This is a genomic window from Rhodococcoides fascians NBRC 12155 = LMG 3623, from assembly GCF_001894785.1.
GTDB lineage: Bacteria > Actinomycetota > Actinomycetes > Mycobacteriales > Mycobacteriaceae > Rhodococcoides > Rhodococcoides fascians.
The window spans coordinates 173,015-218,871 of sequence record NZ_BCWW01000011.1; the positions used below are offsets into that span (position 1 = coordinate 173,015).

The 45,857-nt window shown below is 64.2% G+C and carries 46 protein-coding genes and 1 pseudogene (1 of these 47 cut by a window edge); 15 read left to right on the forward strand and 32 right to left on the reverse strand.

Annotated features, from left to right (window positions below):
* The 3 genes in view from RFA01S_RS21950 to RFA01S_RS21960 are tightly spaced (at most 32 nt apart) and all read right to left on the reverse strand, a layout consistent with a single transcriptional unit that may run on beyond the window.
* On the reverse strand, positions 1–1,441 hold the 5' portion of the coding sequence (locus tag RFA01S_RS21950) for an ABC transporter ATP-binding protein (RefSeq protein ID WP_032406976.1). 461 nt of this gene lie to the left of the window's left edge; 1,441 of the gene's 1,902 nt are visible here — the first part of the coding sequence; the start codon lies at positions 1,439–1,441; the stop codon falls past the left edge of the window.
* Entirely contained in the window at positions 1,434–2,354 is a 921-nt protein-coding gene (locus RFA01S_RS21955) for an ABC transporter permease (protein ID WP_371829112.1), read from the reverse strand. The genes RFA01S_RS21950 and RFA01S_RS21955 overlap by 8 nt, the downstream gene beginning before the upstream one ends.
* A gap of 32 nt (positions 2,355–2,386) precedes the next feature.
* Positions 2,387–3,367 (reverse strand): ABC transporter permease, encoded by a 981-nt coding sequence (locus RFA01S_RS21960; RefSeq protein WP_032407015.1) that lies wholly within the window; start codon positions 3,365–3,367, stop codon positions 2,387–2,389.
* 319 nt (positions 3,368–3,686) lie between these two features.
* On the opposite strand from RFA01S_RS21960, the gene RFA01S_RS21965 reads away from it, so the two are divergent.
* On the forward strand, positions 3,687–4,643 hold the full coding sequence (locus RFA01S_RS21965) for a hypothetical protein (RefSeq protein WP_238325082.1): 957 nt from the start codon (positions 3,687–3,689) through the stop codon (positions 4,641–4,643).
* On the forward strand, positions 4,640–5,263 hold the full coding sequence (locus RFA01S_RS21970; protein WP_032406977.1) for a hypothetical protein: 624 nt from the start codon (positions 4,640–4,642) through the stop codon (positions 5,261–5,263). Before RFA01S_RS21965 ends, RFA01S_RS21970 begins: the two co-directional genes overlap by 4 nt.
* Here RFA01S_RS21970 and RFA01S_RS21975 read toward each other — a convergent pair.
* Entirely contained in the window at positions 5,226–6,494 is a 1,269-nt protein-coding gene (locus RFA01S_RS21975; RefSeq protein WP_032407017.1) for a glycoside hydrolase family 183 protein, read from the reverse strand. The genes RFA01S_RS21970 and RFA01S_RS21975 overlap by 38 nt on opposite strands.
* Before the next feature lie 142 nt (positions 6,495–6,636).
* Complete coding sequence (locus tag RFA01S_RS21980; protein WP_202902203.1) at positions 6,637–7,050, reverse strand: DUF6992 family protein; 414 nt, start codon at positions 7,048–7,050, stop codon at positions 6,637–6,639.
* A 106-nt stretch (positions 7,051–7,156) separates the two neighbouring features.
* Here RFA01S_RS21980 and RFA01S_RS21985 point away from each other — a divergent pair, with 106 nt between their 5' ends.
* The gene (locus RFA01S_RS21985) at positions 7,157–7,489 is read left to right on the forward strand and encodes a hypothetical protein (protein WP_032364422.1); all 333 of its coding nucleotides are present in this window, start codon (positions 7,157–7,159) and stop codon (positions 7,487–7,489) included.
* Between the two features lie 24 nt (positions 7,490–7,513).
* On the opposite strand, the gene RFA01S_RS21990 is transcribed toward RFA01S_RS21985, so the two are convergent.
* A complete protein-coding gene (locus RFA01S_RS21990) occupies positions 7,514–8,080 on the reverse strand; it encodes a peptide deformylase (RefSeq protein ID WP_032406979.1) in 567 nt (188 codons plus the stop codon).
* 3 nt (positions 8,081–8,083) lie between these two features.
* Between RFA01S_RS21990 and RFA01S_RS28235 the strand changes: the two are divergent.
* The 3 genes and pseudogenes from RFA01S_RS28235 to RFA01S_RS22000 all read left to right on the forward strand — a co-directional run.
* Positions 8,084–8,272, forward strand: a pseudogene (locus tag RFA01S_RS28235) (DUF2256 domain-containing protein); the annotation flags it as partial.
* Between the two features lie 15 nt (positions 8,273–8,287).
* On the forward strand, positions 8,288–8,539 hold the full coding sequence (locus RFA01S_RS28240; protein ID WP_228139420.1) for a DUF3253 domain-containing protein: 252 nt from the start codon (positions 8,288–8,290) through the stop codon (positions 8,537–8,539).
* A 37-nt stretch (positions 8,540–8,576) separates the two neighbouring features.
* Entirely contained in the window at positions 8,577–10,229 is a 1,653-nt protein-coding gene (locus tag RFA01S_RS22000; RefSeq protein ID WP_255283979.1) for an HNH endonuclease signature motif containing protein, read from the forward strand.
* Between the two features lie 5 nt (positions 10,230–10,234).
* On the opposite strand, the gene RFA01S_RS22005 is transcribed toward RFA01S_RS22000, so the two are convergent.
* Positions 10,235–11,731, reverse strand: a complete 1,497-nt coding sequence (locus tag RFA01S_RS22005; RefSeq protein ID WP_032408453.1) for an acyl-CoA synthetase — start codon at positions 11,729–11,731, stop codon at positions 10,235–10,237.
* An 87-nt stretch (positions 11,732–11,818) separates the two neighbouring features.
* On the opposite strand from RFA01S_RS22005, the gene RFA01S_RS22010 reads away from it, so the two are divergent.
* Complete coding sequence (locus RFA01S_RS22010) at positions 11,819–12,358, forward strand: DUF2231 domain-containing protein (RefSeq protein WP_032388485.1); 540 nt, start codon at positions 11,819–11,821, stop codon at positions 12,356–12,358.
* A 4-nt stretch (positions 12,359–12,362) separates the two neighbouring features.
* Here RFA01S_RS22010 and RFA01S_RS28245 read toward each other — a convergent pair whose 3' ends face one another.
* Positions 12,363–12,827, reverse strand: coding sequence for a PASTA domain-containing protein (locus tag RFA01S_RS28245; protein WP_072692185.1), 465 nt, complete (start codon positions 12,825–12,827; stop codon positions 12,363–12,365).
* A 171-nt stretch (positions 12,828–12,998) separates the two neighbouring features.
* On the opposite strand from RFA01S_RS28245, the gene RFA01S_RS22020 reads away from it, so the two are divergent.
* Together RFA01S_RS22020 and RFA01S_RS22025 are read left to right on the forward strand one after the other, a co-directional pair.
* Positions 12,999–15,302 (forward strand): ATP-binding cassette domain-containing protein, encoded by a 2,304-nt coding sequence (locus RFA01S_RS22020; protein ID WP_238325194.1) that lies wholly within the window; start codon positions 12,999–13,001, stop codon positions 15,300–15,302.
* 76 nt (positions 15,303–15,378) lie between these two features.
* Positions 15,379–16,305 (forward strand): ABC transporter substrate-binding protein, encoded by a 927-nt coding sequence (locus tag RFA01S_RS22025; RefSeq protein ID WP_052060980.1) that lies wholly within the window; start codon positions 15,379–15,381, stop codon positions 16,303–16,305.
* A gap of 1 nt (position 16,306) precedes the next feature.
* On the opposite strand, the gene RFA01S_RS27880 is transcribed toward RFA01S_RS22025, so the two are convergent.
* The 16 genes from RFA01S_RS27880 to RFA01S_RS22105 all read right to left on the reverse strand — a co-directional run bounded on the left by RFA01S_RS27880 (position 16,307) and on the right by RFA01S_RS22105 (position 31,350).
* Positions 16,307–16,816, reverse strand: coding sequence for an LpqN/LpqT family lipoprotein (locus RFA01S_RS27880; RefSeq protein ID WP_162182915.1), 510 nt, complete (start codon positions 16,814–16,816; stop codon positions 16,307–16,309).
* Between the two features lie 17 nt (positions 16,817–16,833).
* Positions 16,834–17,781, reverse strand: coding sequence for a hypothetical protein (locus RFA01S_RS27885; protein ID WP_032408454.1), 948 nt, complete (start codon positions 17,779–17,781; stop codon positions 16,834–16,836).
* Positions 17,778–18,761, reverse strand: a complete 984-nt coding sequence (locus tag RFA01S_RS22040; RefSeq protein ID WP_032408455.1) for a hypothetical protein — start codon at positions 18,759–18,761, stop codon at positions 17,778–17,780. Before RFA01S_RS22040 ends, RFA01S_RS27885 begins: the two co-directional genes overlap by 4 nt.
* Complete coding sequence (locus tag RFA01S_RS22045) at positions 18,758–19,057, reverse strand: type VII secretion target (RefSeq protein ID WP_032388477.1); 300 nt, start codon at positions 19,055–19,057, stop codon at positions 18,758–18,760. Before RFA01S_RS22045 ends, RFA01S_RS22040 begins: the two co-directional genes overlap by 4 nt.
* A 45-nt stretch (positions 19,058–19,102) precedes the next feature.
* Positions 19,103–19,357 carry a hypothetical protein gene (locus RFA01S_RS22050; protein WP_032408456.1) on the reverse strand — a complete coding sequence of 85 codons (255 nt, stop codon included), beginning with the start codon at positions 19,355–19,357 and terminating at the stop codon, positions 19,103–19,105.
* Positions 19,342–20,592 (reverse strand): XdhC family protein, encoded by a 1,251-nt coding sequence (locus RFA01S_RS22055; RefSeq protein ID WP_072692186.1) that lies wholly within the window; start codon positions 20,590–20,592, stop codon positions 19,342–19,344. The genes RFA01S_RS22050 and RFA01S_RS22055 overlap by 16 nt, the downstream gene beginning before the upstream one ends.
* A gap of 7 nt (positions 20,593–20,599) precedes the next feature.
* On the reverse strand, positions 20,600–21,226 hold the full coding sequence (locus RFA01S_RS22060) for an SRPBCC family protein (protein WP_027497873.1): 627 nt from the start codon (positions 21,224–21,226) through the stop codon (positions 20,600–20,602).
* On the reverse strand, positions 21,223–21,726 hold the full coding sequence (locus RFA01S_RS22065) for a (2Fe-2S)-binding protein (protein WP_032408457.1): 504 nt from the start codon (positions 21,724–21,726) through the stop codon (positions 21,223–21,225). Before RFA01S_RS22065 ends, RFA01S_RS22060 begins: the two co-directional genes overlap by 4 nt.
* Positions 21,723–24,089: a xanthine dehydrogenase family protein molybdopterin-binding subunit gene (locus RFA01S_RS22070; protein WP_032408458.1), complete on the reverse strand. Its 2,367-nt coding sequence runs from the start codon at positions 24,087–24,089 to the stop codon at positions 21,723–21,725. The genes RFA01S_RS22065 and RFA01S_RS22070 overlap by 4 nt, the downstream gene beginning before the upstream one ends.
* Complete coding sequence (locus RFA01S_RS22075; RefSeq protein WP_032384077.1) at positions 24,086–24,937, reverse strand: FAD binding domain-containing protein; 852 nt, start codon at positions 24,935–24,937, stop codon at positions 24,086–24,088. Before RFA01S_RS22075 ends, RFA01S_RS22070 begins: the two co-directional genes overlap by 4 nt.
* Positions 24,937–26,367 carry an MFS transporter gene (locus RFA01S_RS22080; protein WP_238325195.1) on the reverse strand — a complete coding sequence of 477 codons (1,431 nt, stop codon included), beginning with the start codon at positions 26,365–26,367 and terminating at the stop codon, positions 24,937–24,939. Before RFA01S_RS22080 ends, RFA01S_RS22075 begins: the two co-directional genes overlap by 1 nt.
* The gene (locus RFA01S_RS22085) at positions 26,364–27,623 is read right to left on the reverse strand and encodes an FAD-dependent monooxygenase (protein WP_032408459.1); all 1,260 of its coding nucleotides are present in this window, start codon (positions 27,621–27,623) and stop codon (positions 26,364–26,366) included. Before RFA01S_RS22085 ends, RFA01S_RS22080 begins: the two co-directional genes overlap by 4 nt.
* 1 nt (position 27,624) lies before the next feature.
* On the reverse strand, positions 27,625–28,656 hold the full coding sequence (locus RFA01S_RS22090; RefSeq protein ID WP_027497879.1) for a 2,5-dihydroxypyridine 5,6-dioxygenase NicX family protein: 1,032 nt from the start codon (positions 28,654–28,656) through the stop codon (positions 27,625–27,627).
* The gene (locus tag RFA01S_RS22095; protein WP_052060949.1) at positions 28,634–29,527 is read right to left on the reverse strand and encodes a carbon-nitrogen hydrolase family protein; all 894 of its coding nucleotides are present in this window, start codon (positions 29,525–29,527) and stop codon (positions 28,634–28,636) included. Before RFA01S_RS22095 ends, RFA01S_RS22090 begins: the two co-directional genes overlap by 23 nt.
* Positions 29,524–30,156, reverse strand: a complete 633-nt coding sequence (locus RFA01S_RS22100) for a flavin reductase family protein (RefSeq protein WP_081371394.1) — start codon at positions 30,154–30,156, stop codon at positions 29,524–29,526. Before RFA01S_RS22100 ends, RFA01S_RS22095 begins: the two co-directional genes overlap by 4 nt.
* A 159-nt stretch (positions 30,157–30,315) precedes the next feature.
* Positions 30,316–31,350, reverse strand: coding sequence for a formamidase (locus tag RFA01S_RS22105; RefSeq protein WP_032408460.1), 1,035 nt, complete (start codon positions 31,348–31,350; stop codon positions 30,316–30,318).
* A gap of 112 nt (positions 31,351–31,462) precedes the next feature.
* Between RFA01S_RS22105 and RFA01S_RS22110 the strand changes: the two genes are divergently transcribed.
* Positions 31,463–32,533, forward strand: coding sequence for a LacI family DNA-binding transcriptional regulator (locus RFA01S_RS22110; RefSeq protein WP_052060951.1), 1,071 nt, complete (start codon positions 31,463–31,465; stop codon positions 32,531–32,533).
* Here RFA01S_RS22110 and RFA01S_RS22115 read toward each other — a convergent pair.
* The 4 genes from RFA01S_RS22115 to RFA01S_RS22130 are packed head-to-tail and all read right to left on the reverse strand — an operon-like array spanning position 32,489 to position 36,693.
* Complete coding sequence (locus RFA01S_RS22115) at positions 32,489–33,427, reverse strand: PfkB family carbohydrate kinase (protein WP_032408461.1); 939 nt, start codon at positions 33,425–33,427, stop codon at positions 32,489–32,491. The genes RFA01S_RS22110 and RFA01S_RS22115 overlap by 45 nt on opposite strands.
* A complete protein-coding gene (locus RFA01S_RS22120) occupies positions 33,424–34,890 on the reverse strand; it encodes a purine-cytosine permease family protein (protein ID WP_027497882.1) in 1,467 nt (488 codons plus the stop codon). Before RFA01S_RS22120 ends, RFA01S_RS22115 begins: the two co-directional genes overlap by 4 nt.
* 30 nt (positions 34,891–34,920) lie before the next feature.
* Positions 34,921–35,922: an ADP-ribosylglycohydrolase family protein gene (locus RFA01S_RS22125; protein WP_027497883.1), complete on the reverse strand. Its 1,002-nt coding sequence runs from the start codon at positions 35,920–35,922 to the stop codon at positions 34,921–34,923.
* A 33-nt stretch (positions 35,923–35,955) separates the two neighbouring features.
* On the reverse strand, positions 35,956–36,693 hold the full coding sequence (locus RFA01S_RS22130) for a GntR family transcriptional regulator (RefSeq protein WP_052060990.1): 738 nt from the start codon (positions 36,691–36,693) through the stop codon (positions 35,956–35,958).
* Positions 36,694–36,976: 283 nt separating this feature from the next.
* On the opposite strand from RFA01S_RS22130, the gene RFA01S_RS22135 reads away from it, so the two are divergent.
* Positions 36,977–38,728 (forward strand): pyruvate dehydrogenase, encoded by a 1,752-nt coding sequence (locus tag RFA01S_RS22135; protein ID WP_032364269.1) that lies wholly within the window; start codon positions 36,977–36,979, stop codon positions 38,726–38,728.
* Between the two features lie 47 nt (positions 38,729–38,775).
* Here the strand turns inward: RFA01S_RS22135 and RFA01S_RS22140 are convergent, their stop codons facing one another.
* On the reverse strand, positions 38,776–40,254 hold the full coding sequence (locus RFA01S_RS22140; protein WP_032408462.1) for a carboxylesterase/lipase family protein: 1,479 nt from the start codon (positions 40,252–40,254) through the stop codon (positions 38,776–38,778).
* Positions 40,255–40,394: 140 nt separating this feature from the next.
* Between RFA01S_RS22140 and RFA01S_RS22145 the strand changes: the two genes are divergently transcribed.
* The gene (locus RFA01S_RS22145) at positions 40,395–41,087 is read left to right on the forward strand and encodes a TerD family protein (RefSeq protein ID WP_032408560.1); all 693 of its coding nucleotides are present in this window, start codon (positions 40,395–40,397) and stop codon (positions 41,085–41,087) included.
* Position 41,088: 1 nt separating this feature from the next.
* On the opposite strand, the gene RFA01S_RS22150 is transcribed toward RFA01S_RS22145, so the two are convergent.
* Entirely contained in the window at positions 41,089–42,180 is a 1,092-nt protein-coding gene (locus RFA01S_RS22150; RefSeq protein ID WP_032408561.1) for a DNA polymerase IV, read from the reverse strand.
* A gap of 34 nt (positions 42,181–42,214) precedes the next feature.
* Between RFA01S_RS22150 and RFA01S_RS22155 the strand changes: the two genes are divergently transcribed.
* Complete coding sequence (locus RFA01S_RS22155) at positions 42,215–42,643, forward strand: DoxX family protein (protein ID WP_032408562.1); 429 nt, start codon at positions 42,215–42,217, stop codon at positions 42,641–42,643.
* On the opposite strand, the gene RFA01S_RS22160 is transcribed toward RFA01S_RS22155, so the two are convergent.
* A complete protein-coding gene (locus RFA01S_RS22160) occupies positions 42,637–43,629 on the reverse strand; it encodes an isopenicillin N synthase family dioxygenase (RefSeq protein WP_032408563.1) in 993 nt (330 codons plus the stop codon). The two genes, RFA01S_RS22155 and RFA01S_RS22160, sit on opposite strands and share 7 nt — an antisense overlap.
* A gap of 86 nt (positions 43,630–43,715) precedes the next feature.
* Between RFA01S_RS22160 and RFA01S_RS22165 the strand changes: the two genes are divergently transcribed.
* Positions 43,716–44,384, forward strand: a complete 669-nt coding sequence (locus tag RFA01S_RS22165; RefSeq protein WP_032408463.1) for an SIMPL domain-containing protein — start codon at positions 43,716–43,718, stop codon at positions 44,382–44,384.
* A 24-nt stretch (positions 44,385–44,408) separates the two neighbouring features.
* Positions 44,409–45,158 carry a YqjF family protein gene (locus RFA01S_RS22170; RefSeq protein ID WP_238325196.1) on the forward strand — a complete coding sequence of 250 codons (750 nt, stop codon included), beginning with the start codon at positions 44,409–44,411 and terminating at the stop codon, positions 45,156–45,158.
* Here RFA01S_RS22170 and RFA01S_RS22175 read toward each other — a convergent pair.
* On the reverse strand, positions 45,137–45,739 hold the full coding sequence (locus tag RFA01S_RS22175; protein ID WP_052060953.1) for a DUF6188 family protein: 603 nt from the start codon (positions 45,737–45,739) through the stop codon (positions 45,137–45,139). The two genes, RFA01S_RS22170 and RFA01S_RS22175, sit on opposite strands and share 22 nt — an antisense overlap.
* Between the last annotated feature and the right edge of the window lie 118 nt (positions 45,740–45,857).

The window sequence follows — 45,857 nt, forward strand, 5'->3', positions numbered from 1 at the left end:
CGACCGGGACGCCGTTGATCTTCAGCGGCTCGGCGATGATCTCCCCCACCGGCATGCGCGGGTCGAGCGAGCCCATCGGATCCTGGAACACGATTTGGATGTGGGCGCGCAACTTTCGTTGCTCGGCGCGGCTCAGGCTGTAGGGCTCGACGCCGTTGATCTTGATCGAACCCTGCTGCGGCTTCGCGAATTCCATGATCTCGAGGAGAGTCGTGGACTTTCCGCACCCGGACTCACCGACGATCGCCAGTGTGGACCCCGCATGCACATCGAAGCTGATGCCCTGCACCGCAGGCACTTCCCCAGCCCGACGCCGCAGCACGGAACCCTTGAACATCGGGTAGCTCTTGTGCAGGTCGGTCACCGACAGCACCGGAGCGTCCTTGGACACCGTCACCACGAGCTCCGCGGGGGCCTCCGACCGTGGGGCACCCTCGAACTCGGCCTCCACCGACTCGGCCGTCGCCGCGTCGACGCGGATGCACGCCGCCCTGTGATTCGGTGCCACCTGAACCAACGGCGGTTCGCCTTCGTCGCAGGCCTCCGTGTGCAACGGACACCGGGGCCCGAACGGGCAGCCCGTCGGGAGATTCACCAGGGCGGGCGGCGTGCCCTCGATAGGCACCAGCCGCTCCTGCGCGGGACGATCCGGGCGAGGCACGGATCCGAGCAAGCCGACGGTGTAGGGCATCGACGGGTGTGCGTACAACTCGTCGACCGGAGCTGTCTCGACAGCGCGCCCGGCGTACATGACCATGGCCCGGTCGGCAACGCCGGCAACGACTCCCAGGTCGTGGGTGATGAACACGACGCCTGCGCCGGTGACGTCGCGGGCCGTGCGCAGCAGATCCAGGATCTGGGCTTGGATCGTCACGTCGAGGGCCGTGGTCGGCTCGTCGGCGATGATGAGATCGGGATCGTTTGCGATAGCCATGGCGATGACGACGCGTTGACGCATCCCTCCGGAGAACTCGTGCGGGTAGGACTTTGCCCGTGTTCTCGGATCGGCGATGCCGACCAGATCGAGCAGTTCCAGGGTGCGGTCGTGGACCTTCGCCTTGCTCAGCGAGGGGTTGTGCACGGAGATCGCCTCGGCAATCTGGTCGCCGATGCGGTAGATGGGCGTCAACGCCGTCAGCGGATCCTGCGAGATCATCGCTACCGAACGTCCACGCTCACGCGACATTTCGCGGTCGGACAGGCCGAGCAGTTGACGGCCGTTCAGTTCGATGGATCCGGTGACCCGCGCGGACTCCGGGAGCAAACCCATGACCGCGAGGGACGACACCGACTTGCCTGAGCCGGACTCGCCGACGATGGCCATGACCTCGCCCTTGTCGACCTGGTAGTCCAAGCCTCGCACTGCGGTGACGCGCCCCTCCTCGCTGGGAAAGCTGACCTCGAGTCCGCTGACCTTCAACACCGGCACTGTCTCAGCCACGTGCCTGTCCCCTCGTCGAGTTCGGATCGAATGCGTCGCGCAGGCCGTCGCCGACGAAGTTCGTCGCCAGCACGATCAATACCAGTGCGCCACAGCAGAACGCGAACAGCCACGGATACGTCAACGCGGACGATGTACCGTCTGCGATCAGCGTGCCGAGCGAGACGTCGGGTCGCTGGACACCGAAGCCGAAGTAGCTCAGCGATGCCTCCCCGATGATGGCGATACCCACGTTCAGCGTGACGTCGACGATGAGGATCGACGCCATCGACGGCAGCACGTGCTTGCCGATCACGCTGCTCGGTGTTGCGCCCATGTACTTTGCGGCGCGGATGAATTCGCGTTCACGTAGGGACCGCGTCATCGCGCGAATGATGCGTGAGGTGATCATCCACGCGAAGGCCGCGAGCAGCAGCACCAGGATGAAGAAGCTCTTGTCGCGGAACAACGGAGAGCAGATAGCGATCACCAGGAAGCTGGGTACGACGAGCAATACATCGGCGACCCACATCAGCGCGCGGTCGGTCCAACCGCCGAAGTACCCCGCCACCGCGCCGACGACGCCGGCAAGCACCGTGGAAATGAGCGCGACGAGCATGCCGATGATCAGCGACTTCTGCAGACCGCGCAGCGTCTGAGCCAGAACATCCTGGCCGATCTGATTGGTGCCGAACCAGTGTCGTGTGGTCGGCGGCGAGTTGAGCGCGTACGCGTCGAGTTCCTCGTAGGTGAACGGGATGAAATGCGGGAGCACGAACGCGCCGACGAACATCGCGAGAAGGACCACGATGCCCACCAGCGCCGGCCGGTTACGCAGGAACCGGCGCAGCACCAACCGCCGACGGGTGATCGGGGCAGACGAGTCGATCGGGCCCTCGACCGCAGCGATCTCGGGAACCACAGGTGTCACCATCGCCGGTCCTTTCCTCTACTCGAAGTGGTGGGTCAGTCCGCGTAGCGAACGCGCGGATCCAAAGCAGCAGTGAAGATGTCGGTCAACATTCCGGAAACCAGGACCGACAGCGCCGTGAAGAGCGAGACCGCGAGCGTGATGTTGATGTCCTGACTGGTGATGCCGTAGATCAGCCAGTCACCCATGCCGTACCAGCCGAACACGCGCTCGGTGAACGTCGCGCCGGTGATCACCGCACCCATACCGAATGCGAACAGCGTGGCCATAGGGATCAACGCAGTACGGAAGCCGTGCTTGAAGATTGCGCGACCGCGCGTGAGCCCCTTGCCGCGGGCAGTACGGATGTAGTCCATGTTCAGCTCGTCGAGCATCGAACTGCGCATGTACCGGCTGTAACCGCCGATGGTGAACAACATCAGCACGACGGTCGGCAACAACAAATGTTGTGCGCGGTCGAGTATTTCGTTCATCAGACCGGGGGCGAGCGTCGTGGACGTCTCACCGGTGTACTGGAAGAACTGACTGCCGGTGCTCTGATTGACCTGCACAGCAAGGTACTTGAGCACCGGGGCCAAAACCAGGATCGGGGTGCTGATGAGAATGAACGTCACGACCGTCGCGACGTGATCGAAAATCTTGTACTGCCGGACGGCGCCGTACGCACCGACGAGTGTTCCCAGTACCGCGCCGAGGACGGTGCCGAGCACGACCAACCGCAGCGAGACCAGGATGCGTCGCCACAGTTCGTCGTTGACCGAGCCCGCAGCAATGGTCTGACCGAAGTCACCGTGAAGAACGGCCCACAGCCATTTCAGATACCGCAATACCGGATTGTCGTCGAGGTGCAGTGCCGCACGCTTGGCGTCGAGTACAGCATCCGACGGCGGCGGGTTGCGGCTGAGCAGATTCGACAGTGGATCGAACGTGAGCGAGGCCAGCAAGTACGTGAGAAACGTCGCGATGATCAGCAGGACGACGTAATTCAGCAACCTGCGTGCAAGATAACCGCCCACGCGCAACCACCTTCCATCAAGCACCACGGCCGTGCCCGACGGCACTGCTCTCGGCATTGTTCACACCGCTTGTTTCCTGCGTGTTTCGTTAGCGGTGGAAACGGACAATCCTCAAGATAGCACCAAGAATTCGTTTTTCGACGACGGTTGCGAAACTCTTACCGACACTTCGGACAATGCGGAATCATCGGTCGCAGAACGAGTCTGACGACCTGGCTGTCGTAGGGTCGCCTAATTCATCGGCTCACCGAACGCATTCGCGACAATGCGGACAGGAGACGAATAGGCGGTGCTCGCACGCGTCGGTAGATTCACTGCCATGCCGACAGACTCCACACCCGACGGATTCGCCCTCGAACGCTTCGACGTCACCGATTCCGGGGCCATTGCCACGATCTTCGCCGCCAAGGACTACAGAAACGGAATCTACGTTCTGCATTTCGCAGACAACGCGGCCTTCGTGGGCTACTCCGAATCACTCGCGGCCCGAGTGCAAGCCGACCGCGAGATATGGCCAGACATCGAGGCCCTCGAGGTTGCACCCGGTGCCGCAGATCGTCTGGAGCAGCTCACCGATCTCGTGTCCCAGCTCCACCCCCTGCGACAACGCCCGTCGGAGCCCACCGCAATCGGCGAAACTCCGGGAGTGAAGACGGCACTGCCCAAAGAACGAGCCAAGCGCACGACGCTCCTCGACGCGGCCGTAGGACGCAGTCGTCGCCAATTCTGGGAACTGTCCGACCACATCGCGTACCCCGCCATCCGCAGCATCGTGGCCGACTACATCAACTCGTCGATCCCCGACCCAGCCAACACCGCGAAATACCTCTGGCAGACAGCCGCTCTGTCCGACGTACAGGACGACACCGGTCCGCGACGATTGCTGACGCTGACGTGCGGCGGCTTCGAGACCCTGCGAGTCGACGAAATCGTGCACGACGACGACACGATCGAACTCGACCTGCGCATCAACACCAACGTTCCGCGCGACCGGACCGACGAGCAACTCGAGGTCTCCAACGAAACCGTCAGCGCCGGACGGGGACCGTACCGAGAGGAGCGGGTCTGGTCGTGGTCGATCGACCTCGGCGCGTTACTGGAAGAAGACGTGGACGTCGACCTCGGTATCGACGACGACACGTTCGACGATCTCGCGTACGGCCTCAACGCGCGGCTGATGCGGTCCGGAAACTCAACGGGCGCAGCGGCACACAACAACGATCTCGCGGCCGACCTACTCGCCGAGGCGTACCGGCAGCTGTTCGAGGCCGAGTGACCGACCGCCTCTGGTACGTCGCATACGGCTCGAACCTGTTGCGAGAGAGGTTCTCCGTCTATCTGACGGGCTCCGAGGACGGATCGGAGTTCGGGGCGCATCCACCGGCACCCTCGTCGGCAGCGGTCGAGGCCGAACGCTGGTTGTGGATCGATCACGCCCTGTACTTCGCTGGCGTGTCCCGACGGTGGACCGGGGCGTCGGCCTTCGTGTCACTGACGACCGATCCCGCCGAACCGTCACTGGCGCACGGATACCTGATCGACGGCGCGCGGTTGGCGCATGTTGCCGCAGTGGAGAACGTGGTCGATTCCGTCGATATCTCGGCTGTGGAATCGCAGGGCATCGGCGAGTGGGCCGCACTCGACATCGACCGCCGAGGTGAAGCATACCGAGGGAAATACGATGCGCTGCTACGGCTTCCGGACATCGACGGACTGCCCGCGTTCACGCTGACGAGTTCGATCGTGCGGGAGCACGGCGAACCGTCGAGCAGGTATCTCTCGACGATCCGGCGTGGACTACTGTCCGCAGAAATCGACATGGACGTCGACGCCTACCTCGACGCCGCCGCCGGACGCGTCACTTCAACGCGTCGAGGTTGGTCTTCAGAAGCATGACGTTGTAATCGGACCACCGAGAAGCCGTGAAGTACAGGTCTTTTCCGCTCGACATCGGGTGAATGAACGGCGCGTAGATGCCGCCTGCCGTCTGGTTGGCGTCGAGAATCGTCCTCGGTTCGCTCCACGGCCCCTCCGGGTTTTCCGCCGTGCGCGCCACCAGCGTCCGGTTGTTCTCGTTGCCGTACATCATGACGTACCGGCCGAGGTAGTCGTTCCACGCCACCGACATCTCGCTGACCGGGCCCTTCACCGCGGCGACGGTATCGCCGACGTTCTTGGACCATTGCTTGGCCGGATCGGGGTCTTGCGTCGAATACTCGTACGCGTCGAGATTCTCGATCTGATCGGGCGCGACTCGGGAGACGAACGCGTCGCCGAATCGTCCGTTGGGAGTACCGAACTGGTACAGGTATTGACCGTCTTGTCCCAGAACATAAGCGCTCTGCTGGAACTTGCCCTGACTTTCGTGGACGTTGGTGAAGCCCGGGATCGTGACACCCTTGTTGACGCGGATCGTCTTGGGATCCGTCGTCCAATTCTGGCCGTTGTCGGTCGATTTGGCCGTTGCCGAGTAGTTCGTGATCCAGCGACCGGGCGTGCCCCAGCTCTGCACCGACATGTAGTTGATGTACTGGGTGTTGCCGATCGCGATAGCCGCCGTGGGGATGGTCGTGTCCTCGACGCTCGGTAGCTTCGCGCTCGAGATGATCTCGGCGGCGTAACGCGGATTGTTCGCTCTGACAACCGCACCCGAGGTGGTGTTCGCAGAGTCGGCCGGACCGATCGTGATGCCCTGCGACAGGTTCGTCGACGCCTTGTCCGAGCGAAAGAGTGCATTGCTGCGCCACTGGGCATTGCCGGAGGAGCAATCACCGAACGTGTCGCCGAAGGCCATCAAGATCTGGCCCGCTCCGTTGTCCCAGGTGATTCCGAGGTCGGTGCCGGACATCGCCAGGTTGTTGTAGGTGTCGTTCACGCTCTGCGGACCGGTGACCCAGGCGATGCTCTGGGTGTTCCCGGTGATGCGCGGCAGAGGACCCTGCGGTCCCTGCGGGTTCTTGCCCGACATTCCCGCGCTGCCCGACGAACCGAACAGCGGTGAGGAGCCCGGCCCACCCAGGCCGCCGCACGGTTCTGCAGAGACGGTCGGCGCAGTCAATGCGCTCAGCCCGCTCACTGCCAGTGCCAGGACAGCCCCGACAGCAATATGCCGACTACGTAAGCGCATGAACGAACCCACCGTTCCCCTTGTGAAGCACGATACGGATGTGACTGTTGGGACGAGTGTTACGCAAATACACTTAGCTCGCAACAATTAGTTCGTGTCGATGCTTGACAAATCGAGCGCTATGGGAATGACACCTATGTGATTACTGCGCGATCAGGCGGGCGTGCGCGGTGTCGAGCAAGAGCAGAGCCGCTCCCTGCACGACGACCGCCGTTCCGTGACCGATCGCCTGGTCAGCGGTGATTCGGCGGCCGAAGGTGGGCTTCCGGACGGCGATATGAGCACCGGCCGCGACGTAGAGCACGTCGAGCCCGGCATTGATCCACAGCAACTTGCTCAAACTCTTCGACGTCGGGACCGAGGAGTTGAGCGCTCCCGCCCCTGCGATCGCCACGTCGATCGCACCCCAACCCGCCGTCTGTTGGCCGAATGCACGACGGGCAGGCGACGAACCGCGGGCCGCCAACACCGTTCCGGCAAGCACACTCACACCGCCCCACACGGCGAGACGCCGACCGAGTAGTTGGGCTACGGCGGGAGCTTCCATACGAGTCATCGCTCCAGTGTGCCGGGCTCGAACCCGAAGGCGATCCGTAACGCACGGTCCGTTGCTGCCGATCACCGAGCACCGGGTATTCGTGCTCGAAACGAACGGAGTCACCATGCTGAAGAAGATTCTCGCAGGCGCTGCACTGACGATCGGCGTAGCAGTGCTCGCCGCGCCGACGGCATCCGCTGCGCCCGACGACAACCCGTTCGGCCCGAAAGACTCGACGTCGAGCTTCGTCAACGCATTCGACCCCGCGGCCTACGGCAGCGCGAGCGAGAGGTCGTTGATCATCAGCCCGTTCGGGACCACACGGCAAATCGACTGTTCCTCGTTCCATGCCCGCACCTGGTGCACTCAGAACGGCCACGCGCTCACCGACATTCGCATTCCGGCCGGATCGTCGGAATGGGATTACCGAATGCTCTACATCTACAACCCGTTCTAACCGTCGGATAAGGCACAGCCGCGATTACAGCCCGAGCGGATGCGCGTCGGCCCCGGGCAACCAACTGTTGCGCGGCCCGACCCACCCCCTCTCCTTGATCATCTTCTTAGCCGCACGTCGGTGACGGCCGAGGAGGCGGTCGAGGTAGAGGAGCCCGGCCAGATGGTCGGACTCGTGCTGCAGACACCGCGCCAGATAGCCCGTTCCTTCCACCGTCACCGGGTTGTTCTCCACATCGACACCTGTGACGCGAGCCCAGTGGGCGCGCCCGGTCGGGAACAGCTCCCCCGGCACGGACAGGCATCCCTCGGTGTCGTCCGGGTCGGGCATCGTCTCCGGGATCTCCGAGGTCTCGAGCACCGGGTTGATCACGTGTCCGCGATGACGGACCCCGCCGTCCCGCAGGTCGTAGACGAAGACCGAACGTGGGTCGCCTATTTGGTTGGCCGCCAGGCCCGCACCGGGTGCAGCCGTATTGGTCTCGAACATGTCCTCGACCAGCGTTGCGAGCTCGTCGTCGAACACCGTCACGCGAGTTGCCGGAGTTGTCAGCCGGGGATCACCGGCAACCAGGATCGCTCGAATCGCCATGAGATGAGGATAGTTTCGCTCCGAGAGCGGCGGAGCCCTGGGCAACGAGGTTACTGTCGATCTGTGGCCCACTCCCGTCGTACCTCCACCGCGCACCCCGCAGACAAGGTGTGCGCGTCGTGCGGTCGGCGGATCGAGTGGCGCAAGAAGTGGGAGAAGAACTGGGATGACGTCAAGTACTGCAGCGACACCTGCCGGCGGCGCAAAGTGAGTGCAACCGACAAGGAACTCGAAGACAAAATCCGATCCTTGCTCGACGCCCGATCACGCGACGCCACGATCTGCCCCTCGGATGTGGCACGAGCTCTGTCCGACGACGCCTGGCGCGACTTGATGGAGCCCGTTCGCCGCGCGGCCCGACGTATGGTTGACGCCGGCGAAGTTGAGATCACCCAGAAGGGGTCGGTCATAGATCCCTCGACCGCAAAAGGACCGATCCGGATCCGCTGGAAGCGTTGACGGAAACCTGTCGGTGGGTGGGTATAGCTTTCGTGGGGTGAAGACATGGGGGGATGTGTTCGAGCTCGGGGACCAGGAATTGGTCTCCGAGCTCGCCGATGTGACCTCCCTCGAAAACGCTCTCGCAGCAAAGAGATTGACGTTGCTCGCCGAGATCGACCGACGCGGCTTGGCGATGAAACTCGGGCACTCGTCCGTCACCCGCTGGTACGCGAAGTCGATACGGATCACCGACGGATCCGCCGCCCGCCAGAACGCACTGGGGTACTGGCTGTTCGATCACCACACCGTGCTCGACGCCCTCGCCGACGGCCGCATCCATGCCGCGCACGCCGCCGCCATCGCCGAGGGATACGACGTCGTGGTGGTGGCCGACCCGACGTTGGATCAGGTCCGCCGCGAAGGAATTGTCGCCGAACTCCTCGACACCGCGATGCGCAACACCGCGGGGCAGGTGACCTCCCGCGCGCAGGCTTTGGCGCATGCGGCCGCGGACGACGCCCGAGCACGACACACGAAAGCCGAGAAACAAAGACGAGAGCAGGAACAGCAGGAACGCGAGCGTCATGATCAGGAGCGGCGGAAAGATGGTGGTGCGACCGCTACCGCTACCGGCCGGCTGCCCGATCCGGAACCGCCTGCACCCGAGCCTGTTCCGCCGACACCTGCACCGCGACCGGTGTCGGAAAACCCGGACCTTAACCGATTCGACCTGCACCCGCTGGCCAACGGCCGCTTCCAGGTCGGTGGCGACATCGACCTGTTGCTCGCCGAGAAGCTGCTCACCGCTCTATCGCCGTTGACGGCACCGCGACCAGGTCCCGGCGGGGAGCGCGACCCACGCAGCCCGTCGAAGCGCCGGGCCGATGCACTCGATCAGATCCTCGACCGACACCTCCGCGGCAGCACTCGTGGGTCGGCGGGCGGGTCGCGGGCGTCGGTGCACCAGATCGTTCCCCTGCGCGACTTGCTCGCCCACGGCGCAAACAAGCAAACAGGCAGCACCGCAACGGAATCGGGCGACACCGGTACGGGCGCGGGGAGCTCCTCGAGCGGCGGCGAGAGCAACGGCTCGCGTCCGCATGGAGTGGCTCGAGGGGATATCGCTGCTCGCGGCGATGCGACATCCAGATGTGGTGGTGCCGGGCAAGAATCTGTGCCCGAGCCGGGCGACGCTGGTCCTCGCAGCGATGCCGCGGCCCGTCGTGGCGGTGACAGTAACGGCGGGCAGAAGCCTGTCCCCAAGCCGGGCGACGCCGACTGGCCGTTCCACCTCGACTGGACCGGCCCCATCAGCCGCTTCCTCGCCGAACTCGTCACCTGCGACGCCGACCTGACCCCGGTCATCGTCGACCACCACGGCGTACCACTCGCGCTCGGACGAACCACACGACTCGCCAGCGACGACCAACGCATCGCCCTGACCATCCGCGACACCTGCTGCGTCATGTGCGGCCGCCCAGCCCAGTGGTGCCAAGCCCACCACATCAGATTCTGGGAACACGGCGGCCGCACCGACCTGATCAACCTCGCGCTGGTCTGCGGAGAATGCCACCGCCTCGTCCACCACGGCGACTGGCAGCTGCTGATGGGCGACGACGGACACCCCTACGCCATCCCACCCGAATCCGTCGACCCCAGGCAGCAACCCCTCCCCAGCTACCACCGACGAAAACAGCGAGCCGCGTGAACAACTCAGGCGCGCAACGCGCGCTTGAGCAACTTTCCGCTCTGGTTGCGGGGCAACTCGTCCAGGAAAGTGACGGTCTTCGGCACCTTGAACGGCGCGATCCTGCCCTTCACGTGGTCGATCAACTCCTGCGCCGACACCTCACTTCCGTCCTTGAGCACGACGACAGCAGTCACCGCTTCGATCCACCTGTCGTCCGGAGTCCCGATGACCGCCACCTCGGCAACGGCGGGGTGCGTGTAGATCGCGTCCTCGACCTCACGAGAAGCGACCAGAATTCCGCCCGTGTTGATGACGTCCTTGATCCGGTCGACGACCGTGATGAACCCCTCGGCGTCCCGAGTCACCAGATCACCCGAATGGAACCACCCACCCGAGAACGCATCCGCCGTCGCCTCCGGCTTGTCCCAGTAACCGTCGCACAATTGAGGCGAGCGGTAGAGAATCTCACCGGGCTCGCCGTCCGGCACATCGTTACCGTCCGCGTCGACGACGCGTGTCTCGACGAAGAACACCGCACGACCACACGACGCCGGTCTGGCCTCGTGCTCGGACGGCTGCAGAACCGTTGCCAGCGGGCCGATTTCGGATTGCCCGAAACAGTTGTAGAACTCGATGTCCGGGTATCGCTCACGCAGCCGGGTCAACACGGTGACGGGCATGATCGACGACCCGTACTGAGCCTTCTTCAGCGACGAGAGATCGCGGGTATCGAGGTCGGGATGATTGGCGAGCGGAACCCACACCGTCGGTGCCAGGAACAACGACTTGATCTTCTCGTCCTCGATCCGCCGCAGAATCTCCGCGACGTCGGGCTTGCGCATCAGTCGCACGGTCGCCCCGACCGACAGATACGGCAGCATGAACACGTGCATCCCCGCCGAGTGGTACATCGGCATTACCAACAGCGGGTCGTCATCTCGGGTGAACCCCAGAGCGATCACACACGAGACGTACTCGGCAACGAGCGCGCCGTGAGACATCATCGCGCCCTTGGGTTTCGACGTCGTGCCGGAGGTGTAGAGCAACTGCGCCAGGTCCGCGGAGTCCGCGGCCGGCTCGAGGACCGAATCATCCCCAGCAGCGTCGAGCAGATCCGGAAGCGACACCACGAATTCGACGTCTGTGCCGCTCCGAACGGAATCGAGCGTGTTCGACAATTCCGGGTCGACGAGCACAGCCCGTGCGCCCGACTGATCGAGCAGATACAGCAGCTCGTCGCCCACAAGTGCGTAGTTGATGGGCACGTGCACCAATCCTGCTCGCGCACAGGCAAGAAATGCCACCACGTACGCGTCGGAGTTGACGCCGTACGCCGCTACCCGGTCACCCTTGTTCAAGCCCATAGCAACCAGCCGACGGGCGACCCGCGTCACGGCGGTGTCGAGCTCGCGGTAGCTATGGCTGCGGCCTTCGAATGTCACGGCCGGACGGTCGGGAAATTTCGCGGCCGACCTGCGCAGAACGCCGTCGACGGTGCTGACTCGGGTGCCGTTCGTCATGCCAACGACGTTATAGGACGTCCAAGCTTCTCGCCTCGACTTCGGTGTCGATGGTTCGCTCGCCGATGACGGGGCATTCGGTGTTGCATGACAATCAAACAAGCACTCGACAGTCTCGAGACTGCCTCGTTTCTCGACGGACCCAGCGACGCGATCCATGGCGTACTTGCACCTGCGGTAGCGGACAGTGCCGTCGGATCAGCGCTGCACGGCCGGTGGATCGGGCACCCCATCCACCCTGCGCTGGTGACGGTGACCATCGGCAGCTGGACCAGCGCCGTCGCGCTCGATCTAGTCAAGAACCAGTCCAGGGCGGCCAAAATTGTCGTCGCGCTGGGTCTCGCGTCCGCGCCGCCGGCGATAGCGACCGGATGGGCCGACTGGTCGACGATGAACACTGTTCAGCGTCGGGTCGGCATCATCCACGCGGCATCGAACGCAACCGGGGTGTTCCTCTTTCTGGGCTCCTACCTCCGTCGGCGGAAGCAGACCGACGGAGTCGCCAAAGCTCTGGCGGCGGCCGGCCTCGCAGCCGCAGGACTCGGCGGACTCATCGGCGGGCACCTCGCCTACAGCACCCCCGGCAGCGAGGCCGAGTCCGAAGCTCGACACCGCCTGCCGAGCTGACCCGTCAACAGTTGTTCGGTTCTCCGATCTTGACCACCGACAACACGGCTTCGCCCTCGCCGATGAGGACGCCGGGAGCCGGATCCTGTTCGACGACAATCCAGTTCGAATCGTTGACCTGCATACGGCCCTCCCCCGACGCGTCAGCGCTGCGGGAGTAGAAGACACCGGCCGCCTGTATCGCGTTCTGCGCTGACTGCAGATTCATACACACAACCGGAGGCATGGCAACGAGGACCGGCTCCGGCGCGGGCGATTGGGTTACGACCGGCTCGGACGCGGCGGCACTTGGGGCACCGGTTATGGCGGCCGAGGTCGGCGCGGCTGCGGTCGCCTCGACCGTGACCGTACGGACCTCGGTTCGGACATCGGACTCACTCGGGCTATCCGATCCGCAGCCCGCAAGGGCCACAGCGGACATCGCAAGCAGGATGGCCGATCGCACGGTGAACCGGGTATTGCTCGACATGAAAGCCTCTCGGTAGGACCGACGCTCACCGTCGGTCGATGCCCATATGACATCGCCAGACCAAGGAGTCTGTTACTTCGGAAGCGTCTCACACCGTTTCCGTACGCTGTACGGTAAACTGCGTCGGCCCAGGGCGAACCATCGTCGGGGCAGCGAAAGGTGGCCAAAGCGATGAACGCAGTCCAGCCGATGATTGCCGACGAACGAACGACACCCGAACGAGAACTGTCCACGATCGTCGTGCGTGGAGCCCGAGAGAACAACCTGCGCGACGTCGACCTCGATCTGCCGAAACGCTCGCTGGTCGTGTTCGCCGGCGTCTCCGGGTCGGGCAAATCGTCACTGGTGTTCGACACCATCGCCGCCGACGCACAGCGGCAGATCAACTCCACGTTCACCGCGTTCGCGCAGACGTTCCTACCGTCCTACGGCCGACCGGATGCAGATCTGATCGCGAACCTGTCGGCCGTCGTCATCGTCGATCAGAAGCGACTGTTCGGTGGCCCGAGGTCGACGGTCGGCACCATCACCGACATCGGAGACTGGCTGCGCATGCTGTGGTCCCGCGCCGTCACGCCGAGCATCGGCTACGCCAACGCCTTCTCGTTCAACGACCCCGCCGGAATGTGTCTCGAATGCGAGGGGCTCGGCGAGGCAAAGGTCGTCGACCTCGGCGAACTGGTGGACGAGTCGAAGTCGTTGCGCGAGGGCCCGTTCAAGCATCCCGACTTCGAGGTCGGCAAATGGCCGTACCGGGTGTTCGCCGACTCGGGCCTGTTCGATCTCGACGTCCCGATCGAGCAGTACTCGGCGCGCGAGCGTCACCTCTTCTTCGACGCCAAGCCCGGCGAGGTCGAGGTGACCAATCCCGACGCCGTCATGAAGAGCTACGAGGGCATCGTGTCGAGGTTCCGCCGAAGCTACCTCGCAAAGGACGCAGATGCGCTCAAGGGCAAGGCGAAAGCCGCGTTCGAGCGCATCGTCACGCGCGGCGTCTGCGAGGCCTGCGGCGGTTCCCGCTACAACGACATCATCCGCGGCGCCGCTCTCGAAGGACTTTCCCTGCCCGACGCGTTCGCCATGCAGGTTTCCGAACTAGCCGACCGTATCGAACAATGGGACATCAAGGGCCTGCACTCCGTCACCGCCGAAATCGTCACGCAGTTGACCAGACTCGTCGATCTCGGCCTGGGCTACCTGAGCCTGGACCGTGCGACGTCCTCGCTCTCGGGTGGTGAATCCCAGCGCATCAAGATGGTTCGTCACCTCGGAGCCACGCTGAACGACATGCTCTACGTCTTCGACGAACCGACGACCGGTTTGCATCCTCGCGACGTCCACCGCCTGAACGACATGCTGCTCGCGCTGCGCGACAAGGGCAACACCGTCCTCGTCGTCGAACACGACCCCGAGGTGATGGCCATCGCCGACCGGATCGTCGAGATCGGACCGGGTGCCGGAAAGTCCGGTGGCACCGTGGTGTTCGAGGGAAGCTTCGACGAGCTCCGCCGAGCCGACACCAGGACCGGCTCCGCACTCCGGCGTGATGACGCCGAGATACGTACTCCCCGTACGCCTTCGGGCTGGCTGAGTATCTCCGGTGCCACCACCCACAACCTGCGCGATGTCAGCGTCGACATCCCGCTCGGGGTTCTGACCGCCGTCACCGGTGTCGCCGGTTCCGGAAAGTCGAGCCTCATCCACGGTCATTTGCGCGAGGCCGCGCCCGACGCCGTCGTCATCGACCAGGCACCGATCCGGGGCTCACGCCGTTCGTCCCCCGCGACTTACACCGGTCTGCTCGATCCGATCCGCGCGTACTTCGCCAAGAAGACGGGCCAGCCGCCGTCGCTGTTCTCCCCCAACTCGGACGGCGCGTGCCCCGATTGCCAGGGCAGCGGCGTCATTTTCACCGAACTCGGGTTCACCGATCCCGTGACGAGTACCTGCGAGACGTGCCAGGGCAGGCGCTTTCGCTCCGGGGCAATCCGGCACACCGTCGACGGCGTCAGCATCGCCGACATCTTCGAGATGTCCGTCGAAGATGCGCAGGACTTCTTCGAGGTCAAGAAGATTCGAGACATTCTGCGCCGCTGCCGGGACGTCGGACTCGGCTACCTCTCGCTCGGGCAGAACTTGTCGTCACTGTCCGGCGGCGAACGGCAACGTCTCAAACTCGCCACCGAGCTGATCGGGTCGTCCTCGGTGCTGGTGCTCGACGAACCGACGACGGGACTGCACCCGTCGGATGTGTCGAACTTGATCGCGTTGCTGTCCGGGATGGTCGACGAGGGCAGGTCGGTGATCGTCATCGAACACAACCTCGACGTCGTCGCCGCGGCGGATCACATCATCGATCTCGGTCCCGACGGCGGCCACAACGGCGGGCTGATCACGTTCACCGGGACGGTCGACGAATTGGTGGCCTCGGACACTCACACCGGTAGGTACTTGGCACGGAGCCTGGGGCGTTGACCGCTCCCCGATAGTGTTGGCGTTCGAAGAGACACCGGACAACACAGGAGTGGCAGTGCAGCGTCGATCGGCACGAATGATCTCAGCCGGGTTCGCGGTCGTCGCGCTCGTAGCGGCGGGATGCAGCACCACGGAAACGGACGCGCCACCCGCCGCCGATCCGGCACCCGCGGCAAGTGGCGGGTTTCCGAGGACGATCACGTCCGGCTCGGACGGCGGCTCGGTCACCATCGAGGCTGCTCCGCAGAAGATCGTGTCGCTGAGCCCGACCGCGACGGAGACGCTGTACGCCGTCGGGGCGGGCGACCAGGTGGTGGCCGTGGACGATCAATCGGACTTCCCCGCCGATGCTCCGAAGACAGGGTTGTCGGCGTTCACCCCGAGCCTCGAAGCGATCGTGGCGTACGACCCCGATCTGGTGATCGCCTCCACCGACCTGGGCCTCGTGACGTCGACACTGGCCGAGGCAGGCGTTCCGACGCTGGTGTTGCCTGCCGCGACGAGCATCGACGATGCCTACTCGCAGATCGAACGCGTCGCGGACGCCACCGGCCACGACGCCGACGGCGATGCCGTCGTATCCCGGACTCGTGACCGGATCGATGCAGCCGTCGCGAGCGTCCCGACCCGCGAGGCGCCGCTGACGTACTTCCACGAACTCGATGACACGTTGTACACGGTGACGAGTGCGAGCTTCGTCGGGCAGATCTACGGTCTGTTCGGACTCACCAGCATCGCCGACGGTTCCGATGCAGGCGACTACCCGCAGCTCGCCGCCGAGGCCGTCATCACGTCGAACCCGGATGTGGTGTTTCTTGCCGACGCCCAATGCTGCGGCGTCACAGCCGCTTCCGTCTCGTCACGACCGGGATGGGGATCGATGACGGCCGTCCGCGACGGCCGCATCTTCCCGATGGACGAGGACCTGTCGAGTCGATGGGGCCCGCGTATCGCAGACCAGGCAGAGGCCGTCGCTGCGGTGGTACAACAGATCCCTGCGTGAGCTATCGATGCCCGATACGAACTTCGTCCACGAATTCGTCTGCTGCCCATGCCAACCGAGACCTGATCCGGTCGGGCAGGGTAACCGTCAATTGAACGAGGTACTGATCGACGATGTGGTGGACGACGACATACCTGGTCCGAGCGAACAGCGTCCGACCGTCCCAGTCGTATCGACCCGCAATCGAAACGGACGGTAGACCGCAGAACGGGTCACGGTCGTAGCTGACGTCGATCCATTCCGGAAGTGCCCGGGAGTCGCCGAACCCACATGCCAGCAGGGTCTGCGGATCGAGTGACCGCGTCAACTTTCCGGTCAAGACTGCCGCGTTGGGAACGAATCCGTCGACCGCATCTGTCGGAGAACACAGCACCGCGGTGGCGTGCGGAAACAGATGCGCAGGAACGAGATCCCACCCCGGCAGCGCGGGGAGCTCCAGACCGAACCTTGCGCATTCGTCGAGATGTACGGGCACGAGCTCGACATCCTGCTGTTGCAGAACGCTCTGCATCGATTGCTCCTGAGTTGTCACCGGACGTCCCGTCGACCCGACATCGACGCCGCTCGGTCTGCTTCGATGCGATCGAGGAATCGAGGCGGTCGCAGTAGCTCTCGCGCGTCGTCGTGGGCAAGCTGCGCACGGCCCCAGGGATTGGCCCGACACCACTGCAGTACGGACAGCAGTGCGTTGGGCTCGACCTTCTTCTCGCACGCCATCAGGACCAGCACCTGATCCGTTCCACCGGAAGGGTCGCGATACACGACTCGGATGGTGGGGTACCAATGTGAATGCGACACCGCAGGATTCGGATGCGTCCGCGGCTGCAGCTCGACGATCCCGTCCCACGGGACAACCGTGATTGCAGTGGTGGCCTTCCATCCGCGGCGCCGATAGATCTCCTCCACGAGGCCATCGGGATGCAGTGAAATTCGGGTCCGATTGACGACGAGCACACTCAGTGCGAAAAACAGCAGACATATCGGAGCGCCGAAGTGCGACATGATTACGACGCTCAGGTCGTGACGCGTCGTACTTACCCGTGCGTCTCCTCCCCAGTGGATGTAGGACAGGCCGGACACCAACGCGAATGCGAGTATTCCGCTGCGATACAACACAGTCCCCCGCCCCGGCACTGCCACGCCTCGGCCGACTCCGGCGACAGTCACCGGTCGCACGAACAGCGACAGCCGCGCAGACCCGATGCCGGACAACACCACGGCCGCTGTGAGCGGCATCAGCACCGCGAGCACCAGCGGCGACACGAGGAGAACGGTCTCCCCAGAAAGCGTCTCGAACAGGAGAACCGGAGCCACGATCGTCGCGGCAAGGAATGCAGACGAAACCCCGAGAGCTACCAGCCAACCCAGGTAAACACTGCGCCACGTCCGCACCCACAATGGATACTTCTGTGCTACCAGGCTCTTACGCAGCACGTCCTCGGTCTGTGGCGTGCGATCGTCTCTGATCTCGCTCATTTTCCTGCCGCCTCGAACAACTTCTCCACGCCGTAGCTGACGACTTGGCCCAGTGCGATCCCGGCAGCAGCGCCTGCCACCGTGCCGGGCCCCGGAAAAATGGAACCCGCCATGCCACCCACGGCTCCGAACGCCCAGGTCGTAATTGCTCCCGCGACTATCGGCGTCGCCTCGACGATCACGGCCTCGGCCGGGTTCACGCCCTCGTCGATTTTTCCCGCAATTCCGGGAATCGCACCGGCAACGACTCCGAAGACCCCGAGCCCGCGTCCGATGTTCTTGGCAACGTCGTCGACGGATTCGACACCAGGTATTTCCAGCGCCCGCCTCGTCACGGCGGCCATACCTCCGACGACCGACGCCGCGATGGTCGACGGCCAGTCCGGCATCCAGGAGAACGACCCGTCCGGGTTCTCGACGAACTTTCCGGTGGGATTGTCGAGGGCGAGCGCCGTCAGCACCTCGGTGGGCTCGGCCAGCTGCTGCGCAGCGTCGAGAGCGACACTCTCGGCCTGGCGCAGAGCACTCTGGATATCCTCGGTCAATTGATATGCTGCAGAACGTAGTTCGTCGGCTCGACGCGTCTTCTCTTCACCCAGGCTGTCGGGAATCAGCGCGATCATCCCTTCGGGATTCACCACACCGTCGGCCCGTACCGCGAACCCGCTCGTCGTAGCCGCGGACACCTGAGCCTGCACGTGCGCTTGGGCGGCCTCGACGATGTCGGCCGCACCTTCGAATGCGGCTCCGAGCGAGTCGATTTCACTGCAGACGGAGCTCATCCGGGAGCATTCGGCCACCACGCGATCGGCTGCGGCGCGTGCCGCCTCGCCGGTCCACGTCTCGGCCAGTGTGTCCTGCTCTTCCAACACCCCGGTTCGTTGGCCGTTGACGCGCTCGACTATCTCGGCCAGTTCGATCATCGTCTTGCGCATCGACTGCGGCTCCCAGCCGGCGACGTGCGGCACGGTCGGGGTCATTTCGGCTGGTCCATCGCAGCGAGGCGGCGGGCAAGGTCGTCGTCGGTGATCTCGTAGTTCTGCGCGACACCACGGGCGATGTCCGCAACGCATTCGGCTCGGCCTGCCAGAGCGGCAACAGCTCCCGCAGCCGCTGCCGACGCTGCCGCACACGCTGCGCGAAAGTCGGTACCCTGCAGCGCATTCTCGGATGCTCGGAACGGGGCGAGGGTGTCCAACTCGGCGATCACCTCCCCCGTTCCCGACAGCACATTCGAGAACTGCCGCAGGATCACTGGATCCACATTCACTGTCATGACGCTCCCCCGAGTCGCACCGTATCGACGCCCGGTGAATCGGCGTCATCGGGTTTGACGCAGCGAGCCCGTTATCGGTTCCGTGCCGGGCGGTGACGGAGCTCGGTCCCGTACTTCCTCGATGGTCTCGGGTACATCGTCGTCGGCACGTTTCGCGTGGCAGCGGTCGGTGGTCACGGCAGCACCTCGGTGGGTCCAGCGGTGTGGAATCGTCGTGGAATTGGCTGCGGTGCCGACGACGGCGCTGCGGCGGTCGGCCGTACCGCGGTCACGTTGACGGCGGTCTACGGCGTCGGACATGTAGTGGGGCCATTGGTGATTGCGCCCCCGATCGGCGATTCGCAAGCAATCGCCATCGCGGCCGGGGCGCTGGTGCCGGGAACTGCTGGTGAAATGCGCGTATCGCAGTCGACCGCGCCACGCTGAGCCTCACCGCCACGGCCGGTTCTGCCGTGCAACGGGCCGGTGCCGTCACGTAAACGACCGCCGGATCGCCCGTTGGACACCGCAACCATTTCGGCGACGATCGACAGCGCCGTCTCCCCAGGGGTGCGCCCGCCGAGGTCGAGACCGACAGGCGACGACAACCGCGCGAACGCGGCCTCCCCGACACCTCTGTCGACAAGACGTTCACGTCGGTCCTCGTGCGTTCGACGGCTGCCGAGCACGCCGATGTAGCCGGCAGGGGTGCGCACTGCGACGTCGAGCAACGGGACGTCGAACTTCGCATCGTGTGTGAGCACACACAGGGCGGTGGTGCAGTCGATCAGCCCCTTGTCCCACTGTGCCGTCAGATACTCGTGCGGCCAGGCCACGACAACCTCGTCGGCGTGTGGAAAGCGCTCCTCCGTAGCGAATATCGGCCGGGCATCACACACCACGGTGCGGTAGCCCACGATGGTTGCTGCGTGAGCAACGGCGTCGGCGAGGTCGAGCGCACCGAAGACGATCAGGAGCGGTGGGGCTCGAAACGATCGCACGAAAACCTCGACGATGCCGTCGTCGACGTCGATTTTTCGCAGTCCGCTTGCACCGTCCGCCAACATCACCCGAGCGAGCGATACAGCTCCCTCATCGAGCGTCGGGGTGCCGATGGAACCGGACGAGCCGTCGGCAGTCACCACGAGGTGTCCGCCCGCAGCACCGGAGGCGACTGTGACTTCGGCGACCGATGATCGCGATGATATTCGCGCCAACAGTTCTTCGTAGTGCGGGCGACTGTCCCGATCGACTCTGTCGACCACAACGTCGACCGTTCCGCCGCAGGTGAGTCCGATGGCAAACGGATCGTCGGCTGTGACGCCGAACCTCAGACGGTCGACGAGTCCACCCGTCGCCGCCGACACTGCCGCGTCGAACACTGCACCCTCGACGCATCCGCCGGACACCCCGCCGAGGGCGGTACCACCGGCGTCGACGGCCATTACCGCACCGACGTCCCGCACCGCGCTGCCTGAGGTGGCCACGACAGTAGCCACACCGAACGGGCGTCCGTCTACGAACCAATCGTGCAGTGTGCCGGCGAAGTCGAGCATCGCGAACCTACCGACGTCCGAAGGCTCTGGATACCAACCAGCCCTCGACCATTCCGGCGAGAAAGATCCCCGCGACCGGTGCGTACTTGCGCACCGGTTCGGGCATCAGAGACATCGCATTCAATTCGCCGCCCATCGGACTCGGAACAGCGGTCTTCACTGCTGCAGGCGCGGTGGGATCTGCCGTAGCCGAACCACTGAGCAACGCACCGAGATTGACGGCGAACTGTTGCAACACCTTGTTCGACACCGCCACGATCGCGCCCTTGCCGAACGAGACGATCTTGCCGCTGATCACCAGATCGGTGTTCAGGGTCAACCGCGAACGGTCACCGATCGACTCGACCGCGAGATCGACCTGAGCCTCGGCATCGCCGTTTCCGTGCGAGTCCGCACCCTTGGCTTCGAGTGTGAGCGTGCGGGTCTCGGCGTCGACTTCGAGGAACCGAATCGTGCCGGCGTACGACGCGCTGATCGGCCCGACCTTGACCTTGACTCCACCGAGGAAAGTCTCGCCGTCCTTGCCGGTGATAGCGGCCCCGGGTACACAGGTCGCCACTTTCTCGACGTCGTTGATCAGCCTGAAAACGTCGTCCGCGGACGCGTCGATGTCGAGGGTGTTGGTCAGTATCACTGGGAAACTCCTTTCGCGCAGCCGACGCAGCGGCGCTGTTCGGCGCACGAGTCGATGGCCTCGACGATGGTCTGGTATCCGGTGCAACGGCAATAGTTCGAGGCAACCACCTCGCGGATCTGTTCCTTGGTGGCATCGGGATTGTCGGCAAGATATCCCTCGGCCAGCATCAGGAATCCCGGCGTACAGAATCCGCACTGCAGTCCGTGGTGGTCCGCGAACGCTTGTTGCAGATCGTTGAATTCGCCGTCGATGCCCAATGATTCGACGGTCCGAATCTCGGAGTTCTCCACCTGCGCGGCAAACGTCAAGCATGCGCGCGCCGGCTTGCCGTCGATCAGGACAGTGCAGGCCCCGCACACGCCGTGCTCGCAACCCACATGAGTTCCGGTCAACTGCAGGTCGTGCCGTAGTACGTCGACCAGGGTGCGGCGTGATTCGGTGATCACCTCGTGCTCGGTACCGTTGACGGTCAGTTCGATCAGTTGCTTGTTGCTCATGGCCTTCCCTTCACCAGCGCCGCATGTACAGCAACGGGAGTGATCGGTGTGTCGTTCAGTTCCACTCCCGTGGAACGTAGTCCGTCGTTGACCGCGTTGAGCACCGCGGCCGGTGCGCCGATAGTGCCACCCTCACCGGCTCCTTTGGCCCCGGATTCGGTGAACAGGCAGGGAGTTTCGAGGTGGTGGATCTCGATGTCGGGAATCTCGCACGCGGTGGGCACCTTGTAGTCGATGAAGCTGGCGCACAAAGGGTTTCCGTGGTCGTCGTACGAGACCTGCTCGAACAACGCGCCCGCGATTCCCTGGGCGATCCCGCCCCGACACTGCCCCTCGACAATTTTCGGGTTGATGGCTACTCCGCAGTCCTCGACGCACACGTACTTCAGGATCTCCACTTGACCGGTGCCCTCGTGCAATTCGACGACGACGCCGTGGGTGGCGTTGGAGAACGTGCCGTCGTTGAACACGTCGAAGCTCGCCGTTGCGGACAACCCCGGCTCGACCCCCTTGGGCAGCAACTGTGCCTTGAGGTACGCGACGTCGGCGATGTCCCGGTAGGTGACGTATTTCGAGTGGTCGTCGCGCTGACGGACGCGACCCGAGGCCAGCTCGACGTTGTCGTCGCGGGTCTCCATCAGGTGCGCTGCGATCTCACACAGTTTGTCTCCCAGCTTGTTCGATGCCAGCGCCACCGCACTGCCGCCGATGGTGATCGAGCGAGAGGCGAACGATCCGAAGCCGTACGTGATCCGGTCGGTGTCGCCCTGAACGATCTTCACCTGCTCGACGCCGATGCCGAGACGATCGGCGACGATCTGCGCCATGGTGGTCTCGTGACTCTGCCCGTGGCTCATCGTTCCGGTGGTCACGACGACGGTGCCGGAGGTATCCATCCGGACCTCCGAGATGTCGAACCCCGGCACCACGTTCATCTTTCGGGCGGCGAACGCGCTACTGCCGTATCCCGTTCGCTCGCTGAAACAGGAGTACCCGATGCCGATGTGCCGGCCTTCCGCTGCGGCTCGCTGCTGGAAGTCGTACCACCCACCGTCTCGCACAGTCTGCTCGCACAGATTCAGAGCCTCCAGGTAGGAGCCTGGATCGTAGGTGATGTTGTTGACACCGGTGTACGGGAAGGCGGTGATGACGTTGCGGCGCCGGATCTCCACTGCATCGAGTGCCAGTTCACGGGCTGCGCGCTCGAACAGTCGCTCCATCACCATGACGTACTGCGGGCGTGACACTCCGCGGTACGGCGCTGTCGGGGCCTTGTTGCTGAAGATCGAGCGTCCCCGTACCCGGTACGCCGGAACCTGATATACCCCGGGCATTTCCGCCGAGGCCATGAGCGGCTCTATGCCCGCGGTGAAGGGGTAACACGAGTACGCACCCATGTCGCACACAACGTCCGCGTCGAGGCCGAGAATGCGCCCCTCGGAATCGAACGCGGCCCGCACGTCGTACTGCTGCTCGCGTGCCAGAAACGACGCCGTCAGTGCGTCCTTCCGATCCTCGATCCACTTGACGGGTCGACGGAGCTTCAAAGCAGCTGCCGCGACTGCGATCTCCTCACGGCCGACGACGCATTTCTGTCCGAACCCGCCTCCCATGTCGGGCACGACGACGCGTACCTGGCGTTCGTCGAGACCGAGGCACTGCGCGGTGACGGTGCGAACCTGGTGTGGGACCTGCGTGCAGATGTAGATGATCAATTGCTCGTCGCGGTCGTCCCAGTACGCGATGCATCCGCGTGTCTCGAGCGGCAGTGCGTTCTGACGTCCGGTTCTGGACTGCACGGACACCACGGTGTGCGCGTCGTCGAATATCTCGTCGATGCCGTCGGTGGCGAACATCTGCACGTCCACGACGGTGTTGTTCGGAACCGAATCGTGAACCAGCGGCGCACCTTCGGACATGGCCTGATCTGCGGAGATGACGGCGGTGACGGTCCGGTAGGACACTCGTGCCGCTTCGAGCCCGTCCTCGACGCTGTACGCATCGGCGGCGACGACGATGGCCAGCGGCTCACCGACGTAGCGCACGACATCGTACGCCAGCACGGGCATGTCGGTGGGCACGAATTCGGTCAGAGGACGGGACAATTCGGCTCGGATCGGCCTCAAGTCCAGGTCCGCCGCGGTGAACACACCGCGCACTCCCTCGACTCCGGCGACATCACCGACGTCGAACCCGTTGATGGCTCCGGCCGCGACGGTGCTGCGGACGAACTGCGCGTGCAGCATGCCCGGCATCGCGATGTCGTCGACGAATCTGCCACGGCCGGTGAGCAACCGTGGATCTTCCCGGCGTGCGACCGAGGTACCGACGAATTTCGGCGTGAGAACCTGATCGACGCTCACGTGGGCACCCCCTGCGACACCAGCGCGTCGCTGCAGGCTTCGACGACCAACGTGCGCACCAGGGTGCGGCGGTACTCGGCGGTGAACATGCCCTCGTCCTCCAGTTCCAGTGCTTCGGCTGCGGCGTCCGCGCAGTCGGCGAACGTTCCACCGGCGGCGAGCGCGGCTTCTCCTGCGGGCGATCGCATCGGGGTCGCGCCGACCCCCGCAAGGGCGACGCGTCCGCCGACCACGGCCACGCCGTCGAGATCGAGGGACACTGCTGCGCCCACGATCGCGAAATCTCCCTGCCGCTCGGCGTATTCGGTCACTGCGGCATGCGGTGCCGGGTTCGGGAACACGATCTCGACGATCATCTCGTCGAACGCGAGATCGGTGGAGTAGTACCCGAAGAAGAACGAATCTGCCTCGACGGTTCGCCGCCCCCGCACGCTCTCGACGACGATGCGGGCGTCCAGCAGGATGGCGAGCAAGCACCATTCGGCGGTGGCGTCCGCATGGGCGATGCTGCCACCGACGGTGCCGCGGGTACGGATCGGGTAGTGCCCCACCCACCGCATGGCATCGCGTAGAACAGCGAAGTCTGTTCCCACGTCGCCGGATTCGACGTCATGGTGGGTGGTGAGCGCTCCGATGTGCAGGCCGTCGGATTCTCGGCGGATGTAGCTCAGAGTGTTCAACCCACCCACGTCGACCAGATGCCCGGGCCGGGCGAGGCGGAAGTTCATCATGGCGACCAGGGACTGGCCTCCGGCGATGATCTTCGCGTCCTCGCCCAGCTCGGCCAGCAGGCGCACTGCACCCGAGACATCGCGCGCCCGGTGGTAGTCGAACTGTGCGGGCTTCATCAGACCCGAGCCTCGCCTGCGACTACCTCGGTGGGTTCGTCGACCAGGGTGTCGAGTTCGCGGCCCTTGGTCTCGGGTGCGAAGTACGCCATCCAGATCACCGCGAACAACACGAACGCGGTGACGATGCCGAAGGTCAACGGCAGACCCAGGATCGGCCACATGACGGAGCCGAAAAGCAGCGGCGCAAAGCCCGTGGCCACCCGACTGACCGAGGAGGCGTACCCGAATCCCGAGGCGCGAATGTTGGTGGGATACAACTCCGACACGTAGCAGTACAGCACGGGGATGGTCAGCTGGATGACGAATCCGAAGATGCCGAGCCAGATCAGCGCTGCCGATTGAATGTCGAGCATGACGGCGAACATGACCAGCGCACTGCCGGCGATCGGGCCGGACAGTCCGATGACCCACTTGCGTCCGAAGATCTCGACGATGAACGCGGAGGTGAGCACACCGACGATACCGACTCCGGTCATGAGCGTCGTACCGGCGAAGGCCGCGAATTCCCCGTAGCCCTCGGCCCGCAGGATGGACGGCATCCAACTCAGCGCGGCGTAGTACAGCAGCATGATCGACACGAACAGCATCCACGCTGCGGCAGTGATACGTGGGCTGTAGCGCCACACCGATTTCAGCTGCGTCAGAGCAGCTTTCATGCCGCCTGGACCCTTCGGGGCGGTATCGGCGACGATGACGTACTCGACGGCGTCCGATCCGGTACGAGTCACCATGTCGTCTATGACGGCACGGGCCTCGACTTCACGTCCGACCTTGGCGAGGTAGATCGGCGACTCCGGGATGCCGCGCCGGACCCAGAACAGCAGCAGCGCAGGCAGAACCATGAACAGCAGCATGTAGCGCCAGCGAACATCGCCGTCGATCGGGACGAGCAGTGTTGCCACGACGCCACAGATGGTGGCACCGATCGGCCACCAGACGTCCATCGCGGACAGAATCTTGCCGCGAATGCGACGTGGCGAGAATTCGCTGACCAACGCGTAGTCCACCGGGATGCAGCCGCCGAGGCCGAACCCTGCGAGGAACCTCAGAACGATGAAGATCTCGAAGCTCGGTGCGAAAGCACCGAGGACCGAGAACAGCGCAAAGATCAACAGCGTCAACGAGAATGCGCGTTTTCGCCCGACGCGGTCGGCGATCGTTCCCCACACGACGGCTCCGACGGCCATACCGATCAGGTTGCCGGTGGCGACGAGACCGCGCTCGGCCTGGGACAGATCCCAGTAACTTCCGAGCAGGGGCGTCAAGAAGCCGTTCAGCGCCACGTCCCAGGCGTCGAACATGTAACCCAGCCCGCCGATGACGAAGATCTTGCCCTGCACTCCCCATTTCCAGGGGAGCTCCTGTACTACCTGATCACCAGTCTTCATCGCAGCCTCCGGCTCGGTGTTGTGGTCCGAGATCGTCATCGGACGAACGAGTAATGGAATTTCTCGTCGTCGCTGTCGTCGAGCGGTGTACCGCTCCACAGCCAGTCGTACGAGATGTCGGACTCCCCATCGAACGACGCCAGTGTCGCGTCCCGCTTCTGCTGCTCGGGTCCATCGGGTATGTGGTAGAAAGTCTTGTTCTGCAGGCTCGCATCCTGCACCATCCGCGCGTGCCGGGCCCGGCGAAAGACGTAGCGCGCCAATGCGTCGTCGATTCCGCCCGCGCTCACCTTCGCGAGTTCCTCGGCGAGCACCGCCGCATCTTCCATTGCCTGCGATGCGCCCTGCGCCTGGTACGGCAGCATGGCGTGGCACGCATCGCCCAGCAGCGCGACGCGGCCGTCGGTCCAACGCGGGTCGGGTCTGCGGTAGTAGAGCGCCTGGCACAGCACGTTCTCGTCGGCCTTGGACAGCATCGCGTGGGCGCGGTCGTCCCAGTCCGGGAACGTCGCCATCAGTTCCTCGGGCCCGACGAGCCGCGGTCCGCCGTCACGTACTTCATCCGTACACGGTGCCAACGCAACGACATTGAGGTACTCGCCGTTGCGGATCATGTAGTGCACCAGGTGACGGTCGGGTCCATACCAGATGGTGCTCTGGTAGCGATCTACGAGCCAGCGGGTTGCCGGATCCTTGACGATACGGTCGCCGGGAATGAGTGCGCGATACGCCATTTCGCCGGAGAACACCAGCGTGTCGGGCAGGCCGATGAGATCGCGTACCGTCGAGCGGATTCCGTCGGCTCCGATGAGCAGATCCGATTCGTACCGTCGTCCCGCTCCGGTGACTGCGACGGGCCGCATCGGGTCGGTGCGGTCGACCTCGACGACCTTCGCGTCGGTCTCGAACACTACAACCGGGCCGGGGCCGTCGGGGTCGAGGCACTGCGCATGAATGGCAGAGTGCAGGTCTGCGCGGTGGTAGTGCCAGTACGGCGCGTTGAACGTCTTCTTGCAGTATTCGCCGAGCGCGGTGAGCGCGATGACCTTCCCGTTCTCCCAGCGCCTGCGCACCTGATCCATCGGCTCGGTTTTGATCTCTTCGAGTTTCTCTCGCATACCGAGGGCGATGAGAATGCGGCTGGCGTTCGGTGCGGTCTGGATGCCTGCTCCGACCTCGCCGAGCTCGGCGGCGGCTTCGAGTACCGTCACCTTGATTCCTCTGTGCCGCAGCGAAAGCGCTGCAGTCAGCCCGCCCAGGCCGCCGCCGGCGACGACCACTTCGATCGAAGCCATGTCAGTTCTCCACCAATCGACCTTCGGTGACGACGTCGATGCCGTCGATGGATACCGTGCAGGCGCGCATTCCGATGTCGAGGTGTGCGTATGAGTCTCGGCCGAGTACAGGGTGCGGGCCGGTGGACCACAGGAAGCTGCCGGCGAACGCTCGCGCGTCCATACCCATGATGTCGTCCTTGCCGTACATCGCGGCCGCGAACCAGTCGCCGGTCTTCATCAAGCCCCAGCCCATGTGGGACAGGTAGCGCGCCCACTTGTCGTTGGAGTCGGCGAAGAACATGTTGAGCAGTGCAGCTTCACCGCCGCCGGTCACCTCGTCGATGTGGCCGTTGGTGACCGTCAGCGTCGTCTCGTCCCGGACGTATTCCTTGAACGGCAACAAGATATCGCCCTCGGACAGCACGATCTTTCCGTTCGAGATCTCCGGCCAACACAACACCATGGTGGACGGCCAGTGATCCCAGCGGCCCTTGTCGTCGGCGAAGCCCACCTGGAACTCGGGCTGCGAATTGCTCAGTTGCACGGTGAGATCGGTACCGGCTTCGTTGGTGATGCGCATGGTCGAACCGTTGCGGATCAGATCGACGCCTGCCTGGACCCGCTCCTTGTCGCCGTCCTGCGGCATATTCCTGATAAGCACGTCCGGGGCGTCGCACACGAAGATGATGCGTGTTCCGGCGGCCAGGATCTCTTGCTGGATAGGCGCGTGAATGAAGCCCTCGCTGGTCAGATCGACCACGAGATCAGCTCCCTTGAGCATGTCCTGTGCGACCGAACTGTTCATGACCGACACAAGACCGGGGCCCGCACCGGTGTGGGTGCTCGGCATCGGTGCCGGACTGCCGCCGGGAACGGTGGCCGAAAGTACCTGTGCCCCCAAACTTTGAGCCGCTCCGAAGGCAGCCGAGACGTAATCCCCACGGCTCGAAGGCTCCGCGAGAATCACCACCTGCTCTCCTGGCTGCACTTTGCACAGCTCGAGCTGACGGGTGAACGCGCGCAGGAGATCAGCTGATCGCAGATCGAACATCTCGGTTCCTCTCGTGAGGGTTCTCGGTTGAATCGTTCTCGGTGATTCCGCCCAGGCGGGCAAGGTCTTTCAGATAAGGAATGTCGTCGCGTGCGTCGAGCAACTCACGGCGAGTCACTGTTGCCGAGACCGATCCGACGCTCTCGTCCATCTCGACGATGGTGCGTCCTTGCGGTCCGACGATGACGCTGTGGCCCGCGAACCGTGGGCCGTCGCCGGTCTGTCCGGTGAGTCCGGCGGCCGCGACGACGACGCCGTTCTCGAGTGCTCGGGAACGGGTGAGCAACTTCCACACGTGCAAACGGACGTGTCCGAATGCCGACGGTACGGCGATCACATCGGCTCCTCGCTGGACGAGGTCGCGGACCGTCTCGGGGAACCCTGCCTCGTAGCAGATCACGACGCCGATGGTGCCGAACGGAGTGCTGACCAGCAGTCCGCTCTCAGCGCCAGGAGTGAACACCGATTTCTCTCGGTCCCACAGAAAGCGCTTGTGTCCCAGAGCGATCAGGCCGCCCGGGCCCACGACGAGCGAGCTGTCGAAGACGATTCCGTCGGCATCACGAAACGCGATGGCCGTCACCAGAACCGTGTCGGTCTCGGCGGCCAGCGCTCCGAGTGCGGTCGACGTTCGACCGGGTACGGACTCTGCCATGGTTTCGACGCCGTCGAGATCGTAACCGCTGGCGAACAATTCGGGCAGAACGATCACCTTCGACCCGCTCGCGGCGAGAGCCTGCACCTCTGCGCGCACCGCGTCGATGTTCTGCTGCCAGGCTCCGATTCGCGAACCGGTCTGCACCACAGCGATATCGAACGTATCGACAACCGACTCGGTGTCGACGCCGCGCAGCCGGGCCGAGGCGGTCACTGCGCCACCCGGTTCATGTCTGTGGTGTAGAACGGGCCAGCCAGCCTGCCGAGAAAACGGTGTTCGAGAGTATCGACGTGCAGGTCGGCAGTGAGCAGGCCAGGCCTACTGGTCACCGCCGTCACGGTCCCCAACACCAGAGTGTCCGTGCCGAGTGCAATTTCCTGCATCGTGCGGCATTCGAGAGACACCAGGGATTCGAGCACCGACGGGGCCTCGACCGACACCGACGGCACCGCGGTCATGTGCGAGAGCTCGAATTCGTCGACACCGGCATCGACGGTGGCGAAACTCGCGGTCACCGCATCCACGGTGTCGGCGGACGGAATGTTGACGACGAATTCGCCGGTGTCGCGAATGTTGACCAGTGTGTCCTTGAGCTCTCCGGGGAACCCGATGCGTTCACCGATGGAGATCATCAGCGTCGCCGGATTGCGCGAGGCGACGTTGAAGAAGCTGAACGGTGCCAGGTTGCGGACGCCGTCGCCGGAAACGGTCGAGATCCATGCGATCGGACGAGGCTGCACCGCACAGGACAGCAGTTTGTACACATCCCCCGACGACATCGATTCGATGTCGTGGCGGGTGCGATCCGTGAGCTCCAGAGAGTCGCCTACCTGGGAAGTCATCGAAACGAGCCTTCTTTCGCTTGCAGTGCAACCGGTCGTGCAACCGATTGCGTTGCCCTGACGATAGAGGGGTTTCTCGGTCGATGTCGAGCTTTGGGCCACAAATCCGAAACCAATTAATGGCACCGTTACACGGGCACCGGCTGCGTAACCTGCGCCTTACTCGCCGCGCATCCCGGCCCTGGCCGTATCGATCGGACTGCCGTCTCGACGCGGCGGCCCGTACCCCTCCGAGGACCCGTCGACAATGCGAACCTCGTCCTCCCACGGAACCCGGTAGGTTCCGTCGGCGAGATCGCGGACGTAGGTGTACGGGCAGTCACGCGCCCCTCCATCGAGCGCGGTGTACCCACGATGCCCCAGTTGATAGATGTTGTTCTCCACTCCCCACTCGCGACGTGCCGCGTCGGACCTGGCCGGCTCGATCGCCACGGTCACCACCCGATCGGGTGTGGAATCGCCGCGCTCGATGATCGTTCCTTCGTAGTCGCACACCATCGCCTCCCCCATCGACGGGATGCCGTTGCCGTCCTCCCCCGCCAGACAGACCGAGGCCGTGTACGCCAGGTTGTGGAATGCATTGGCCTCGTTGGTGATACGCCAGGACTGCCGAAGAGGGAACTTGTAGCCGGCCGTGCGCAGCAACACGTTGGCACCGCGGTAGCTCGCTTCACGGGCGACTTCGGGGAACATTCCGTCGTGACAGATCAACAGCGACAGCACCGAACCCTTCGGTCCCGGGCAGACCGGCAGACCGATGTCGCCGGGCTCCCACGGCTCCTTGGGCGTCCAGGGGTGAAGTTTGCGGACGTACAGGGCAATCTCACCCTGATCGTCGACGATTATTCCTGAGTTGAACGGCGCTCCCCCGGGGTTGCGTTCCATGATGCTGAAGCACCCCCACACCGTCGACTCACGGCACGCGTCGCGCAATCGCTCCACCTGCGGACCGTCCATGTCGCACATCACCTCGTCGGACGCCCACGACGATTTGCGTAGACCGTGCAGCGAGTACTCCGGGAAGACCACGAGGTCGAGCGCCGCGAACCCGGCCTTCGCCTCGCGCAGCTGCCTGCACACGCGATCGGTCGTCGCGTCGACATCGTCCAAGCTCGTGATCAGCGGAACCTGCTGCTGAACCAGGCCGAGCGTGAGTGACGTCGGCGACGGATTGAGACCACCCAAACCTGTCATCGAATGTCCGTTCCTAGAGGGCAACTTGTTGCGCAAACGATTGCGCACGGTGCTAGCTTAGGGGTCATCAGGGGTCGGGGCAGCGCCGACGGAGGATCGAGGGGAACCGCCAGTGGACAGCACCAGTTCGGGGAGCGTCACGCTCAAAACGGTCGCAGCGGCTGCGGGAGTGCATGTTTCGACCGTCTCCCGTGCTTTGCGACGCGTTGCGCTCGACCCGGCAGGTGCGAGCGCCGGAGATCTGCGATTGTTCGAGCTGGCCCGCGATATGGACTACGTTCCCAACCCCAACGCGGCGAGCTTGACCACCAAGAAATCCACTGCGTTCGGAGTACTCGTCCCGCGATTGACCGATGTGGTGCTCTCTGCGATGTACGACGCCATCGAGGAAACAGCGAATCGTGCCGGGTACGAGACCTTCGTCGCCAACACCCACGACGATCCGATTCAGCAGCGTCGACGCATCGACCTTTTGCTCGGCCGCAACGTCGACGGCCTCATCTTCGGCGATGCTCGCCTCGACAGCGAGAACCTCGAAAACCTCCAGCGCCGAGGGATCAAGTTCGTGCTCATCAGCCGCAGATACCCGGGAATGACCTCCGTGACGTGCGACGACCATCGGGGCGGCTACCTCGCCGGTGAGCACCTGGCCGGACTGGGCCACACCCGAGTGGGGATCGTGTCCGGCCCGGCGTGGGCCAGCACCGGAATCGACCGATTGGAGGGCTGCCGCGCTGCCCTCCGCGACGCAGGCATCGACGTTCCGGACGAGTACGTGCGGGAAGAGGGGTTCGATCCCGATGCCGGAAGGCGCGGGGCGAGCGCCCTTCTGTCACTGCCGACTCCCCCGACGGCGATCTTCGCGACCAACGACTTCAGTGCCATCGGAGCGCTCGGCGTGCTGCGTGAGTCGGGTCTGCAGCCAGGACGCGACGTAGCCGTCGTCGGCTACAACGACATCTCGATCTGCAGCGAGTTGACCGTTCCGTTGACGACGATTCACAGCCCACACCGCGAAATCGGCACGCGCGCAGCAGAGATGCTGCTGGCGGTCACCCATGGACTTCCGGTGTCCTCGATGGCGTTGACACCGACCCTCGTCGTGCGCGACTCGACGGTTCCAGGACGGAGTCGTTTCTCACCCGTCGAGAGGACGACCGCGGATCAACGCGTCGGTACGTGACCGAGGCGGAGCCGTCGCCGGTCCTCGCTCGGTAACCGCAAGTGCTGCAGCAGCATTGGCCCGCAGCGCCGCGTCGTACAGACCGAGCCCACGGGACAGCCCTGCCAACAACACCCCGGCGTGAGCATCGCCCGCGCCGTTCGAGTCCACCGCCTGCACCTCGAACCCCGGAACCGATTGCGACGTCCGTCTACCGCCCGCGATTCGACAACCGTCCGGACCGGTACGGAGTACCACCGCCGCATCGGGCCGCACCCTCGTCACCAATTCGGCCGCGATGGATTCGATATCGACCTCATCCGTCATGAGCATGCCCTCGCGTAGATTCACGCTCACGATGTCGGCACGGGCGAGAACGGCGTCCACCACGTCGCGGTTCAGCGTGGCGATCAATGGAGACGGATCGAACAGCACCGTGACGTCCGCGGGAAGCGTCGGCAGCCACGCGGTCAATGCTGCGGCGTTGCTCTCGTGCGCCAGCCCGTAGCCGGTGACGTACACCAAGTCTGCACTCCGCACCCCTGCCGCCTCGAGGTCCCCGACACCAAGTTCCGCCTCGGCCCCCGGGTAGGTCACGAACGTGCGCTCGGTGTTCGCATCGACGAGGGCGATACAGAACCCCGAGTCCTGTTCAGACGGTGCGGTATTGACTATGCGGGCACCGCTGGCGGACAGAGCTTCGCGGACGATCGAACCATAGTGACCGGACCCGTATCTGCCGGCGAAGATCACCGGCAGATCATCACGAATCGCGGCGACCATCACGTTGAGTCCACCGCCCGCGGTCTCGTTCAGTGACGTCGCTACGACGTCACCTCCCGGAACCGGCACTTCGGGTACGGCCATCACCACGTCGACGATCACCTGACCGGTATGGATCAGTCGCGGACTCACCGAGAGACCGTCTCGGTCCGCCGCGCTCCACCGGTGACGAGATAGAGCCCGGCGGCGATCACGAACGACGCCACCCAGCCGAGTCCGTTGTCACCGATCCAGCTGCCGGACAGCGGTCCGGTGTAGATCACGTCGCCGTCCACCGTGATCGCAGTGAACAGGAAGCCCACCACGATTCCCGCCGCCCAGCTCGCGAAGGCGTACCAGTTGACTCCGCCGGTGTACCAGTAGCGACTGGTGTTGCCCACGTTCATGATCGATGCCGCGTCGTACGTCTTCCGTTTGATCATGTCCGTCATGAACACACCGAGCCATGCCGTCAGAGGTACGGCGAGAACCGAGATGAAGGTGATGAACGGTCCGTAGAAGCCGTCGGAGATCAGCATGAAATAGATGGCGCCGACGAACGTGACGAAGACGTCGACTCCGACCGCATAGACCCGCTTGATCCGGAAACCGAGGGTCAACGTGGTGAGACTGGCCGAATACACCGAAAGATGGTTGGACAACAGCAATCCGCCGAATGCGGTGATCAGATACGGAACGGCCATCCAGGCCGGCAGAATTTCTCGGATTGCCGCAACCGGATCCGATGCGGACGCAAGGCTGTTGTCGCCTGCCGACAGCAGCGCGCCGAGTCCGATCAGCAGAACGAGGGGAATTCCGGCTCCGGCCGCGCTGGACAGCACCAACGAGCCGGCTCCCACACTCTTTCGTTGATATCGCGACATGTCGGCTCCGGCATTCGCCCAACCGATACCTGTTCCAGCAGCTATGGTTCCGACACCGATGACCATCGCACTGATGGATCCGGCCGGGGTACTGGTCACTGCAGTCCAGTCGACGGTGGCGATCAGGAAGATTGCGACGAAGATGTTCAGCGCACCGAAAATCCACGTGGACCAGCGTTGGATGACGAGGATCGCCGCATGCCCCAGACCGCTGACCACCAGTGTGAGCACGATGAAGACGACGATGGAGACGATCGTGACGACGGCATGATCCTTCGCGACGCCGGATCCACCGAAGATCAGTGTGAAGATCGACAGCAACACGAATGCCGCGGTCGTGGTGTTGACGGTTTCCCAGCCGAGTCGCGACATCAGCGAGACCAGTGTGGGGCCGATGTTTCCGCGAACCCCGAAGGTGGCTCGCGACAACGTGAGACTCGGTGCCCCGCCACGTTTACCGGCAATCGACACGATTCCAACGATGGCGAACGAACCCGCCGCGCCCACCAGGGCGACAATCAATGCTTGCCAGATATTCAGACCGGTGAAGACCACCAGGGTAGCCCCGAGCGGTAGACCGAGAATGGAAATGTTCGCGGCGAACCACACCCAGAACAACTGCAGCGGATTACCGTTGCGCTCGTCGTCCGGGACTGGCTCGATCCCCCGAGTTTCCAGAGACAATACGTCGACTGTCGTGTCCGATGCAGACGTGGAAGCGGATGAGGTCATGGTTGTGCTCCAAGGGTGAGTCGAACTGTGTCAGTTCGTGTTACGGAGAGCAAGCAGTCGGTCGACGATGGGCTCCAGATCGAGCTTGTTCACGTCGGTTACCGTTCGTATCGCTTCGCCGGGCCACGCTGCCAGGCCGCCGACGGCACCGCGAATTGCGCCGGCTATTGCTGCGATCGTGTCGGTGTCGCCGCCGATGGTGGCGGCTGCCAGTACGACGTCCCAAGGGTCGTCGTACGCAACGGCCAGAGCGAAGGCCGCTACCACTGATTCCTGTGACGCGACGGACGTGCCGATGACGTCTGCCACTGTGTCCGTGATGGGCCGGTCGGCGGACTTGCCGACCAGCTCGACTGCCCAACGAATACGGGCTGCGATGTTTCCACCGGCGACCCAATATCCCCGGGTGGCCCCCTCGGTGGCGGCGGCGACACCGATGTCGACCGCCTCGTGCAATTCCGCACCCGCGATCCCGGCGCTGATGGCTCCGGCAACCGCTGCGGCGGAGGCTATTCCGAGTGACGTGTTGTGGGTGACGAAACTGCAACTGTAGATCGCGTCGACGAACGGCGCGATACCGCCGTCCAACGATGCCGCAATTGCCGCAGGTGTGATTCGCATGGCCGCACCGTTGGTGCTGCCGAACTTGCCCGCCTCGTTCGGGTCGGAGCCGTCGAGTATTCGTTCCACAGCTCGCTTGGTGGACGGCCCGAGCAGATCCAAAGATCCGCGCGCGGACATCTCGGACTCCCACGCGATCAAGGCGCGGGCGAAAGCCGAGGGATCGACCCTACCGTCACCGTCGATGATCAACTGGGCCAACATGATCGCCTGCTCGGTGTCGTCGGTGATCGAGCCCGCCGACATGCCGTGCGCGATCCGCTGACGGGGACCGGCGGCGACGAATCCGCGTAGTTGGCCGTAATCCTCAGCAATGTCCCCGCGACACATCGATTGCGTCGGCATTCCCAGCGCGTCTCCCAGCGCCAGGCCATAGAAAGCCCCGAGGGCGCGATCGCGTGAAGCAGACATCGAAACAGTCCTCGCAGAGAGTGGGGTCATCGGTCAGGAATTGAAAGTGAGATGGAGCCGAAATCGGTCGGGCGCGAGCAGGCTGACGACCTTCTCGACGAACCGACCCGACGCGTCTCGACTGACACGAATGCTGTGCAGGTACGGGGTGCCCACCGGCACTTCGAGAACGGCTGCATCGGCCGCGTCGACGGGAACCACCGAGACCCATTGCTCGCCGCTGGCAGCCACGAGCCCCGCAGACCTCAAGGTTGCCGTCAGCGATTCTTCTACCAATCCGTTCTCGGGCAGGTCCGCAAGCGAACCGAGCGCCGGAACACGGCTACGCTCCAGCGACACCGGTCGCCCGTCGACCACGTGCCGCACTCGGTCGACGGCAACGAAGTTCAACGTGGAAGTTCCGGCCTCGGCTGCCAACTCGGGGTCGACGATGCGCTCGACCCGGAGAGTGCGGGTGTGCATCTCGACGCCCGCGGAGGACAGGGCCCGCGCCCATCCGTCCGCAGTCTCGATCTGATGACCATCGAAGGTGACGAGTGATCCTATGCCGCTTCGCTTTTGGATGAGGTTCTGTTCTTCCAATTCGCTGAGCGCCGATCGGATGGTTCCGCGACTGACCGAGAACTCGCGGGCAAGGTCGTTCTCTCCGGGCAAGAACGAGCCTGAGGGGATGTCGCCGGACTCGATGGTGCTCTTGAGCGAGGCGAGTACCTGTTGGCGCTTGTGCCGTGCGCGTTCCGGTGTGCGCTGAGTCATAGCGGGCTCGGTCATGTCAGTACCGTACATCCCAAGAATGAACCTGTACAGAGCCTGTTCATTTGAATGTCGCCATCGGCAGACAGCACGTCAGGACAGCCCCAGTCTTCGATGAGTGCTGGCAGGAATTTCGCCACGTGACGGAGATCGCGTCGGGCCTCTACCTGGGCTTTGCTCTTGCGGTAGCGATCGCGCTGCACTTCTATGTTTCGTACACCCTCGGCGCCGGGAAGGCGTCGAGAATGCGCACAGGGCACATCGACCCCGAGGCGCGCTACTACATCCGAGGAGGAAAACTATGTCCACCACAGTGGCCGATCAACTCGTTCGCGGACTCGTCGACGCCGGAGTTCGGCGCATCTACGGAATCGTCGGCGACAGTCTCAACCCGGTGGTCGACGCGGTGCGTCGGACCGGAGGGTCGGCCAAGGGCGGCATCGACTGGATCCATGTTCGCCACGAGGAAGCTGCGGCGTTCGCGGCATCGGCGGACGCGCAGACCACCGGCACCCTCGCCGTGTGCGCCGGCTCCTGCGGACCGGGTAACCTGCATCTGATCAACGGACTGTTCGACGCACACCGTTCCGGCGCACCGGTTCTCGCGATCGCATCCCACATTCCCAGCAGCGAGATCGGGTCGGGGTACTTCCAGGAGACGCATCCCGATCGCCTGTTCGTCGAATGCTCGCTGTACAACGAGTTCGTCTCCACCGCCGAGCAAGCACCGCGCGTCTTCCGCGCCGCGATCAACGCAGCGATCACCGGCGGCGGAGTATCGGTGGTGACGCTCCCCGGTGACATCGCCGAGCTGTCCGCTGCCGGCGCAATGGATCCCATCGCCATTCCGTCGACTCCCGTCGTCACTCCGCCCGCCGCCGACATCCAACAGCTGGCCGACGCCATCAACAATGCCGAGAAGGTCGCGATCTTCGCCGGCTACGGCGTCAAGGGTGCCCATGACGAGGTCGTCGCATTCGCCGACACCATCGGCGCTCCCGTCGGACATTCGTTGCGCGGCAAGGAGTTCATCCAGTACGACAACCCGTACGACGTCGGCATGACCGGCCTGCTCGGCTACGGAGCTGCGCACGCCGGTATCCACGACGCGGATCTGTTGATCCTGCTCGGCACCGACTTTCCGTACCAACAGTTTCTTCCCGAGGATGTCGCGACCGCGCAGATCGACATCGATCCGACCAAGTTGGGCCGCCGTACTTCGGTGAAGTACCCCATCCACGGAGACGTGAGTGCAACTCTGAACGCGTTGGCTCCGTTGGTCACTCGCAAGACCGATCGCCGCTACGCAGAGAAGTGGTTGGACAAGCACAACGACCTGATGGGCAAGACAGTCGGCGCGTACACCCGCAATGCCGAGAAGCTCGTGCCGATCCATCCCGAGTTCGCCGCGTCCGTGCTCGACGATCTGGCCGACGACGATGCCGTGTTCACCACCGACACCGGTATGTGCAACGTGTGGACCGCCCGATACATCAACCCCACCGGCAGAAGAGCTTTCGTCGCCTCGATGCTGCACGGCTCGATGGCCAACGCGCTACCGCACGCCATCGGGGCGCAGTTCGCACACCCGGGCCGTCAGGTCGTCTCCATCTCGGGTGACGGTGGATTCTCCATGATGCTCTCCGAACTCCTCACCGTGGCGATGTACAAGTTGCCGGTGAAGATCGTCATGTTCGACAACTCGACCCTGGGCATGGTCAAGGCCGAGATGCTCGTCGACGGACTCCCCGACTTCGGTGTAGACGTGCCACAGGTCGACTACACCGGAATCGCCAAGGCTGCGGGCATTCACGCGCAGCGCGTCGACCAGCCGGGTGATATTCGCGGCGCACTCGAAACCGCGTTCGCCACGGACGGGCCCGCCCTGGTGCAACTGATCACCGATCCGCTGGCACTGTCGGTTCCGCCGACTCTCACCGGCGAGCAGCTCAAGGGCTTCGCGCTCGCGATGAGCAAGGTGGTCCTGAACGGCGGTGTAGGAGAAGCAGTTCGGATGGCGAAGTCGAACCTGCGTAACGTTCCGCGCCCCTGATCCAGATACGGCACCGGTGGTACGGCCTGTACCACCGGTGCTGTCGTCTACCGGATCTTGTCCCACAGCTCCCGCTGCGCCGCACGAGGATCCTGCACCGAAGCCGACTCCTCGTCGAACGTCATGACCGTTCGCTCCGACCCGTACGGGGCCCAGCCCGGATCGCCTGCCGTGACGAAGTCCACCCAGGCGCGGTGAGTCCGGTCGGCGAGTTTCTGCGGAGGGTTCGGCCCGAGGAGCAAACCTCCGGTGCCCTCGGCGAGGTTGTCGAAGACGAACGGGATCTCGATTGCGTGGCAGGCACCCAGCTTGCCCTCGTACGACGGTGACGGCCAGGCGAATTCGTACATATACGTCGCGGAACCCGAACGAGCCTCGGCAATACGGATGACAGGAATTCGGAAGAACCAGTCGGTCATCGCGGCCATCATGACCTCACCTGCGGTGGCGTCGGGTGTGTCGGCGCGGTAGAGCTCGAGCACCCGGTCCGCGTCGGCACCCATGCCCGCCATGGCCATTCGCAGCAGATTCTCGTCGATGTGCCGGAACACCCCGCTGGGTACGAAGAACAGCGCATGTTCGTCGGAGTTGGATCCGACCATGATCTCGACGTCTGCGGTGGAGCCGGCGGCGATCGCATCGATCGGCCGGGCCGGCACCACGTCCCCGTCGATGTGCGGTTCGTACGCCATGACATTGAGGACCAGCTCGCCCCACAGACGCGGATCGGGTTGCTTGGCAATACGATTCGACAGCGCAGTCTGCGCGGCCGTCAAGTCCGCCACCGGCACCGAACCGAAACCGTCGACGGTGGGTTCCACACCGAGGTCCGACGCCAACGCCGCGGTGACCTTCTTCGCGGTCTCCTCCGTCAGTACGTGGTGCCCGCCGCCGCTCTGCAGGATGGCGCGGCGGAACAGCCCCTTCGCGCGTGGCATCGACAGCAGCGTGCCCACACTCATCGCGCCCGCCGACTCCCCCGCAATCGTCACCTGAGCGGGGTCGCCGCCGAACGCCGTAATGTTGGCGGCCACCCATTCGAGCGCCGCAACCTGATCCAGCAGACCGCGGTTGGCGGGCGCTCCGTCGATCGCCAGGAATCCGTCGACGCCCAATCGGTAGTTGATGGTGACGCACACGATTCCGTCGCGGGCGAACGCGGTGCCGTCGTACGTGGGTACCGCGCCGCTGCCGTTGGTGAACGAACCACCGTGAATCCATACCAGTACCGGCAAGCCCGCAGCCTCGACGTCGGGCGTCCAGACATTCAAGTTCAGGCAATCGTCTCCGTCGATCGCCACCTCGGACAGAATCTGGTCGATCGGGCTGGGAAATCCGGGCTTGGGAGCCGTCGGGCCGAATTCGGTGGCCTGCCGGACGCCCTCCCACGACTCGGGTTGCTGTGGTGCCTGAAAGCGGTGTGCACCGAAGGGCGGTGCTGCGTACGGGATTCCCTTGAAGGCGCTCACCCCCGCAACTGTGCGACCACTGAGTTTCCCTTGCGCGACCTCTACGACCGGGTTCATCGGTTCCTTTCGGTTTCGAACGTGAGAACTCCATAGTGCACGCCCGGCCCACGTCGTCGACTCCGGTTGCGGTTATTCTCGACGGACCGCCCAAACCGGACATCGCGATCCGGAACTCGACCGTTTCGGAAGGCTCCACGATGGCCATCGACTACACCCGCAAGCCCTCCCAGCCAGCCCAGCCCGCCGCGTCGGTCAACCTGAGCAAGGTGACGCTGTCCAAGGCGTCGCCCTCCATCAGTTTGACCAAGTCCGGCGAGAAGCAGGGGTCGATGCGGGTGAATCTCAACTGGTCGAGCGGCGCACCTGCCGCGCAACCGAAGAAGAAAGGCTTTCTGGCGAAGCTGGCCGCCGCGTCGTACGGCACCGGAGGAGTGGACCTCGACCTCGGCTGCCTCTACGAGCTGCGCGACGGTTCCAAGGGCGTCGTTCAGGCACTGGGAAACAGCTTCGGTTCGTTGCAGCAGGCGCCGTTCATCGCGCTCGACGGCGACGACCGGTCGGGTTCGGTCAGCGGCGGCGAGAACATGCATATCAATCTCGCCGACCCCGACAAATTCACGCGCATTCTGATCTTCGCGATGATCTACGACGGCGCACCCAACTGGGCTGCGGTCGACGGCGTGGTGACCCTGTATCCCACCAGCGGCCCGCAGGTGGAGGTTCGCCTGGACTCGGCCGAGAACTCGGCACGGATCTGCTCGATCGCGTTGCTGCAGAACACGTCCGCCGGGATCACCGTGACGCGCGAGGTGGAGTACATCCAGGGCAGCCAAGCCGATCTCGACAAGAAGTACGGCTGGGGAATGAAGTGGGCTGCCGGCCGAAAGTGACCTAGGACGCTGGTTTCGGTTGCGGCGGAACCATTTCCAGTCGCACACCGATCAAGCGAACCTCTCGACTGTGGTCGAGCCGGTCCACCAGGGCCACCGCGGCCGACGTGAGAGTCGCTGCATCGAAGGTTGGCGGGCCCGCGATCGGCGCGCTGACGGTATGCGTCTCGAACGGGGCATACCGGATCTTCAATGCTGCGCGGACCGCAGGCCGGTTCTCGCTTTCGATGTCTGCGAGCACCTTCGACGTCAAATTCGCGACCTCGTCCCTGATCACGGTCCAGTCGGCGACGTTGGTTTGGAACGTGACTTCCCGACTGTGTGATCGCGCGACCCACGGTTCGGACGTCACCGGAGACAGCTCGATCCCCCGCCCCTTCGTACCGAGCCACGGCCCGGTCTTCGGCCCGAACGCCGCGGCAAGGTCTGCGTCGTCCGCATCGGCCAATTCACGGACGGTGGTGATACCGAGTGCAGCAAGCCGGGTGGAGATCTTCTTGCCGATCCCCCACAGCGCATCGGTGCCGCGCTCTCCCATCACCTCGTACCAATTGTCCTGGGTGAGTTGGTAGATACCCTGAGGCTTGTCGAAATCGGTGGCGATCTTCGCTCGAAGCTTGTTGTCCCCGATCCCGACCGAGCAATGCAGCCCGGTCGCATCGAACACCGCGTCGTGCACGGTCCTGGCGAATGTCCTCGGATCGTCGGTCTCGACGCCCAGGAAGGCCTCGTCCCAGCCGATCACCTCCACCACCACCCCGAGGGAACGCAGCGTGTCCATCACCGTCGCCGACGCCTCGTCGTATGCCGGCTTGTCGACGGGAAGAAAGACGGCGTCGGGAATCTTCTTCGCTGCGATCCGCAGCGGCATTCCGGATCCGACGCCCTTCGCCCGCGCCTCGTAGGACGCCGTCGACACCACCCCACGCTCGGTCGGATCTCCCCTGCCGCCGACCACGACGGCTTTGCCCACGAGGTCGGGGTTCCTCAGCACCTCGACCGCCGCGATGAATTGGTCGAGATCGACGTGCAGTACCCAGCGCCGCCGAGTGGCATCGGTCGACGCATGCTCGGTCGAGGTGGTCCCGGTCATGGTCACCAGTGTGCCCGTGGTGTCTCATGGCGCAATGACGAAATCGATATCTCGGACCATCGGCCGGATCGTGCTGGGAGCATTTCTCGTCTTCGCCGGTCTGAGCCATCTGTTCTGGGCACGCAGCACCTTCGCGGCCCAGGTACCGACATGGATGCCCGTCGACACCGACTTCGTCGTCCTGGCTTCGGGCGTCGTCGAGATCGTTCTCGGTCTTGCGCTCCTGATCTGGACTGCTCGCTCAGCGCTCGTGGGATGGGTGGTGGCCGTCTTCTTCGTCGCCGTCTTCCCAGGAAACATCTCTCAATTCGTCACGCACACCGACGCGTTCGGTCTCGACTCCGATGCCGCACGCGGCATCCGACTGCTGTTCCAACCTCTTCTGATCGTGTGGGCGCTGTGGTGCACCGGCGCCTGGGCACAATGGCGCGCCTCGAATGAGGGTCGCAGCCAGCGTCACTGAGCGGAGCTGTGCCCGGCGGGAACGATGCCGTGGTGCAACAGAGCCACGTCGGGATGTGCGCGCGTACGGGATTTCCAGGCATTCGCCCCGTAGGTGTCGTAGATGGGGTTGTCGGGATCGTCCTCGACGCCACGTGAGTGCCGTGCCAGTTCCGGTGGCAGCGTGATGGTCGGTACGACGGCATCGAGTGCGGGACTGAGGAAGTACGGCACCGATACCCGGTCGGTACCCGGCCCGGGGGCGATCACCCGATGCCGCGTCGCGCGGAGGTAGCCGCCCGTCGCCACTTCCAACAGCTCACCGATGTTGACGATGAATGCGCCCTCCAGAGGCGGCACATCGACCCAGGTATCCGTGGTCGTCTCCACCTGCAACCCGGCCGAGTCCGGTTCGACCAGGAGCAGCGTCAACACCCCAGAATCCTTGTGCGCACCCACACCCTGTGAGTGATCCGGCGTCCCCGGGTAGCGCACGACTTTCATCAACGTTGCCGGCGCGGTGCCGAACGCGTCGTCGAACACGTGCTCGTCCGCGCCGAGAGAGGCCGCCCAATGTCTGAGCAGCGCGAGTCCGATCTGCGACACCGATCGCTCCCACTGCTCGAACGTCTCGCGGAAACCCTCGGGTTCGGACGGCCACAGGTTCGGTCCTTGCAGATTCCAGTAGCCCTGCGCATGCTCGATCGCCGGCCGCTCGGGACCGATGTCGATCTGCTCGCGCCAATCGACCCGACCGTTGGTCAGCTCGCCGCCCACTCGCGAATAGCCGCGAAAGTGTGGGCTCTTCAGTTGACTGATCTCGTCCTTGACGGCGTCGGGCACCGCGAAGAATGCCCGCGCCGAACGCAACACGTCGGCCATCCGGTCGGTGCCGATCCCGTGTCCGACGAGGTAGAAGAACCCCGAGTCGTGGGCTGCCTCGCGCAGAGCCCGTCGGAAGGTCTGTGGGTCGTGTTCGGACGACTCGAGATCGAGCACAGGGAGCATGACCCGATTGTCCTCCGCACCTGACGCGTCGGCCAGCAGTGTTGAGATTCGATGAATCCCCGTGCCCGGATGCCAGACTGGACGCCATGAGCCCGGAAGCACTCGACATCACCGTCGTCGGTCACGGCGAGGTGACCTACCCACCCGAACAATGCACGTTGTCCCTGACGGTGCGTACCGACGGCCGCAGCGCCGAGTCCGCGTCGGAGCCGGCGGGGCAACTCGTACGTGAGCTCACTCGCCTCATCGAACCCCTCTACAACAGTGAACACGGGCCGATCGATCGATGGACCATCGATCAGGTTCGGCGTTCCCGTCACCGCCCGTTCAATCAGGACGGCGAACAACTTCCGTACGTCTATCAGGCCGAAGCGTCCGTCGAAGTGAAGTTCAGCCAACTCGACCTGGTGGATGCCTTCGTGTACGCGGCATCCGCTCTCGAAGGGGTCTCGATCGACCACTTCGACTGGGACCTCACCGAACCGAGCAGGAAAGCCCACACCCATGAGGTCCGCGAACGTGCAGTGCAGGATGCTGTGTCCAAGGCAGAGGCCTATGCGTCGAGCCTGGGAAGGGTGACTGTGACGGCCGTGGCCGTTGCCGATCCCGGACTGCTGACGGGGTCTGCCGAACGCGGCGTCACCGAGCCGTCCCACCGCATGCTTGCCGCACAATCCGTGCCCGCCGCGTTCGCCCTGAAGCCCGAGAACATCACGATCTCCGCCAGCGTGCACGCCAGATTCACCGCCTCCTGACATGGCGCGCCTACCCTCGAGTACATGAACCGCGACGATGCCCGACGCCTCTGGCCCCGGCCACCGCTGTTGCCTCGTCCGATTCTGATGGACCAGCGGTGGGAACGACTCGTCTTCCTGCATTGGCGAGTACCGAGTTCGGCCGTCGCGCCGCTGTTACCGGCTGGGTGCGTACCGGACGAGTTCGACGGTTCGTCGTGGGTCGGTCTCATCGGGTTCCACATGGTCGGTGCAGGTCTCGGATATCGGCACCCGGTGCCGTACTTCGGGACCTTCGGCGAGATCAACGTGCGGCTGTATTCGATCGACGCAGAAGGCCGACGCGGTGTCGTCTTTCGCTCCCTCGAGGCGACCCGACTCGCAGTAGTTGTGGGCACCAATGCCGCACGTATCCCCTACCGGTGGGCATCGATCGATATCGACGACGACCAACGAGCAATTTCCTACCGAAGCCGACGGCTGGCACCGCCGAAACGCGGTGCGACGACGGACTTCGGCATCGTCCGGGGCACACGCGACATGTCCGACGACCCGCTGGCGGTCTTCCTCACCGCACGGTGGGGACTGCACACCGCGCTGGGCGGACGCCTGCTGTACGTGCCGAACGTGCATCGACATTGGGCCCTGGTCGACGCGGAACTGACCCACTGCTCGGATCAGTTGGTTGCCGCTGCAGGTCTTCCGGGGGTCAGTACTCGAACACCCGACTCGGTGCTCTACTCGGACGGGGTCGCAACTCAGTTCGGCAAGCCCTATGTGGTGCGTGGTCGGTAGAAGATGACGTGCCCCGACGACAACTCGACGACCCAGTCTCCGCCCGCGTCGGAACTGGCAGTAACGCTCTCCCGAAGCACCAAGTAACCCGCGTCAAGCGGTAGATCGAAATTCAGGCAAGTTCCGTCGGAGAATTCTACGGATGCATCGTCGCCGGTAGAAATACGAACGACGGTCGCACCGATCGAGGGCAGACCCTCCCGAGTGGATACTTCGTCGCTTCGGTGCGGCGGTGCCGGCCACGATTCGACGGTGCCCTCGGCACCACACAGCACGGTCGACCCGTCGGCCGCACAGAATTCCCACGACTCGACCTCGGGTCGTGGATGGGCCACAACTCGCGTCCGTCCGTCGAAAGTCAGACGGAGAACTCCGGATTCGTCGAAGTCGGCATCATCGCAGACGAGACCGAGCAACACGGCGAACGCCCTCAGTCCCTCGAATTGATTGTCTTCGTCGACCACAAGATCATCGACGACGACTTCACTGAACGCGACAGTGGCACCGCTGTCGAATTCGATGGTCAGGTCGAAATCGAGCAGAACCCTGTGGACGCGCTGGCCGTCGACGGGAAGTTTCATCGAACACGACTGTGCCACACGAATCCAGCGCGGTACACAGTGCGGACGCGTTCTTTCGATTGTGTTGTGTTGGTGGTGGTTTCGAATGCAAAATACCCCTGACCGTGAGGTCAGGGGT

What these genes read in the sequence shown, in the direction of transcription:
- RFA01S_RS21955 (WP_371829112.1), bottom strand. Translation starts at nt 2,354, where the DNA reads ATGGTGACACCTGTGGTTCCCGAGATCGCTGCGGTCGAGGGCCCGATC.
- RFA01S_RS21965 (WP_238325082.1), top strand. Translation starts at nt 3,687, where the DNA reads ATGCCGACAGACTCCACACCCGACGGATTCGCCCTCGAACGCTTCGAC.
- RFA01S_RS21975 (WP_032407017.1), bottom strand. Translation starts at nt 6,494, where the DNA reads ATGCGCTTACGTAGTCGGCATATTGCTGTCGGGGCTGTCCTGGCACTG.
- RFA01S_RS21980 (WP_202902203.1), bottom strand. Translation starts at nt 7,050, where the DNA reads ATGACTCGTATGGAAGCTCCCGCCGTAGCCCAACTACTCGGTCGGCGT.
- RFA01S_RS21985 (WP_032364422.1), top strand. Translation starts at nt 7,157, where the DNA reads ATGCTGAAGAAGATTCTCGCAGGCGCTGCACTGACGATCGGCGTAGCA.
- RFA01S_RS21990 (WP_032406979.1), bottom strand. Translation starts at nt 8,080, where the DNA reads ATGGCGATTCGAGCGATCCTGGTTGCCGGTGATCCCCGGCTGACAACT.
- RFA01S_RS22005 (WP_032408453.1), bottom strand. Translation starts at nt 11,731, where the DNA reads ATGACGAACGGCACCCGAGTCAGCACCGTCGACGGCGTTCTGCGCAGG.
- RFA01S_RS22010 (WP_032388485.1), top strand. Translation starts at nt 11,819, where the DNA reads ATGACAATCAAACAAGCACTCGACAGTCTCGAGACTGCCTCGTTTCTC.
- RFA01S_RS28245 (WP_072692185.1), bottom strand. Translation starts at nt 12,827, where the DNA reads ATGTCGAGCAATACCCGGTTCACCGTGCGATCGGCCATCCTGCTTGCG.
- RFA01S_RS22020 (WP_238325194.1), top strand. Translation starts at nt 12,999, where the DNA reads ATGAACGCAGTCCAGCCGATGATTGCCGACGAACGAACGACACCCGAA.
- RFA01S_RS22025 (WP_052060980.1), top strand. Translation starts at nt 15,379, where the DNA reads ATGATCTCAGCCGGGTTCGCGGTCGTCGCGCTCGTAGCGGCGGGATGC.
- RFA01S_RS27880 (WP_162182915.1), bottom strand. Translation starts at nt 16,816, where the DNA reads ATGCAGAGCGTTCTGCAACAGCAGGATGTCGAGCTCGTGCCCGTACAT.
- RFA01S_RS27885 (WP_032408454.1), bottom strand. Translation starts at nt 17,781, where the DNA reads ATGAGCGAGATCAGAGACGATCGCACGCCACAGACCGAGGACGTGCTG.
- RFA01S_RS22040 (WP_032408455.1), bottom strand. Translation starts at nt 18,761, where the DNA reads ATGACCCCGACCGTGCCGCACGTCGCCGGCTGGGAGCCGCAGTCGATG.
- RFA01S_RS22045 (WP_032388477.1), bottom strand. Translation starts at nt 19,057, where the DNA reads ATGACAGTGAATGTGGATCCAGTGATCCTGCGGCAGTTCTCGAATGTG.
- RFA01S_RS22050 (WP_032408456.1), bottom strand. Translation starts at nt 19,357, where the DNA reads ATGTCCGACGCCGTAGACCGCCGTCAACGTGACCGCGGTACGGCCGAC.
- RFA01S_RS22055 (WP_072692186.1), bottom strand. Translation starts at nt 20,592, where the DNA reads ATGCTCGACTTCGCCGGCACACTGCACGATTGGTTCGTAGACGGACGC.
- RFA01S_RS22065 (WP_032408457.1), bottom strand. Translation starts at nt 21,726, where the DNA reads ATGAGCAACAAGCAACTGATCGAACTGACCGTCAACGGTACCGAGCAC.
- RFA01S_RS22075 (WP_032384077.1), bottom strand. Translation starts at nt 24,937, where the DNA reads ATGAAGCCCGCACAGTTCGACTACCACCGGGCGCGCGATGTCTCGGGT.
- RFA01S_RS22080 (WP_238325195.1), bottom strand. Translation starts at nt 26,367, where the DNA reads ATGACGATCTCGGACCACAACACCGAGCCGGAGGCTGCGATGAAGACT.
- RFA01S_RS22085 (WP_032408459.1), bottom strand. Translation starts at nt 27,623, where the DNA reads ATGGCTTCGATCGAAGTGGTCGTCGCCGGCGGCGGCCTGGGCGGGCTG.
- RFA01S_RS22090 (WP_027497879.1), bottom strand. Translation starts at nt 28,656, where the DNA reads ATGTTCGATCTGCGATCAGCTGATCTCCTGCGCGCGTTCACCCGTCAG.
- RFA01S_RS22100 (WP_081371394.1), bottom strand. Translation starts at nt 30,156, where the DNA reads ATGACTTCCCAGGTAGGCGACTCTCTGGAGCTCACGGATCGCACCCGC.
- RFA01S_RS22105 (WP_032408460.1), bottom strand. Translation starts at nt 31,350, where the DNA reads ATGACAGGTTTGGGTGGTCTCAATCCGTCGCCGACGTCACTCACGCTC.
- RFA01S_RS22120 (WP_027497882.1), bottom strand. Translation starts at nt 34,890, where the DNA reads ATGACCTCATCCGCTTCCACGTCTGCATCGGACACGACAGTCGACGTA.
- RFA01S_RS22125 (WP_027497883.1), bottom strand. Translation starts at nt 35,922, where the DNA reads ATGTCTGCTTCACGCGATCGCGCCCTCGGGGCTTTCTATGGCCTGGCG.
- RFA01S_RS22130 (WP_052060990.1), bottom strand. Translation starts at nt 36,693, where the DNA reads ATGACCGAGCCCGCTATGACTCAGCGCACACCGGAACGCGCACGGCAC.
- RFA01S_RS22135 (WP_032364269.1), top strand. Translation starts at nt 36,977, where the DNA reads ATGTCCACCACAGTGGCCGATCAACTCGTTCGCGGACTCGTCGACGCC.
- RFA01S_RS22140 (WP_032408462.1), bottom strand. Translation starts at nt 40,254, where the DNA reads ATGAACCCGGTCGTAGAGGTCGCGCAAGGGAAACTCAGTGGTCGCACA.
- RFA01S_RS22145 (WP_032408560.1), top strand. Translation starts at nt 40,395, where the DNA reads ATGGCCATCGACTACACCCGCAAGCCCTCCCAGCCAGCCCAGCCCGCC.
- RFA01S_RS22150 (WP_032408561.1), bottom strand. Translation starts at nt 42,180, where the DNA reads ATGACCGGGACCACCTCGACCGAGCATGCGTCGACCGATGCCACTCGG.
- RFA01S_RS22155 (WP_032408562.1), top strand. Translation starts at nt 42,215, where the DNA reads ATGACGAAATCGATATCTCGGACCATCGGCCGGATCGTGCTGGGAGCA.
- RFA01S_RS22160 (WP_032408563.1), bottom strand. Translation starts at nt 43,629, where the DNA reads ATGCTCCCTGTGCTCGATCTCGAGTCGTCCGAACACGACCCACAGACC.
- RFA01S_RS22165 (WP_032408463.1), top strand. Translation starts at nt 43,716, where the DNA reads ATGAGCCCGGAAGCACTCGACATCACCGTCGTCGGTCACGGCGAGGTG.
- RFA01S_RS22170 (WP_238325196.1), top strand. Translation starts at nt 44,409, where the DNA reads ATGAACCGCGACGATGCCCGACGCCTCTGGCCCCGGCCACCGCTGTTG.
- RFA01S_RS22175 (WP_052060953.1), bottom strand. Translation starts at nt 45,739, where the DNA reads ATGAAACTTCCCGTCGACGGCCAGCGCGTCCACAGGGTTCTGCTCGAT.